Source organism: Odoribacter sp. (genome assembly GCF_985060555.1).
Window position 1 is genome coordinate 1 of the sequence record NZ_CFKYFN010000078.1, and the last position, 57,671, is coordinate 57,671.

A 57,671-nucleotide genomic window follows, 5' to 3' on the forward strand; every position below is an offset into this window, starting at 1 on the left:
GCTTTTTCTGAACGCCCGACCGGTGGTGTCTGAGCGAAGCGAGTTCCGCCGGTCAGTGAAAGAAAAAGGTAGACGACCGACAGAAGCGACCGGGTCCCCCAACACGAACACCGAAGACGAACAAGTAACAAAATAATTCTACATTTATCGGTGTAAGGTATATAACTGCCAAAATTTATTCATTGAGGACTTTCCAGAGTATATCTTTCAATTCGGTAAGGCCGGTTCCTGTCACAGAGGAGATAAAGACATAAGGGATATCGGGGAGATCGCACTCCATCTCTGCCATCAGTTCTTTATCGGCACAGTCTGATTTTGAAATGGCCAATACGCGTTTTTTATCCAGAAGCTCCGGATTGTATTGTTTCAATTCGTTTAACAGGATGTTATATTCCTGATGAATATTCTGACTGTCGGCAGGTACCAGAAATAGCAATACCGAGTTGCGTTCGATGTGGCGCAAAAATCGGATACCCAGTCCTTTTCCTTGGTGTGCTCCTTCGATAATACCGGGAATATCTGCCATAACGAACGAACGTCCATCACGGTAATTGACGATTCCCAGGTTAGGAACGAGTGTCGTGAAAGGGTAATTGGCGATTTCGGGTTTAGCAGCAGATACTACCGACAATAAGGTCGATTTGCCGGCATTGGGGAATCCTACGAGGCCCACATCCGCTAATACCTTTAATTCGAGAATGACCGTCCGTTCGACGCGGGGCTCTCCGGGCTGTGCAAAACGGGGCGTTTGATTCGTTGCCGAACGGAAATTCCAATTGCCCAGACCTCCGCGTCCTCCCTTGACCAGGATAAAACTTTCCCCGTCTTGTGTGATTTCACAAATCGTTTCGCCGGTTTCTGCATCCCGGGCAACCGTTCCTAAAGGAACTTCGATTGTAACATCTTCACCATCGGCACCTGTACTCCGGTCTTCACTTCCGTTTCCGCCGTCACCTGCAAATACATGGCGCTGGTATTTCAAATGGATCAGTGTCCAGTAATTTCGGTTTCCACGGACGATGACATTGCCTCCCCGTCCTCCGTCACCTCCATCCGGTCCGCCTTTCATCGTTCGTTTATCCCGGTGTAAATGGGCGGATCCCCGTCCTCCGGCACCACTCCGGCAGAAGGTTTTTACATAATCGACAAAATTCGTAGAAGCCATAATATGAAAAAGTAAAAGGTAAAAAGTAAAAAATCTTAGGCATTCAGGATATAGAGATCCGGATAATTTCTTCCCAAACCATCGTAATCCAAGCCTCTGCCCACGACAAAATCGTTTTCCAGTTCAATGCCTTTGTAGGCGATGGGTACCTGACAGACTGCGGCTTTGGGTTTATGGAATAAAGTGGCGACGATCACTTGTTTCGGATTCTTAGCATGTAAATATTCCAGCAAATGCTTCATCGATCTTCCGGAGTCGATGATATCTTCCAGAATGACGACCGTACGGTTCTGTATGTCCTCTTTTAGCCCGATCAACTCTTGGATTGCTCCGGTAGAACAGGTTCCGCTATAGGAAGCGACTTTGACAAAGCTGATTTGTGTACCCGGAATGACGATTTGTTTAATCAGGTCTGATGTGAACATAAAAGAACCGTTCAAAATACTTAAAAATAGAGGTTGGGTATCGGCTAGCTCCCGGTTCATCTGTTCGGCCATTCGGGTAATGACTTGATCGATTTTAGTAGCTTCGATAAAAGGACGAAACTCTTTGTCATGTAATATGATATTTCCCATTTTGCTAAATTGCTATCCCTTTGAGTATTTATTTGGACAAAAGTAATATTTTTAAGGCATATATGGAGGGACAAATCAGATTATATTTATTTTTGTATCGATTAGTCTGATGAATTTTACCTTATAAAACAAATATCGAATGAATCCAAGAGTAAGTATTATTATGGGGAGTACTTCCGATCTGGCCATTATGGAGAAGGCGGCGAAAGTATTGGATGACATGGGTATTCCATTTGAAATGAATGCCTTGTCGGCTCATCGTACTCCTGCAGAGGTGGAGGCTTTTGCCAAACAGGCTGCAGAGAGAGGAATAGAAGTCATTATCGCCGGAGCCGGTATGGCTGCCCATCTGCCCGGAGTCATTGCGGCCATGACACCGGTGCCGGTGATCGGGGTGCCGATCAACGCCTCTTTGAACGGAATGGATGCTTTGTTGGCTATTACTCAGATGCCTCCGGGAATTCCTGTCGCTACAGTGGCTATCAACGGAGCGATGAATGCTGGAATTCTCGCCGTACAAATATTGGCTGTCGGAGATCGGGAGTTGAAAGAAAAGATGATTCATTTTAAAGAATCTTTGAAAAAGAAGATCGTCGATGCCAATAAAGAATTGGCTGCGGTGAAATATAATTTCAAAACAAATTGATCTGAACCGACTGATATATCATCCCGTAAAGAGTTATCTATTCTTTACGGGATTTTCTTTTGTAAATATTTTTAAATTAAGTTTGTTTTTAAGTAAATAATTCATAAATTTGAGAATATAATAAGATGAGGTGTTATTGTTGTGTGGTCATAGCGTGATGCCGGCGGTATAAGGTAATTTATTTTTTGTTCGTTCTGTTTCGTCGCTTAATTTCATACCGTCGGTATTTTTAATGGAGAGTTCCCCCTTGTGGTAACGGGATGTTAGGATTTTATATCTGATGCAGAACTACAGCTTACTGCTTGTTGCGAGGTCCGGCCTGGCAGAAGTTGTATAATTTTCAGTACGATGAGATGCTGGCAATTTGGGTTATTTCTATTGTTTTCACTGGTCTCTTTGGATGTTTGGGCACAGGATTTACCTGATATTGAACGTTTGTTGGAAGGAAATGATATTCTGAATACAGAAGATGGATACGAGGAGATGGTCGATATCCTTTCTAATCTGTTGATGACTCCTGTGAACGTAAATACGGCCGGGTTCGATTCCCTCAAGATGTTGTTTTTATTGTCCGACAGTCAGATCGACCAGTTGTTGGAATTTCGAAAGAAATACGGGAATTTTCTTCATATCAACGAGTTATTGTTGGTGCCGGGAATTGGGAAGAAAGATCTGGAGAATATCCGGTCTTTCATTACTTTAGGGCATCCGGAAGTGCAGGACCGGGTGAAAGCGATAAGGTTACGTAGCCGACAGGAATTACTGACCCGTGCCAAAGTGAGTCTCCCCTTGCAGGAAGGGTATACAACCTATTCTCCGGTTGATTTCGATACCCGGAAAGAGTATGAACGCAAAGTAGATAATCGCTTCCATGGCCCTCCGGTCGGGCTGTTACTCAAGTATAAAGCGACGATCGGACAACATCTGCAAGCTGGTTTGACTCTTGAAAATGATCCGGGTGAAGGATATTTTACCCGGTATCAGAAAACCGGTTTTGATTTTTTATCAGCCCACATAAGTATTCATACAGATCGTTTTTTCCAACGGATTCTTTTGGGTAATTACCGCTTACAATGGGGGCAAGGCTTAGTGGCCTGGGGTGGTTTTACTTCCGGGAAATCGGAGGTTGTCGTCGGAAACGAGAAATCGGGCAAAGGTTTTTCGCCCTACACTTCTGCCGATGAAAATAATTACCTGAAAGGCGTTGCCCTGACTTTGAAACCCTGTCGGCAGGTAACGGCGGATGTGTTTTTTTCCAGGAAGAAAACCGATGGTAATATCGTGCAGGCGGATACACTGGCAGAAGAGGATCTGCTGTCGGTTTCTTTGTATGAATCCGGTTATCACCGTAATAATAACGAGTGCCGGAAAAAACATACCCTGGAAGAACTGACTACGGGAGGAGCCGTACATTGGAATGCACCGGCCTTTAAGCTCGGTCTGAACGCTTTGTATTATGATTTTAAACCGGCCTTGATGATCGGGGATCGTATTTATCAGCAATATAACGATACAGGGCACAAACGTTTTTTGATGAGTGTGGATTATAAAACTTCGTTTCGCGGAATATATTGGTTCGGAGAAACGGCTTTTAGCGGAATCGGTTCCTGGGCTACGATCAACGGGCTGAGGTGGGGAAATTCATTCTTATCTGCCTGTTTGCTTTATCGTCGTTACGATAAAAAATATATCTCCCATTATGCTGCCGGATTTGGCGAATATTCCAATACATCCAATGAGGAGGGGGTGTATTTCGGTACCGATATATCTCCTCTGAAAAACTTGAAGATTAATCTGTACTATGATTGGTTTCGTTTTTTCAGTCCCCGTTATGGAGCTACTATTCCCGGATCGGGGTGGGAACTGTTGGGACAGATCGGTTACCGGCATGGGAATTGGGAACATCGTTTTCGGTTAAAACGGGAGATCCATCCCGAAGATACGAAAGAAAAAATCTCTGTTCAGCGGGAAAAAAGTGAATACCGTTATCAGATCGGTTATCGGGTAACTCGTCAGTTGGAGTTAAGAACACGTTTCAGCCTTTCTCATTACCATAAAGAACAGATCAAGGAAAAAGGTTTCCTGGTCTATCAGGATTTGATTTATGCAACCCGGAATAGTCGTTTTAAAATGCAATATCGTTTGGCTTGGTTTAAGACCGATTCCTATCAGTCCAGGATTTATGCATACGAGAATAATGTGCTGTATGGATACTCCTTTCCTTCTTTTATGGGAGAGGGGTGGCGTACTTACCTGAACTTGAGTTGGAAACCGTTAAACGGCCTGACTTGTTACCTGAAGGGTGGATTTACGGTGTATCCCGATCGGGAAGTAATCGGTTCGGGAGTCACGAAAGTAGAAGGAAATAAATTGTATGATCTTGCTTTGCAGTTACGTTTTACCTTTTGAGATCATTTATTCCGGTTTGTTTTTGGCATGCAACAAGTGCATGATTTCTTCATCCGTCAATTTTTTCACGTTTGTGATGATCATATTCTCATGTAAGAAATTACCGTATTGATTACATTCGTCGATAATTCCTGCGAAAAGGGGTTGAAGCTCTGTTTTCAGAGGAAGGAGCAACAGCATCACGGCATAATTCCCTTTAAATTCCGTAGATTCGATACAGCCTTGAGCATTGTTAATGGCTGTTTCTGCTTCATTTTTCAGCGTATTTTGCTGAAAAGAGGGTAAGTCGCCGGGAACGCGGTAAAAAAACACACAGAAATACCGCAATAATAGCCCTTGGCCTCCCAGCCCTGTAGAGATAAACACACCGGGATCGTCCAGCAGAGTCGATTGTAATAACATTCTGGATTGTTGGAGCGCTATAATCGCCCATTTTTTTAAGGGAGTGTCTTGTTTCGAAAAATTTTCGATAGCACGGTATACCGAAACATCGTCCAGAGTTGCCAATACGACCAGCATTTTCTTTTTGATTTCCGGGTCGATCGTATCGTCATAGAGGTCATTGATGTTTTCCAGGTATTGTTTGCTTGTTTTTTGGTAGTTTTCAGTTCGTTTACTGAGTAAGTTTACCATTTCGAAGTATTCTTTCTGCACCTTGATATCCACTTCTTCCTCCAGGATGCTGAGGTTGGAGCCGGCCATGGCCAGTAATTGATCGATATCTTCTATTTTCTTTCCCTGTTTACTCATGTTCGATGTATTTCTCAGACAAATTTAAGCTATTCCATATAAAAAAAGCTGCCCTCGGAGCAGCTTTTTTTATATCTGTAAAGAATTAGGCCTTGTGTCTGCGTTCATCAGATACGGTCAGCTTCTTTCTTCCTTTTGCTCTTCTTCTGGCTAATACTGCTCTACCTCCGGCAGTTGCCATTCTTTCTCTGAAACCGTGTTTGTTTCTTCTTTTGGTGTTTGAGGGTTGAAATGTCCGTTTCATTGTAAAATATATTTTAGCATTATTTTCTCACTTCGGACTGCAAAAGTAGGGATTTTTTTGGTGTCTCCAAAAAAAAGTTACTTTTTTTTACCTGATTACTTGTAACTAAGCCTTGGCTGGTCTCGTATTATTACTGAAAGATGAAAAAGAAGTCTGAAAATTTGTTTTTATAAATCAAATTATTAACTTTAAGAGCGATTATCCTGATATGAGACAGCTTAAGATTACCAAGCAAATTACGGGGCGCGAGTCGTACTCCATCGAGAAATATCTTCAGGAGATAGGTAAAATCCATGTTTTATCTCCCGAAGAAGAAGCCGATTTGGCAAAAAAAATCAGAAGTGGAGACCGGGCGGCAAGGGAAAAACTGGTATTGAGTAATCTGCGGTTTGTCGTTTCTGTCGCGAAACAGTATCAAAATCATGGGCTGACTTTAGGTGATCTGATCAATGAAGGAAATGTCGGATTGATCAAAGCGGCCGAATGCTTCGACGAAACCAAAGGATTCAAATTTATTTCTTACGCTGTATGGTGGATTCGTCAGTCTATCCTTCAGGCAATAGCTGAAAATGCCCGGCTTATCCGGTTGCCATTGAATAAGATCAGTACGATCAATAAGGTGAATCGGTGTTATACTTTGTTGGAACAAGAGTTCCAACGCGAACCGACAGAAGAAGAGATTGCAGAGAAAATGGATATGACGCCTGAAGAGGTAAAGGAAAACATGAAGATCGCCACGAAGCCGGTATCTATGGATGCTCCTTTGACGACCGATGAAGAATCTATTTCCCTCTACGATGTATATATCGCTCCCGATCCTTCTATCCAGGCTCCTGAAAGTTCACTGAATCAGGACTCACTGAAAACCGATATCGAACGTTCGTTCGCTGCTTTGTCGGTACGTGAAGCTACTATTTTAAGTATGTATTATGGCCTGAACGGATATTCCTCGATGTCACTCGAAGAAATCGGAACGAAATTAGGTTTGACGAGTGAAAGAGTCAGACAGGTGAAGACTAAAGCGATCCGGAAATTGAAAGAGGTGAAGAACAACAAACGGCTGAAGACCTATTTGTAAAATAAGGATAGAATCAGGGATGAAAGATAAGCTTTCATCCCTGGTTTTTTTTAGAAGAATGCGGTGTAGATCACTACCAATAAGATACAGATGATATAAGCACAAATATTGAATACTTTGTCTGTTTTAAACATATCGGCAGTCAGTTTGATCGCTTTCGGATCATCATCTGCGGGATTACTGCTCAGGCTGACCATAAAGATCACTACAATCGTCAACAAGGTTGCGTAGAACATTTGGTCCATGAACGGCATCTCGAGTGGTAAGAGTTTAAAGATCAGAGCGATTGGAATGGAACAAAGTACACCCCAGATCGCTCCTTTGTTCGTTGCTTTCTTCCAGAACAATCCCATTAAGAATACAGCCAAAATACCCGGGCTTACCAAACCGGTATACTCCTGAATGTATTGGAACATCTGATCGATACCTCCCAATAGCGGGGCCAGACATACGGCTATGATCAAGGCGATACCGGCTGTTAAACGGCCTACGTTGACCAGTTTTGTTTGCGAAGCTTCGCGATTGATATATGGTTTATAGATATCCATCGTAAAAATGGTGGAAGTTGAATTCAGCATAGAAGCCAGCGAAGAAACGATCGCTGCAGCTAAGGCGGCTAGTACCAGTCCTTTCACACCGACGGGAATGAAGGTACTGATCAGCCAGGGATAAGCATTGTCATTGTTCAATGCGGTAGAACCTGCAATTTCGAAAGCACTTCTGGCGCCGTACAGGTCTTCGGAATACATTACCCAGGCAACGATTCCCGGAATAACTACGATGAAAGGAATCAACATTTTCAGGAAGGCTGCAAAGGCGATACCCCGTTGTGCTTCTGTCAGTGATTTGGCTGCCAGGGTACGTTGGATGATGTACTGGTTGAAGCCCCAGTAGTATAGGTTGGCTACCCACAGTCCACCGATCAATACATAGATACCCGGAAGATTGTTGAACTCCTTGTTATCGCGGGAGAGTACCATATCGAATTTATCACTGGCAGCATCGGCGATGTGAGAGATTCCATTCAGGATTCCTCCGTCGGGAGTGACGTAATGCAAGGCGATTAAGGTTGTAATAATACCACCGATGACTAGCAGGGCAACCTGAATGACATCTGTCCAGGCTACAGCCGATAATCCGCCATATAATGAGTAAGCTGCTGCAAAAATAGCCAGCGCGATAATAGCCGGAACGATCATACTGCCATCTCCAACACCTACAATCGTGTCGATGGCTTTACCACCCAGGAATAATACAGAAGTCAGGTTGACAAAAACAAAGAGAGCGATCCAGAATACAGCCAGAATGGTTTTCAGATTGGTCGAAAACCGTTTTTCCACAAATTCCGGAATCGTGTAAATCCCTTGTTTGATAAAAATCGGCAGGAAGAATTTTCCAACGATAATCAAGGTCAGAGCTGCCATAAATTCATAGGAAGCAATAGCCAGACCTCCGGCAAAACCTGAACCGGACATACCGATAAATTGCTCTGCTGAGATGTTGGCGGCAATCAGAGAAGAACCGATAGCCCACCAAGGCAATGCTTTACTGGCCAGGAAGTAGTCCTCGGCAGTTTTGGTGTGTCCTTTTTTAGTCCGTGATACCCACAGACCTACACCCACTAGTAGAATCGCGTATATTCCGACGATTACGAAATCAATTATATGAAAACTTGGATTCATAATAAAATTTTATGTGATTATTAATTTAATTTACGTGCTCCTTCACCGATGTCGGCGATATAAAATGTGGCTTCCAGATGGGTTTTGTCCTTGTAGATTTTCCCTACTTCCCGGATATAACGATCGACCTGTTCTTCTTGAATCAGCGTTACGGTACAGCCACCGAAGCCGGCACCGGTCATCCGTGATCCTAAAACTCCTTCCAGCTGCTGACCTTCTTCAGCCAGGGTATCTAATTCGATCCCTGTCACTTCGTAGTCGTCTTTCAGCGATCGGTGGGAGGCATTCATCAATTGCCCGAATGTTGTCAGTTTACCTGCTTTTAAGGCATCGATGGCTTGTTTGACTCTGGCATGCTCGTGCACAGCATGTTTTGCTCTGCGGTAAACGATCGGGTCGGAAATCGAAGTACAATACTGCCCGAATTCGGTGGGCGTCAATTCACAGAGGAAAGTGATCGGATGCCGGCTTGAAATAGAAGCGACCGCCTGTTCACATTCGCTTCTCCGTTCGTTGTACTTAGAATCTGCTAATCCTCTTTTTTTATTGGTATTGGCGATGACGAGCTTATATCCTTCCATATGTAAAGGGACATACTCGTATTTCAGGCTGGCACAATCCAGAGCGATCGCGTGATTGGCTTTGCCCATGCCGACAGCAAACTGATCCATAATTCCACAGTTGACCCCGACGTAATCGTTTTCAGCTTTTTGCGAAATTTTGACCAGCTCGGTCATATCGAGGTGTACCTTCGTGACATCGTTCAGCATCACTGCTGTGACTACCTCGATAGAAGCTGAGGAAGAAAGACCTGCTCCATTCGGAATGTTTCCATAGTACAAAAGATCGTACCCCCATACGTCGGAGCCCCGTTCTGCAAATTCTTTCATCACGCCGATCGGATACTTGATCCAGGCGGTAGGTTTGTCTTCGAAAGCGTTTGCATTAGCGGTGTAAGAACGATCCATATTTACACTCGAAAAACGATTTTGACGGTCTTCACGCTTCGCTATCAAAAGATAGGTCCCGAAGCTCAACGCACAGGGAAAGACCAGCCCTCCGTTGTAATCCGTGTGTTCCCCGATAAGGTTCACCCGGCCCGGAGCAAAGTAGGTATGCTCCGCTCGTTTCCCATAGATTTCTTCAAATCTATGTTCTAATTCTAGTGTGTTCATATTTATTGTTAGTTGTGTTCTGCTCTATATGCTCTGCACGCAAATATTCGGACAAAAATATAACATTTTTTTAGTAGCACAACTTAAACTGTTAAGAATGGTAAGATATACACGCTATATCTTTTCATTATTGATGGTGATTTTTCTCTTTTTTATTAAAGGAAATTAATATCTTTGCGAACAGTTAGTAAGAAATTAGTTATTTTTTGTTTTAAAGTGTAAGGGATTGGTAGAGTAATTGGAATAAATAGAAGTATTTACGTATGAAACCACAGATCTATATATTGAAAAATACGCACCTCGAAGTACATATTTCTACTTTAGGGGCAACTTTAACCCGCATGCTGACGAAAGATTTGCAGGGAAAGGTTGTAGATGTGTTGCTGGGTATGGAAAAGGCCGAAGATTACGAATCGCCGGAATATATTGCTAGCGGAGCTTATCTGGGAGCGATAATCGGACGTTATGGGAATCGGATTGCCCGGGGAAGATTTGAGATCGACGGTGTAAAATATCAGTTGGCGATAAATAATGGTGAAAACCATCTGCATGGAGGATTGTGTGGTTTCGATAAAAAGATCTGGAACGTCGGACAAGCCGGTACAGATTCGCTGACGTTGACTTATTGCAGTCCCGACGGCGAAGAAGCCTATCCGGGAACACTACAGGTGAAAGTCGGGTTTTCGCTGCAGGAGAAAGCTTTACGAATCGATTATGAAGCTGTTACCGATAAAAAATGTTTTGTCAATCTGACTCACCATCCTTATTTTAACCTGAATCCGGAGGCTGCCGATATTAAACGACATACCCTGAAATTATATACCGACCGCTATTTAAAGACCGACGATTTGATTCCGGACGGGACTTTTGTTACGGCTACCGGAGATTATGATTTCACTTCGCCGGCATCTTTACAAGGTGTGATCGGAAACCAGGGAGGACTGGACGACTGTTTTGTATTCAACAATTCCGGGAAACTGATTCGAATGGCAGAACTTTTTGATGATCAGACAGGTATAAAACTTTATGTATGTTCCGATTATCCGGGAGTGCAAGTGTACACGGGAAAATTTCTGAATGTAAAGCAGGCTAAGGATGGTAAACAATACGGACCTTATGCCGGAGTAGCTCTGGAAGCTCAGTTCTGGCCCGATTCTCCCAATCATCCTGAGTTTCCGTCTACACTTTTAGTGCCGGGAGAAATTTATCGGAAAACGACCATTTATGGTTTTGAATGAATTTGAGTGATTCAAATAATATTTTATTAAAACTGTTTATAACCTACAATTATGGGAAAATATGAATTAAACAAAAACCTTGCACAGATGTTGAAAGGTGGAGTGATCATGGATGTGACTAATGCAGAGCAGGCAAAAATTGCTGAGGCAGCAGGAGCTTGTGCCGTAATGGCATTAGAGAGAGTACCGGCAGATATCCGTCGTGACGGTGGAGTTGCCCGGATGTCCGATCCGCAGATGATCAAAGCCATTCAGAAAGCTGTTTCTATTCCGGTGATGGCCAAAGTGAGAATCGGTCATTTTGTGGAAGCTCAGATATTGGAAGCCATCGGTATCGACTTTATCGATGAAAGTGAAGTATTGACGCCTGCCGACGAACTTTATCATGTAGATAAAACAGCCTTCAAAGTGCCGTTCGTATGTGGAGCACGTAATTTGGGTGAAGCTTTACGGCGTATCGGTGAAGGGGCTGCTATGATTCGTACCAAGGGAGAAGCTGGAACCGGAAATGTCGTTGAAGCGGTGACTCATATGCGCCAGATCAACGATGATATGCGGCGGGTGAAAAATGCCGGAATGGAAGAATTGATGAGTCTGGCAAAAGAATTCGGAGCTCCTTATGAATTAGTGAAATATGTACACGAAAATGGGAAATTACCTGTCGTGAATTTTGCTGCCGGTGGTATCGCCACTCCTGCCGACGCTGCCTTGATGATGCAGTTGGGCTCCGAAGGGGTATTCGTAGGTTCCGGAATCTTCAAATCCGGTGATCCGGCAAAACGGGCAAGAGCTATTGTTCAGGCTGTTACCTATTATAACGATCCGGTGAAATTGGCAGAACTGTCGGAAAACCTCGGAGAGGCTATGTCAGGACTCGAGATTAAAACATTGGAGAATAAATATGCTGAGAGAGGTTGGTAAATCCGATATATCCATTTAAACTCAGTAACTTTTTACATGAAAATAGGAATTTTGGGTTTTCAGGGTGCTGTCATCGAACACCAGCGACACATCGAACAATTGGGGCAGGAAGCTGTCGTTGTCCGCTATACGGAACAATTGGCCGAGATCGATGGTATTATTTTACCCGGAGGGGAGAGTACTACCATGGGAAAATTACTAAACAGGACCGGAATGATGGAACCGTTCCGTGAAAAAATTCAGCAGGGGATGCCGGTTTGGGGTACGTGTGCAGGCATGATCCTGTTGGCAAAGGAGTTGGATCAGGATCCGGTTGTGCATTTGGGAATGATGGATATCACGGTCAGACGGAATGCTTACGGTACGCAAATCGATAGTTTCGATACTCAGGTGGTGATTCCGGAGGTAAGCGATGAACAGATTCCGCTGGTATTTATCCGGGCTCCTTATATTGTCCGTACAGGAGAACGGGTAAAAGTATTGTGTGAAGTGGAAAGACATGTCGTCGCTGCCCGCGAAAAGAATATGCTGGCGACTTCTTTTCATCCGGAGTTGACCGGAAATGCCGCATTTCATCAGTACTTTATCGGTATGTGTAGCGGTAAGTAAAAAAGCCTGTTCCCTTTCTGAAAATATTCGTTTCGGCAGGGAACAGGATTTTTTATTTTTGTTGTACTAATTCTTCGATGGTAAGCGTAGCTGTACCGACTTTCTTCACGACGATACCTGCTGCAATATTGGCTGTTCTCATCGCTTCGCTGATTTCAAAACCTGCCGCCAGGCAAAGTCCGAGTGTCGCTACGACAGTATCTCCTGCACCACTGACGTCGAAAACTTCTTCGGAATGGGTCGGGATATGAATGGGGGGAATGGGACCGATCAGGCTCATGCCTTTATCACTGCGGGTGACTAGTAAGGCGGTCAGGTGATTGTTCGTAATCGCTTCCCGGGCTGCTTTTTCAATGGCCCGGTCGGTATTGGGTACCGTATAACCGACGATATCACTCAGCTCTTTAACGTTGGGAGTGACGATATCGGCGCCTGAATATTTCTCCCAGTTTTTCCCTTTGGGATCGATAATGACTTTTTTATCGTATTTGTGAGCTAACTTAATCAGATAACGGCATAAATCTTCGGATATCAAGCCCTTGCCGTAATCTGAGATCACCAGGATATCGTATTCCGGTAAAATCCGGCTGATCGTGTCCCGGAATAGCTTTTTATTGTCCGCATTCAATTCGCTTTTATCTTCATAGTCTACCCGGACGATTTGCTGTTTTCCGCCGATAATCCGTGCTTTGGTGATTGTCGGGGAGGAAGTTTTCAACAGAAAGGTGTCGATATTTTTGTGGCGGCTGATCCGTTCGATTTCTTTACCGAAAAGATCATGGCCGATAACACCACATAATAAACTATGTCCTCCCAGACTGACAATGTTGTTGGCGACATTCGAAGCACCTCCCAACCGGGATTCTTCTTTTTGAATGTTGACGATGGGGACCGGAGCTTCCGGAGAGATACGGTCTACTTTGCCGAAATAATATTTATCCAGCATGACATCTCCGACAATCAGAATTTTACTGTTTGAAAAATCTAACATCTTAGGCTAATTTATTCGACACCTCCGAATTCCATCAGGTAGGCTTTTATGAAACCGTCGATTTTACCATCCATGACTCCGCCGACATCGGAGGTCTGAAAATTAGTCCGGTGATCTTTTACCCGGCGGTCATCGAAAACGTAACTCCTGATTTGTGAACCCCACTCAATTTTTTTCTTATTACTCTCGATCTTCTGTTGTTCTGCCATCCGTCTTTGTAATTCCATATCATACAACATAGAACGCAACAGACGCATAGCGTTTTCACGATTGTCCAGCTGAGAACGGGTTTCGGTATTTTCAATCAGGATTTCGCGGGTTTCACCGGTATCCGGATCTTTGTAATTGTAACGTAGGCGTACACCCGTTTCTACTTTATTTACATTCTGTCCGCCGGCTCCTCCCGAACGGAAAGTATCCCAACTGATATCCGCCGCATTGATGGCTATCTCTATTGAATCATCCACCAATGGTGTCACGAATACAGAAGCAAAAGAAGTCATTCGTTTACCTTGGGCATTGAAAGGAGAGACCCTGACTAAACGATGGACGCCGTTTTCACCTTTCAGGTAACCGTAGGCGAAATCGCCTTCCAGCTGCAACGTAACCGTCTTGATTCCGGCTTCATCGCCTTCCTGAATGTTACTGACCGTCAATTTGTAGTTATTGGCTTCTGCCCAGCGCATATACATTCGCATCAGCATGGAAGCCCAGTCCTGACTTTCTGTTCCACCGGCACCGGAATTGATTTTAAGGATGCAGCTCATCTGATCGGCTTCACCCCGTAACATATTCTTTAATTCCAGCTCTTCCACCAATTGCAGGGTTTCTGCATAGTGGGTATCCACCTCTTCTTCGGTAGCTTCGCCTTCTTTGGCGAAGTCAAAGAGGACGTTCAGGTCGTCTACCGAACGGGATACAGCTTCACAGCCTTCTATCCAGCCTTTCAATTCGCGTACCTGTTTCATCACCTTTTCCGCTTGCTTCGCATCGTTCCAGAAATCAGGAGCTTGGGTACGCATTTCTACTTCTTCGAGCTCTATTTTTTTACGATCGATGTCAAAGATACCTCCTCAGAGCGCCACTGCGTTCTTCAACTGCTTTCAGTTGATCTGTTGTTATCATAATATCGTTTTTTTTTGTGTGTATATTTTATGCTGCATATCATCCGGTATGCAGCATAAAATGAATTATTATTTCCCGGCTTTGTCCGCCGTATCCTTCATCAACGGTTTATCGGGAGAAATATGTGAAGGATTATATAATCTCAATACTTTGTCCTGCAATTCCTGTGCCAGTTCTTTTTGTCCTGCCTGGGTGGCAAAAGCCAATAATTGCTTGATCACTTCGATGCTGAGTCTTTCCTCTTGTTGTATACTCGGAGTATTGGCAAATTTCGGCTCGAGTGAATTGGCATATTTCAACATCTGATAGTTGTTCGTTGCCAGTTCGTTGAGCAAGTGGTTCGCCTTTTCGGTTTCTCCCAGTTCGTAATACATCGGTATATAGAACAGCATACTATTGTCTGCCGGTACCTGATACAGTGGAATTTCTTCCAATGACTTATCCAGAACGGCGACCGCTTCGGCTTGTTTACCTTCGTCATACAGTTTCTGGGCCAACCGAAGGAAGGTATTCCGGTATTTCATGACGGCGATGGTCTGATCGTGGAAGAAGTCGATGTTTACTTTCGGATCTTTGATATTTCCCCATTCGAATTTATTCATGATATTATCGTAGAGGATATCGCTGTCGATCCGTCCGTAATCATAGAATTCGGCTTCTTTCGTTTCGATAGGTACGACGCGGTAGGCCGCCCCTTCGAGCTGGAAGTATTTTTCCAATCCCATATAGGCATCCGAACCCATACCGATTCCGAAATATACCGGACGTTCCCAGTTGTTCGTCGATAAAATATCCAGGACCATCAGTTGTGATTTGGTCAAGCCTTGCATCGGCAAATGCAGTCTCAGGTCTTTGACGATCTGATCTGCATCCTGGGGTTTAACCGTCCCATTGGCGATTACTTTGGCCGAATCTACCGGAAGGATAACGTTACGTGTCGGTATAAAATCGAGTTCCTTGATATATCCCTGTAATTTTGTCTGAGGCAGGTCGCTGGCGACAAACTCCATGACATCTTTCAGGTTTCCTTCTTTGAACTGATCCCTGATCAATACATAGTCCCGTTTCCCATCCCGGTATTGTTCATGAGTGAACGAAATCGGCACTCCGGAAGATTCATAAGCTTTCCGTTTCATCTGGTCGATATACCAGGAACCGGATAACAAACTTAAATTGACGACCCGGACATCCCGCCGTACTCCTTCCACTTCTTGTACATACCACAGTGGGAAAGTATCGTTATCTCCATAAGTAAATAAAATTGCATTCGGAGCACACGAATTGAGGTAATTACGGGCATGGGCTGTCGTGGCATAACGGGCATGACGGTTGTGGTCGTCCCAGTTTTGGGCGGCCATATTGACCGGAATGGCGAACAGACAGACCGTAGTAACGGCAATGGCCGATACCCGTGGATCTATATTTTTGATCTTTTTATTCAGAAATTCCCAGATAGAAAGCACACCCAGGCCGATCCAGATGGCATAGGCATAGAAAGAACCTGCATAAGCATAGTCCCGTTCCCGGGGTTCCATCGGAGTCTGATTTAAAAAGACGATGATGGCTATACCGGTCATGATGAACAAGAGCATGACTACCCAAAAATCCTGTTTTCCGGTTTTCCCCTTCCGGTATTGGTAAAACATCCCCAACAGACCGAGCAGAAAAGGCAACATATAATATTTATTGTTTGCTTTTTCATTTTTCAAATTGTCGGGTAATTCATCCTGATTTCCCAGGCGTAATTCATCCAGAAATTTAATGCCGGTGATCCAGTTGCCGTGCATGATGTCGCCATATCCCTGGATATCGTTTTGGCGTCCGGAGAAATTCCACATGAAATACCTCCAGTACATATGCCCTAACTGATAATTGAAGAAATAACGCATGTTATTACCGAAACTCGGGCGGGTGATGGTCTCGCCGTTGACCGTATAGGTCGGACCGTTGTTTCTTCCTGCCCAAGCCTGGTATTGATTGGCAAAGTTGGGCCGGGTATCGCTGTACATACGTGGGAAGAAACCACAAAACCGTTTGTCGTATTCATAGATGGTTTTGTTACCGATTTTTTCATAGACCCCGGTTTCTTTGTTCTGATAATAGATCGGTTCGCCCTCCTTCGTCCCTACTTGGGGAGCATTGAAATACTGGCCGTAGAGTAAAGGAGCGTCACCGTATTGGTCACGGTTGATGTATGACAATAAAGAGAATACATTGTCAGGGCTTCCTTCGTCGATAGGAGGATCGCTTAATGAACGGATAACGATCATCGAATAAGAAGAATAACCGATCAGAATCACCATAAAACAAGTCAGGATGGTATTCCAGACAGGCATCCCTTTTTTCAGCGTATAACGGATACCCCAGACTAAAGCCCCGATAATCAGTAATACATAGATGATCACTCCGGTATTGAAAGGAGCCCCCATTCCGTTGACGAAAGTCAGCTCGAACCAACCGGCTACTTTGATCACGCCCGGAATGATTCCGAAATTAACTACACCCAGGATAAATACCGAAAGAATGCCTGTTTTGATAAATCCCCGTACGGTGGGTGTATATTTTTTGAAATAATAAACAAACACGATTGCCGGGATTGCCAGCAAGTTCAATAAGTGTACTCCGATAGACAGTCCGATCAGGTAAGCGATCAGGATCAGCCAGCGGTTGGCATAACGTTCGAAAGCGACATTTTCCCATTTCAGGATAGCCCAGAAAACTACCGCAGTAAATAAAGAAGACATCGCATACACTTCGCCTTCTACGGCTGAGAACCAGAACGTATCTGTGAAAGTATAAGTCAAAGAACCGATCAGCGAAGCTCCTAATATCGCAAACATTTGTCCCATAGTCATTTCTTCACCTTCTTTTACAATAAGCTTACGGGCCAGGTGAGTGATCGACCAGAACAGGAATAAAATGGTCAGCCCGGAACAAATGGCCGACATACAGTTGATCATATAGGCTTGGGTATCTGCCGATGGAGCAAATATCGCAAACAACCGCGAAATAATCATAAATAACGGTGCTCCGGGGGGATGTCCCACCTGTAAGCCCACAGACGTGGTGATGAACTCTCCGCAATCCCATAGGCTGGCCGTTGACTCAGCTGTGAGTATGTAAGTCATACTCGCGATAACGAAAGTGACCCAACCGGTAACCCTGTTAATCAGCTTGAAGCTTAAATTAGGATGATCTTTGATTTTATACATATTCATTAATTAAGATAAATTTGCGATTATTATGTGCGTAAAAAATCATTATTTCCTCCGTTTTGAAGCTTTCTTGCCCTTGGGGCGTATTTGAATAAATAGACATAAAGTGTTAAGTGTCTGGTTATCAAAAGATGACTTCATAACGAAACAACTAATGAAGCACGAAAATAATTATTTTACTCGAATTTTCCTCATTTTTTTTGTTGGAAAAAAAAAAGGTCATATATTTGCACCGTCAAAAATGACACTATCAATGATTGTCCCATTGTGTAATGGCAGCACAGCAGGTTTTGGTTCTGTCAGTCCAGGTTCGAATCCTGGTGGGACAACACTTGATTGCCCAAGTGGTGAAATTGGTATACACGCTAGTTTCAGGTACTAGTGGCTTCACGGCCGTGTAGGTTCGAGTCCTATCTTGGGCACCAATTCAATTAAGGTTTACGATTTTAGATTGTAGATTATTTCCTGAGTAATCGTAAATCAAAATCAGCGGTCGTAAACTGAAAGTGTTCTTTTAAATGCCCGAATGGTGAAATTGGTATACACGCTAGTTTCAGGTACTAGTGGCTTCACGGCCGTGTAGGTTCGAGTCCTATTTCGGGCACCGACTTTGAAATTTACGGTTTCAGATTATTTCTAAAATAATCTGAAACGTAAAGGATTGGCCCAGGTGGTGAAATTGGTATACACGCTACTTTGAGGTGGTAGTGGTCGAAAGGCTGTGCAAGTTCGAGTCTTGTCCTGGGCACTGAAATAGATGAAGACATGAAAAACCGTTGTATTTACAGCGGTTTTTTTGTTTTCTGAAATTTTCGGAAACTTTGGGAAATTCGTAAAAAATTTCAACATTTGTTTTGATAAAAGTCTGCTTAGAAGCAGCTGTTTTTTAGGGTAAAAAGATTTCAATAACAGATAAAGTGAATCAGTTGATAGAGCAAAAGTTTCTGGCTTTATTCGAACAGCAATGGGGGAAGAAAGCCGACCGGACCGAGATGTTACCGGCTTCCGGGTCTGCACGTAAATATTGGCGTATATATTGGAACGGGGAGTCGTGCATTGCGGCCTGGAATCGAAATGTGGAAGAAAATCGCTTGTTTATCGATTTTTCCCGGCATTTTGCAGAGAAAGGATTACATGTACCGCAAATTTATGCGGTATCGGAAGATCGGAAGGTTTATCTACAGGAAGATTTGGGTACGCAAACTTTATTGGACGTGGTCGGGCAGGAGCGAAAAGGAAATAGTTTGTCGGAGCATTCGATGCAACTTTACCGGAAATCTTTGTCCGAATTATTGCGGTTTCAGTTGATCGGGGGACAGGGACTGGATTATGCCCGTTGTGTCCCACGTCCTGTATTCGACCGGCAGTGTATCCTGTGGGACCTGAATTATTTTAAGTATTGTTTTCTGAAATTGGCAGGAGCGGATTTTTCAGAGCAGGCGCTCGAAGATGATTTTGTCAGGCTGACAGATGCTTTGGTTCAGGAACCTGCGGATAGTTTTATGTTTCGTGATTTTCAGTCGCGGAATATTATGGTCAGAGCCGGAGAGGTTTGGTTTATCGATTATCAGGGAGGACGGCAAGGGGCTTTACCTTATGACGTAGCTTCGTTATTGTATGATGCTATCGTAGTGATTCCTGATGAACAACGGGAAGAGTTACTGGATGGATATATCTGCGGATTACAGGCTTACCGGACGGTGGAGCCGGGACTATTCCGTCATGTTTTTTATCGTTTTGTATTGGTACGGCTGTTGCAGGCGATGGGGGCTTTCGGGCTTCGGGGACTTTACGAAAGAAAACCGCATTTTATCGATTCGATACAACCCGGTCTGCACAGCATTGACCGGCTTTTCCAGTCCGGTAGGCTGGATGCCGATTATGCCGAAATCAGGCGGGTTTGCAGGCAATTGCTCGAATAGCTCCTAGGCTTCGGTTTGGAGTTTATGGAATACTTCCCGGAGTGAAGGATAGGTCTGGTTCGATAGCTGGGAGAGATTGTGTATCGGATACCAGAGCACTTCTTCGATATCCTCTTCGGTCTGAGGAATAAAAGATTGACCTGAAGGGGCAGACATCCGATACCAATATGTTTTTTTCAGGAACCAACTTTCATTCCGGTAATAAATATGGAGGGTGGTGTCTAAAGGAGACAGAATACTTACTTGTTTTAACCCGCATTCTTCTTCTACTTCCCGGACGGCACATTGTTCCATCGTTTCTCCATATTCCAGATGGCCTTTGGGTAGGTCGATCATTCCTAATCGTTTGATGACCAATATATCGGAATTTTGTATGACTGCTCCTCCTCCGGCTTTGACATAGGTGAAACAAGACTTGAAAATAGTAAACAAATCCTCCGGATCTTCATCATAAAGTACGGCTTTGAAAGGGATGCCTTTTTCCAGAGTTTGGTAAATGAAATTTTTCGTGGTCATAAAATCCCGGTGCACCCAACGGATATCCCCTTCTTTTAGTAAATTCTGATTATCGGTCAATAAAAAACAGCTCTCTTTAAAAAATACTTTATACATTTGCAAAAATTCTAGTATTTAACAATACAAAAATAGATAAAAATGAATACAGTTGCAGAAAAAGTGGCATCCTATTTATTGGATATTAAAGCAATTAAATTGGAACCTACTCATCCGTTTACCTGGGCTTCCGGATGGAAATCCCCGATCTATTGTGATAATCGGAAGACGTTGTCTTATCCTGAAGTTCGTTCATATATCAAAGAACAATTTGCAGCATTGATCCGGGAGAAATATCCGCAGGCAGAGGTGATTGCCGGGGTTGCTACCGGAGCTATTGCACAGGGGGTGTTAGTTGCTCAGGAATTGGGATTACCCTTTATTTATGTGCGATCTTCAGCTAAGAGTCATGGTTTGGAAAATCTGATCGAAGGTGAGTATAAAGCAGGGCAAAAGGTCGTAGTTATCGAAGACCTTATTTCAACCGGTGGTTCTAGTTTACAGGCTGTCGAAGCTTTGCGGAATGCCGAATGTGAAGTGCTGGGCATGGTTGCCATTTTTACCTATGGCTTCCAAAAGGCTGAGGATAACTTTAAAAATGCATCCTGTGAACTGACCACTTTAAGTAATTACAATGCTATGATCGATCTGGCTGTGAAAGTGGGATATGTACAGGCTGATCAGGTGGAAAAATTGAAAGAATGGCGATTGAGTCCTGAGACTTATAAATGAGTTAAAAGAGTTATTGAGTTGCTGAGTTAAAAGAGTTATTGAGTTGCTGAGTTAAAAGAGTTATTGAGTTGCTGAGTTAAAAGAGTTACTGAGTTAAAAAGAGTTGCTGAGTAGCTAAAGTGGAAGAGGGGAATAGATTAAGGGGTTGTCGATTCATCGTGTTGGGGAAGGAAATTATTTTTAATGCTAGACTTATAATTTATTAACTCAATAACTCAGTAACTCAGTAACTCAATAACTCATCAACTCATCAACTCATCAACTCAATAACTCATCAACTCATCAACTCAATAACTCATCAACTCATCAACTCAATAACTCATCAACTCTTTTAACTCATTAAATTATGTCGACAACAAAAATTACAAGTGAGATCTTAAAAATAGAGAGTCCTATTCGGGATGTTTATGCATTACTTTCCGATTTCAGCCGGATCGGTCGTTTGGTAGAGATGGCCAAACAAATGGGGATGACTAACGGATTGGAGATGGATAAAATCTCGGAAAAGATCGAATCTACCCGTTTTACAGAAGATGCTTGCTACATAACCTTAAAAGGTATGGGGGAGTTGGCTGTAAAGATCGTGGAGAAAGAAGAACCCAAATTAATAAAATTAGGAGGGGATGGAGCTACACCTTTTGAATTTAATTTATGGATTCAATTGTTGGAGAATGGACCTTACGATACCCGGATGAAGATTACTTTCCAGGGAGAGTTGAATATGGTGATGAAAATGATGCTGAAAGGAAAACTGGAAAAAGGAATCAATCAATTGGGCGAGGGGCTGGCAAAAATCCCTTATAGTTTGTTGAGTAATTCAGGTTTTTAAAACATAATTATTTTGAAAATATCCTCAGGTGTCAGGTGCACAATCGGATATTTTCAAAATAATTTTTATTTTATGCCCTCAATTTCTGGGCATTCACGCGATTCATCTTTTCTTCGGCATAAGCTTTGGTAATCGTAATATTTTTCTTTCCTTGTGAAGGTACTTCAAACATCAGGTCGGTCATAATTGCTTCGCAAATCGAGCGTAAGCCACGGGCGCCAAGGCGGAATTCGATAGCTTTATCGACGATATATTCATAGACATCTTCGTCGAATTTGAGTGTAATCCCATCCAATTCGAACAGTTTGATATATTGCCGGATAATAGCATTTTTAGGTTCTGTCAGAATATTACGTAACGCTGCCCGGTCCAACGGTTCCAGGTAAGTCAATACGGGGAGACGGCCGATGATCTCCGGAATCAACCCGAAAGATTTCAAATCCTGTGGGGCGATATATTGAAGGAAATTCTCCCGGTCGATTTTTTCTGTATTTTGGCTCGCATTAAAGCCGACGACCATCGTATTCATACGGGCTGCGATTTTCTTTTCAATACCATCGAAAGCTCCTCCGCAGATAAAGAGGATATTTTTAGTATTGACAGGGATCATTTTTTGATCCGGATGTTTACGTCCACCTTGTGGAGGAACGTTGACGATAGAGCCTTCCAGTAATTTCAATAGTCCCTGCTGTACTCCTTCGCCGCTCACGTCGCGGGTGATCGAGGGATTATCCCCTTTCCGGGCGATTTTATCCAGTTCGTCGATGAATACAATCCCTTTTTCTGCTGCCTCGACATCGTAGTCGGCTGCTTGCAGCAAACGGGTCAGGATAGATTCGATATCTTCCCCGACATAACCGGCTTCTGTCAGTACGGTCGCGTCTACGATGGTAAAAGGCACATGTAGCATTTTGGCAATTGTTCGGGCCAATAGGGTTTTGCCGGTACCTGTACGACCTACCATAACGATATTGGATTTCTCGATTTCCACTTCGTCGTTACCGGCTTTATGCAAAAGCCTTTTATAATGATTGTAAACGGCAACTGCCAGGTGTTTTTTCGCTTCATCCTGGCCAATGACATATTGGTCCAGAAAAGCTTTGATCTCTATGGGCTTTTTTACTTCGATATGTTCCAGGTTGAGTGTCGATTTACTTTTCATCTCTTCCTGGACGATATCATAGGCTTGTGAAGCACACTCATCACAAATAAAACCGTCCGTCCCCGCTATCAACAAATTAACTTCGTTCCGGTTACGTCCGCAAAATGAACATTTATCCTGCATCTTTTATTACTTTTGGGTCGATAAGAGCTCATCGACCTGCAATTTTCAATTTTATTTTTTAGCTCTGGTTAATATTGAATCGATCATACCGTATTCTTTAGCTTCTGCTGCTGTCATCCAGTAGTCCCGGTCGGAATCTTTTTCTACTTTTTTGTAGGGTTGACCGGAATGTTCGGAGATGATGGTATACAATTCTTTTTTCAGTTTCTGTACTTCTCTGGAAGTGATCTCGATATCCGCAGCCTGGCCTTGTACGCCACTCATCGGTTGGTGGATCATAATCCGGGAATGGGTTAGAGCCGAACGTTTTCCCTTGGTTCCGGCAGTCATCAGTACCGCTGCCATCGAAGCTGCCAAACCGGTACAAATAGTCGCTACATCACAATTGATATATTGCATCGTGTCGTAAATCCCCAAACCGGCATAGATAGAACCTCCCGGGCTGTTGAAATAAAGCTGGATATCACGCCCCGGATCGGCAGTTTCCAAAAACAACAACTGGGCCATAATGATATTTGCCACATCGTCGTCGATGGGTACTCCTAAGAAAATAATCCGATCCATCATCAAACGGGAAAAAACGTCCATGGTTGCAATATTCAGTTGGCGTTCTTCTATGATATTCGGAGTGATATAACTGTTCGTAGCTGTTTGAAACCGATGAAGGTTCAGACTACTGATCCCTTTGTGCTTTATAGCGTATTTTTTGAATTCGTCTTGTGGAAACATAGCTTTTTTATTAGTTTTCAAGGGGCTAAATTACAAAAAAACTATGCAATAGCAAAATCAATGGATATCGATCTTGAAACGGGCGACTTGAAACTTTATCCGGTGAAGCCGCGTATAATCCTATTACAGAATTTTAAATGGACGAGAAATGAGGTTAGTATTGTTTTTTCTTTTGGTTTTGTCGGTATTATGTATGTCTCAGACAATTGAACAAAAATGTATCGAGAAGCCGATTTATGAGCTGTCGGAAAATGGGAAAGGTAAAATTGTAGGTTCGATCGAAGTGAAAGAACAAGGGAAAGGAATAGCGATTCATGTCGTTGCCTCCGGCTTGAAGCCGGGACAATATGGTTTTCATATGCATGAAAAAAATACGATGAGTAATACCACCGATGACAAAGGGAATACGGTAATAGGTGGAGGACTAGGTGGACACTGGGATCCGGATAATACGCATAAACATGCAGGTCCTCATGGGGATGGACATCGGGGAGATCTGGAAATGTTACAAGTCGGGAAAGAGGGAACAGTCGATCAAACCGTGATTTCGACCCGGATACCTTTCAAGGCTGTCAAAGGGAAGGCTTTCGTTATTCATGCGATGCCCGATAATTTTACGGATCATCCGGTCAATGGAGGAAGCGGTGCCCGTATGTATGCTGCCCCTTTTTAGAGATTACAACGATTATTTTTAACACTGATAAGTTTTTTCACCAGGAACAGTATGGATCACTTTTGCAACCTGGTTGCAGGAATCTTCCCTTATTTTTGTATCGAACAAATGATAAAAGAATATGGAAGCTACTTGTCAGCGTTGTGCGCATACACATACTCATGCCGGAGATTGTGGGCATACTCATGATCAGCAAGGAACCGGATTTTTGATCCTTTCGTTTTTACTTCTCGTTGGCGGAGTTATACTGCGTTATCTGCAACTCCCTTTCTGGATGATTCCGGGAGTTGAAGTGCTATGGTTTTTACTGGCCTTTCTTCCGGTCGGATTTCCTGTGATGGTTGAAGTTTGGAAAAGTATACGACAGAAGGATATATTCAATGAATTTTCCCTGATGTTGTTGGCAACGATAGGGGCTTTTTGTATCGGTGAATATCCGGAAGGGGTAGCGGTGATGCTTTTTTATTCGGTGGGAGAGAGAGTACAACATCGTGCAGTCGACCGGGCCAGAAGGAATATCAGGCGTTTATTGGATGTCCGTCCTGAAAAAGCTTTGGTTTTACGGCAAGGGAAAGAACAGTCGGTTTTCCCCGGTGAGGTTGAGGTTGGAGAGATGATCATGGTAAAACCCGGAGAACGGATTCCGCTCGATGGATTGTTACAGGAAGAATATGCTCTTTTCGATACCTCTGCCTTGACTGGAGAGAGTCTGCCCCGGACTATAAATCGTGGTGAAGAGGTATTGGCAGGAATGATCGTCTCTGGTCAGGCGATAAGATTGAAAGTGACTAAGCCATACGAACAAAGTGCTTTAGCCCGGATACTGGCTTTGGTTCAGGATGCTTCTGAACGAAAAGCCCCGGCAGAACTTTTTATCCGTCGCTTTGCCCGTATTTATACTCCTGTGGTATTTTTGTTGGCCTTATCGATTATGTTGTTGCCTGCTTTGGTGGCAGCTTTCCATCCCGGATTCGATTATTTTTTCAAAGATTGGGCATACCGGGGACTGGTATTTTTGGTGATTTCCTGTCCCTGTGCCTTGGTGATCAGTGTCCCTTTGGGCTATTTCGGTGGAATTGGAGCGGCTTCCCGGAAGGGGATATTGTTTAAAGGCGGTAATTATCTGGATGCTATTACTCACGTCAATACTGTCGTATTCGATAAAACCGGTACTTTGACTACAGGCCATTTCCAAGTGTTTTCGATGGAGGCGGATACCGTTTCATCGCAAAGGTTGTTAAGTATCCTGTTGACCTTAGAGGAAAAAAGTACTCACCCTGTAGCACAGGCGGTTACCCGTTATGCCCTGCAAGAGGGAGCCGGGAGAATCGGTGTCACGCATTTACAAGAATATCCCGGTTATGGATTAGAAGGTGTGATAGAGGGAAAAAATGTTTTGGTCGGTAATATTCGCTTGTTGACCGATCGGGGAATAACCGTTCCGGCAGGGATTTCCGAGCGTGTCGCTACGGTTGTTGTGTGTGCTATCGCGGGAAAATATGCCGGTCATTTATTGCTTTCGGATACGCTGAAAGCAGATGCTGTCGAAGCTATCGGGCGGCTGAAACAGTTGCATATCGATAATATTCAGTTATTATCCGGCGATAAAAAAGAAATAGTCGCTATCTTTGCTAAGACCTTGGGGATTCGGCATGCACGAGGTGGTTTACTGCCGGAAGATAAAGCGGCTTACCTGGAAAAATTGAATGCAGAGGCCGGTGTTTCTGCCGCTTTTGTCGGAGATGGTATGAACGATGCTCCGGTATTGGCTTTGAGTGATGTCGGTATCGCTATGGGAGGATTGGGGGCGGATGCTGCTATTGAAAGTGCCGATGTGGTTATTCAGACCGACCAACCTTCCAAAGTGGCTACGGCGATTTCGATCGGACGAGCGACCCGACGGATTGTAAAGCAGAATATTGCCGGTGCTATCGGGGTGAAGTCACTGATTCTGATTGCCGGTGCTTGTGGATTCGTCACTTTGTGGGCGGCTGTCTTTGCCGATGTCGGTGTGGCTTTGTTGGCTGTATTGAATTCCGTACGTATCCTCAGTAAAAAATTCGAATGATGATAGAGGAAGATTTTTGCTTACATAAACTAGTTCTCCGGGATATCCGGCCGACGGCCATCCGGGTGTTGGTGCTCCGCACTTTGTTAGAGATGAAACAGGCGATGTCGGTCTCCGATCTGGAGGCTCAACTCGATACTGTCGATAAATCCACGATTTTCCGAACTCTGACCTTATTCCTGTCCCACCATCTGATTCATGGGGTGGACGATGGAAGCGGTACGTTAAAATATGCAGTATGCGACGATAGTTGTCAATGCGCGGTCGAAGATCAGCATATGCATTTCTGCTGCGAATGTTGCCATAAAACTTTTTGTGTGAAAAGTATACATATTCCCTCGGTACAATTACCTCCCGGTTTTATCCAAACCGGTGCCAATTATGTGATTAAAGGCTTATGTGCTGCATGTGCCCTCCGGAAAAAGGAATAGTCTGTGAGGGTGGGGTCGTGAGCTATTTGCGGGGGAAATAAGATAATCTTTCTCGCACTAATTGATTCGTTGTTTCTATAAAAATCTTTCCCGGGACTGTTGTCTGTTGTAGTTAATACGGATAAAGATTTTAGGATATTTATTTCTATGTTTGTGATATTTGCCCAATCGGTTTTTAGGCTTGTTTTTTGTGATGAGGGGGTAGCAGCCGGGTCATAGTGAACGATTGTTTATAGAAGATGAACATGGCGAGTGAAACACCGATGACGAGTGCAAACATAACAAATAAAGTAGTCAGGCCATTGCGGAAGATTTCGACAATCAGTTGTTGTGACTGGGATACATCGTCGCTTTTCATAAAGCGGATGAGGGCAAGTACAGTTTTATAGGCATACATACCTGGGATCATGGGAAGTAGAGCCGGAAAAGAAAATACTTCCGCCGGACACCGGACGAGGCGGGCGGCTAACATACTTAGCATCCCGATTCCGAAAGCTGCAAAGAGTGAAGATATGGTCAGATTCAACGGGGTGTAATGTAATAGGTAGAAACGACAGGCATGGCCGAAAGCTCCCAGTAAGGCTACAACTGAAATAGCACGTTTGGGGGGATTGGAGATAACGGCAAATCCGATGGCGGCAATAGCGGCAAATAATCCGTCGGTGAGGACAGGTAACCAGAATTCGTTGTTCATAATATATCTTTTCCTAAAATTAATAAAGTCATGGATAAGCCGAGAGCGATACAAATAATTAATATCGTGGCATTGATTGTTCTGGATAAACCGACAAGGACGTGACCTTCGAGTATATCCAGGATGGAATTGATCAGCGGTACTCCGGGAATCAGAAACAGGACGCTGGTACCTAGTGCGATATCTTGGGTGGTCCCTAAATTGCAGAATACTCCGAGTGCGGCAGTCAGGGAAGCGATAAAGGAACAAATAATAAAGATGACCATATGGTTCAACTGAAGTTTGGTGAGTTCCTGACGGATAAAAAAGCCGGCCAGGGTGGCAATCCATACCAATCCCATGGCGATCGGATCTCCTCCGAACAAACGGCAAAATGCAGCATTGGCACAGGCAACCAGCAACAGGACCATCCAGCGTGACATACGTGGGGTGTTGACAATGGTATTGAACCGGAGCTGCAGCTCGTGAAGTCCCGGATGGTGGTCATAAGCTTCCCAGCTCAGGGCACTCAGGTCTGATATTGTACGGAAGTTTAAAGCCATTGCTGGAATCCGTCGGACGTAAGTTCGTCGGATGGAGTAGTCTTCGGAATGTTTGACGGTCATGGTGATGTTGCGCTGAAAAATGGTCATATCCACTCCAAAGCCAAAAGACTCGGCGATGCGGGTCACGTTTTTTACAATACGTGAAGTATGGCTGCCGACTGCCATCAGTGTGGTGGCGTAATCCAGCAGAAAATTCGATAATTCCTGTATTTTTTTGCTGTGTTCCTGCATGGCTGCGTTTAGAGTTTGATTTCTGCTAAAATTTCGTCTTTACCAACGATTTGGCCGGTTTTGACACATAAACGACTGATTCGGCCTCTGTGGGTGGCGGTAATGATGTTTTGCATCTTCATGGCTTCAAGTATCAAGAGAGTGTCGCCTTTGTTGATTTCCTGACCGTTATCTACTTGGACGTCCAGTATTTTGCCAGGCATGGGAGATTTGATGATTATTGTCGCCAAGTCGCTTTGACGACTGGCCAGTATTTTTTTCCGTTTCAGAGAGAACGGAGTTTCAACAGAGAAAGTATATGCGACACCGTTGAGCAATATTTCGTATTCATTTTGTTTCCGTGAAACAATTTCTACTGGATAACGCAGTCCTTTATAAGATAAGACCAAAAATCCGTCTGCTTCCTCTATCAGGTCGAGGCGTATATTTTGCCGTTTCAAACTGAAATCATAATTATTCTTTACTGTAAATTCGAATTCCGTTTGTCTGTCGCTGAGAGCGATGTATTTACTGATTTCTTTATTATTCATATTTGGTACTTATAGATTTCTGATTCGTTTGTTCAATACCCAGGGGTCGATTTGTGTGTCGGGACCGATTTCAGGAGTATTTTCGTGTGTGTAGGTATACACGGCGAATAGAGCTGCGAGCAATTCTTCGTGCGGTTCGCGCCAGACCGTCGAATGGAGGCGGGTTTCAATGAAGGAGGTGTCGAAATCACCGTTACGGTAAGTTTCGTTGTGTAATACTGCTTTGCAGAAAGGGATTGTGGTACGGATCCCTTTCACATGGAAACGTTCGAGTGCCGAAAGAGTCCGTTCGATGGCTTGTTCGCGGGTGTCTCCGGTGACGATCAGTTTGGCTACCATAGAATCGAAAAAAGGGGTAATTTCTGAACCGGGGGCAATACCGGTTTCAATGCGGATGTGATTGCCTTGTGGTAAACGAAGTTGACGGATAACACCGATACTGGGAGAAAATCCGGCTTGTACGTCCTCTGCGTTGATCCGGCATTCGATAGACCAGCCGTTGAGGTGAATCTGAGATTGACGCAACGGTAATTTCCGGCCCGCAGCGATATTGAATTGTAATTCCACCAGATCGATTCCGGTGATTTCTTCTGTAACCGGGTGTTCCACCTGAATACGGGTGTTCATCTCCATGAAATAGAAATGCTTCTGATGGTCGAGCAGGAATTCCACTGTTCCCAGACTTTGATAGCCTGCCTGTTTTGCCAGGGAGACTGCTGCTGCTGCCATTTTTTTCCGGAGGCGTTCGTCGAGAGCGGGTGACGGGGCTTCTTCCATCAACTTCTGATGTTTACGCTGTATGGAGCATTCCCGTTCGCCCAGATGCACGACATTTCCATAATTGTCGGCTACAATCTGAAATTCGATGTGCTTCGGGTTTTCGAGGTATTTTTCGATAAATACCGAAGGATCGTTAAAGGCTACCTGTGCTTCTGCGGTTGCTATTTTGTAAAGTTGTTCGAGTTCATCCTGATGATGGACAATACGCATTCCTCGTCCTCCTCCGCCCGATACTGCTTTGATAATGACCGGATAGCCTAGTCGTTTGGCAATTTTCCGGGCTTCATCGAGGGTATGTACGGCTCCTTGGCTGGCTCCAAGCATGGGGACTCCGCTCTGTGCGGCAATTCCTTTTGCTGCAACTTTATCGCCCATAAGTCGGATGACTTCGGGTGAAGGGCCGATAAAGACGATTCCATTATCCCGGCAGCGTTCGGCTAATTCCGCGTTTTCAGACAGGTATCCATAACCTGGATGTAATGAGTCGATCTTATATTCCCGGGCTAGTCCAACCAATCTGTCGATATCCAGAAATTCCGGTATATTCCCATCGGTTTCCGGGAAATTGATCACGGCATCAGCAGCTGATAAATATACAGCTTCGGGTTCTTTGGCTGTTCGGACGACATAAGTTTTGATGCCCATGCGCCGGGCTGTACGGGCAATTCGGATGGCTATTTCGCCTCGGTTAGCTATTAAAACTGATTTTATCATATCTATTTCATTATCTTTTTATTTTGTCCCCCTTTTCTTTCGCTTTTATCTTTTTAAAGCGGTATATTTCCATGTTTCCGGCGGGGTAGACTGACTGATTTCTTTTCTAAAGATTTAAGTACCCGGATGATTTTCAGTCGGGTGACGGACGGGTCGATGACTTCATCGATAAATCCTTTTTCGTTGGCGATATAAGGATTGGCAACCTCCTCCCGGTATTGTGCCAGTAATTCTTTTTTCAAAGCAACGGGATCTTCGGCAGCGGCCAGTTCTTTGTGGTAGAGAATGGCGATTGCCCCTTCGGGTCCCATGACAGCGATTTCTGCTGTCGGCCAGGCAAAGTTGTAGTCGCCACCGATCCCTTTGCTGTTCATAACGATATAGGCTCCTCCGTAAGATTTTCGCAGTACGACGGTGATTTTGGGTACAGTAGCCCGGGTGTAAGCATACAATAATTTTGCTCCATGGCGGATAATCCCGGCATGTTCCTGATCAGCTCCCGGCAGGAATCCGGGAACGTCTTCAAGAGTAAGGATGGGAATATTGAAACTATCACAGAAATTGATGAAACGGGCAGCCTTGACAGAAGAGTTCATATCCAAAGTACCGGCCATCACCTGAGGTTGGTTGGCGACGATTCCGGTTACATAGCCTCCGAACCGGGCCAAGCCGATAATGATATTGGGGGCATAGTTTTCAGCTATTTCCAGAAATTTACCTTTATCGGTGATCAGCCGGATGATATTCCGGACGTCATAAGGTTTGTCGGGATCTTCGGGAACAAGATCTCTGAGACTTTCTTCTATACGGTCCGCCGGATCGTCGGTGGCCAGATAGGGAGCATTCTCGATATTGTTGGAAGGAAGATAGGAAAGCAGCATTTTCACTCCCCGCAGAGTGTTCTCGTCATCGTTGAAAACAAAATCAGCGACTCCTGATTTGACAGCATGTACTGAAGCCCCTCCCAATTCTTCGGGAGAGATGGTCTCATTCAACACTTGTTTAACGACATTGGGGCCTGTAACAAACATATAACTGGTTGCGGCAGTCATAAAGATAAAGTCGGTGAGTGCCGGGGAATAAACGGCGCCGCCTGCTGCCGGACCCATGATCACCGATATTTGGGGAATGACCCCGGAGGCCAGTACATTACGGCGGAAAATACCGGCATATCCGGCCAGACTGGCCACTCCTTCCTGTATGCGCGCTCCTCCCGAATCGATCAGGCCTACAACAGGAGAACCTGTTTTCAGGGCCATATCCTGTACTTTTATAATTTTGGCAGCGTGTACAGAACCCAATGATCCTCCCTGAACATTGAAGTCCTGGGAATAGGCAAATACCTGTCTGCCGTTTATATTTCCAAATCCGGTAATAACTCCGTCTCCATAGGAACGTACTGTTTTACCGAAAGAGGTGGTGGCCGATGGAGAATAAGCATCGACTTCCTCGAAGGTGCCTTCATCAAAAAGAAATTCTATTCGTTCCCGGGCTGTCAGTTTGCCGCGGTTGTGTTGTTTTTCTTCATATGCTTCGCCGTATTGCCGGGCTAAGGCTTCCTGTCTCGCCAGGAATTTTTCAAACGATTTTCTCATGCTAAGTCAGTTTACATCTATTAATTGCTTTATTATTCTGGCAATCTCTTTTAAGATTCGTAAGTGTAGCCGATTGATAATTACTCGTTAATCATCGATTGTTACCGTTGAGCATGGCTTAAACTTAGCTTTCACAAAATAAAGAATACGCAGGGGTATATTTACCCGGACGGGTGTCGGTCTGATAAGGGCTGACTCTGGCTTTATTCCGCGAAAGCATTGTCAATTCGCTGAGGCAGGTATCCTGACTTTCACCGTTTTAGCCGTCCTTCCCGTCTTATGCTGACAGTGGACATGATTGGCCGAACTTTTATGGTGATTACAGTTGCGCGACAGTCCGTGATTTTCACACGGTTCCCTATTCTCCCCATCGTAATGAGGCACCTGAGCGATCTGATTCACATCTTGTAAAGAACTTCAATGGGACAAAAGTATAAAAAATCTTTTATCCGTTGAAATTTTAATAAAATCTTTCCCTTTTCCTTTATTTTGTTGTTGATTATCAGTGAGTAAAAATTTGTAACTTCTTGTTTTTATAAGAGGCGGGTCTTTGTTGTCCGGATGATCGTCGATTATTTTTATGCATTCCGTTGTTTTTAATCGATTTTTTACTTCATCGGACGTTGAGAGAGGAGAAGGAAGTTCGGGTGAAGGAGGTGTTATTTTATGATTTTTTAGGAGAGGTTTGTTTCATTGCTGCAATTATTTTTCTCATTTTATTTAAAAATTAAAGAAAAAAAGTAGGAATATAAATTTATTTAGGTACATTTGCGTCGTCATGGTGACTCATCCTCACACGGAGGAATGAGTTGAATAGGGAATCCGGTGAGAATCCGGTACTGTACCCTCAGCTGTATGTTCTTTAAAAAGGGTTTTGCATTCTTATGGTCACTTTTTCCTCCGGGAGAAGGGAAGGCCGCAAAATCCGGAACAAGTCAGAAGACCTGCCTGACCTATAATTGCCAGTTGTTCTGGGGAATAAGGACAAAGGGTATGTGCGTTGTTTTTCACAATTATTTTGGGAAAAGGGATACGGGTGTGTCCTGGAAAACACGAAGGCATAACCTCGTTTAGGGAGGATGTGTAAAGGATGCTTTTTTATTTTTTAAAAAGGCTGGCGCTATCGTTTCCGTAAAGGGAAAGACGTATGTTATATAGCATACGATAGTTGTCCTTTGTGTCTTTTGATTAGAGAAATAATTCTTTAAATATTGTATTGTTAATCAATAAAACGCCACTAATTATGATGACCAGAGCTGAGTACATTGAAAGCCTCCGCAGATTGAATCTGAAGGTTTATTTTATGGGTGAGCTGATCGAAAATCCTGTCGACCACCCGATGATTCGTCCTTCTATGAATTCTGTAGCCAAAACTTATGAATTGGCTGAAAAACCGGAATATCAGGATCTGATGACTGTTTATTCACCGCTGATCGGCAAGCGGATCAACCGTTTTTGCCATCTCCACCAAAGCACGGAAGATTTGGTGAATAAAGTGAAAATGCAACGTTTGATGGGACAAAAGACGGCAGCCTGTTTCCAGCGTTGTGTGGGAATGGATGCTTTCAATGCCATTTTCTCTACCACCTATGAGATGGACCAGAAGCTTGGGACAGAATATCACAAGCGGTTCACTGAATATATGAAGTTTGTACAGGAAAACGACCTTACGGTTGACGGAGCGATGACCGATCCGAAAGGTGACCGTAGTTTGTCGCCCTCCAGACAGGAAGATCCGGATATGTATATGCATGTCGTGGAAGTGCGGGAGGATGGTATTGTCGTACGGGGAGCAAAAGCTCATCAGACCGGGGCTGTCAATTCGCACGAACACCTGATCATGCCTACTGTGGCCATGAAAGAAGAGGATAAAGATTATGCCATTTCGTTTGCTGTCCCCTCAGATGCCGAAGGCGTATTTATGGTGTACGGCCGTCAGTCCTGTGATACCCGTAAAATGGAGGAAAATGCCGATATGGACCTCGGAAATGCACAGTATGGTGGGCACGAAGCACTGGTTGTTTTCGATAACGTGTTTGTTCCCAATGAACGGGTGTTTATGTGTCGGGAATATGAATTTGCCGGAATGATGGTAGAGCGTTTCGCCGGATATCACCGTCAGTCTTACGGAGGGTGTAAAGTCGGAGTCGGGGATGTATTGATCGGTGCAGCTGCCCTTGCCGCCGATTACAATGGCGTGCCCAAAGCCAACCACATCAAGGATAAGCTGATCGAAATGATACATCTGAACGAGACGCTTTATGCTTGTGGTATTGCCTGTTCGGCAGAGGGTGAAAAGATGCCTGCCGGTAACTATCAGATCAATCTGTTGTTGGCCAATGTCTGCAAACAGAATATTACCCGTATGCCTTATGAGATTGCCCGTCTTGCAGAAGATATTGCCGGTGGGTTAATGGTGACCATGCCATCCGAGCAGGATTTACGCAGCGAAAAGATCGGTCCTTATGTAGAGAAATATTTGCAGGGAGCAACCGGGACTTCTACCGAAAACCGGATGCGTATCCTGCGCCTGATCGAAAATATTACCTTGGGTACGGCAGCTGTTGGATATCGGACAGAATCTATGCATGGAGCAGGTTCACCTCAGGCACAGCGTATTATGATCTCCCGTCAGGGAAATCTGGCTGCGAAGAAAGAACTGGCTAAAGTGATTGCTAAGGTGGATGAAAGCAAAGATAGAAAGTAGTAGTAGTTTTGAGGAACGGGTCCGGGAGATCGTACTTTACCGGGTCCGTCCTCATTTACTGGAACATGGCGGGGATTTGAGTGTCAGGGAAATCCGGGGCCGGGATGTCGGAATTGTGTTTTCCGGAGCCTGTGGAGCCTGTCCTGCGGCACAAATTACGGTGGAACAAGTGGTAGAGAAAGGTTTGCGTCGTGAGCTTGGAGATAAACTCGGCCGTGTGTATCTGATCAACGAAACAGATGAGGGCTTACTCGCTTTTGCCCGGAAATTATTAAACCGAAAAAGGTGATCAAAACGAGGATTATGGAATGGAAAGAAATATATAAAAACAGGTTTGCGACAGTGGAGGAAGCTGTCCGTGCCATAGAAGACGGAGACCGTCTTGTGTTCGGACATGCTGCCGGTTGTCCGCAGGTTGTGCCGGCGGAAATGATCGCACAAAAAGAACGCTTGCATGATGTCGGTATTTACCACATGCTTACGCTGAACGATGGCTCATACCTGACACCCGGGACGGAAGGACATTTCCGCCACATCACTAATTTTGTCGGGGGAAATTCGCGCCAGGCTGTCGCTGACGACCGGGCCGATTTTCTTCCTGTATTTTTTTATGAAATACCACAGCTGTTTGATGAGGTATATCCTGTGGATGTGGCGGTAATCCAAGTGTCTTATCCCGATAGTGAAGGAAATTGCAGTTTCGGACTCTCTTGTGATTATACTAAAGCGGCAGCAGAAAAGGCGCGACTGGTGATCGCAGAGATGAATGAAAATATGCCCTATGTCGAGGGAGACAACAAAATTCATATCTCCCGGTTGGATTATATTATTCCGACTAACCTGGCATTGCCCGAAATTCCGCTGCCTAAAATTACGGATGTCGAAAAAGCTATCGGGCGTAATTGTGCTTCTTTGATCGAGGATGGTTCCACCTTACAGTTGGGGATCGGAGCGATTCCGGATGCCGTGCTCCTGTTTATGGGAGATAAAAAAGACCTGGGTATCCATACCGAAATGTTTTCCGACGGAGTGATCGATTTGGTGGAATCAGGAGTGGTCAATGGCAGTAAAAAGACCTTGCATCCGGGGAAATTGGTTGCCACTTTCCTGATGGGGACGCGCCGCTTGTACGATTTCGTCGATAAAAACGCCTGCGTAGAAATGCGTCCCGTAGATTATGTCAACGATCCTCGTGTCATTGCACAAAATGAAAAGATGGTTTCCATCAATTCCTGCATCGAGGTTGACCTGATGGGGCAGGTGGCTTCCGAGACAATCGGACTGAAACAATTCAGCGGAACCGGAGGACAGGTAGACTATGTCCGGGGGGCAGCCTGGTCTGCCGGTGGTAAATCGATCATGGCTATGCCTTCGACTGCAGCTAAAGGTAAGGCTTCCCGGATTGTACCTTTCTTGGCGCAGGGTGCAGCTGTTACTACTTCACGCAATGATGTCGATTATGTGGTGACTGAGTACGGCATCGCCCGGTTGAAAGGTAAAACGCTGAAACAACGGGCTCGGGCATTGATTGCTGTGGCACATCCCGATTTCCGCCCTATGCTGGAAGAAGAATATCAGAAACGTTTTAAGGATTAACTGGTGGCGGATAACTCCCGGCGATTTATGGTCGCGGGGCCGTCCATCGTTTTATAATCATGTATTATGCAATTATTTAAATTAAAAACCCGTTTGAGCAAATTCGATCATTTTGCCGATTTTGCCCGTGAATTCAAGCTCTCGGAGCACGATTTGGTGATTACCAATGAATTCCTTTATGATCCTTTTATGAAATCCCTGAATCTCCCTTGTCATTTCATTATGCAGGAGAAGTTCGGTTTAGGAGAACCATCGGATAAAATGATGAACACTATCCTGAAAGAAGTGAAAGGAGTCGGTTTCGACCGGGTGATTGCGGTCGGTGGCGGAACGGTGATCGATATTTCCAAATTGTTTGTATTGAAAGGGGTGGAAGACGTTACGGAAGCTTTCGAACGTAAAATTCCGATCGTCAAAGAAAAACAATTGGTCATTTTGCCTACCACCTGTGGAACCGGAAGCGAGGTGACCAATATATCCATAGCTGAAATTACCTCCAAACATACTAAAATGGGATTGGCCGACGATGCCATTGTGGCCGACGATGCTGTGCTGGTTCCGGAGTTGCTCAAAGGGCTGCCTTTTAAGTTTTATGCCTGTAGTGCGATCGATGCGTTGGTACATGCCACCGAGTCGTATGTTTCGCCCAAATCCAATCCTTATACCCGTTTGTATTGCCGGGCTGCCATCGAAATAATCATCGATGTGTTTCAGGGGATTGCAGCGAACGGACCCGAATATCGTTTCGAAAGACTGGGGGATATGCTGATGGCAAGTAATTATGCCGGAATAGCTTTTGGAAATACAGGGGTGGGGGCTGTACATGCTTTATCCTATCCGTTGGGTGGTAGTTATCATGTACCTCATGGCGAATCGAATTATCAGTTTTTCACCGAAGTATTCAAACTTTATAATGCCAAAAATCCTTCAGGCGATATTGCCCGGCTGAACGACTTGTTGTGTGTACAATTGGGTGTGAACGAAAATCCCTATCCGGTACTCGATGAGCTTTTGGGTAAATTGATTCCGAAGAATAAACTCCGGGTGTATGGAATGAAACCGGAAGAAATTCAGGGTTTTACCAGCAGTGTGTTGCAGACTCAGCAACGTCTTTTGGCCAATAATTATGTCTCGCTGTCGGAGGAGGAGATCCGGGAGATTTATAAGGTGCTGTATTAAATCAATTTTTTAAGTTGAGAATTACATTGTAATCGTTTAGGAAATCCTGGATTTCGTTGAGAAAAATCCGGAGGATTTTTTGTCGGGAGCTTTGAGACTGATCAGGCAGAAACAAAGACAGAAAGCTGTCCGGCAATTAAAGTTTGTGTTATAATTATAAACTGAAAAAGTTATGGAAATAAAGGAAATGGTGGTGAAAGCCCGCAAGGCTCAGGAGATTTACGAACATCATTTTGACCAGGATCAGGTCGACCGGGTTATCCGCGAAGCTGCCCGTGTCATTTATGATCATGCCGAAGAATTGGCCCGGTTGGCTGTAGACGAAACCGGCATGGGGGTGTATGAGCACAAAGTAGCTAAAAACCGCAATAAATCGAAAGGGGTTTATTATAACCTGAGGGGTAAAAAATCCATGGGTATCATCGATATGGATGAAAAAACCGGATTGATCGAAATTGCCAAACCGATCGGTGTGGTAGCCGGGATCACGCCGATGACCAATCCGATTGTGACACCGATGTCGAAGATTATTTTTGCCCTCAAAACCAAAAATGCCATTATTATAGCTCCGCATCCACAGTCAAAAAGATGCTCGGCTCTGGCTGTAAATCTGATCAAGGACGTTGTGGCTCCGTTCGGGGTTCCTGCCGATCTGATCCAGGTGATCGACGAACCTTCTATCGATAAGACCAAAGAATTGATGGAAGCCTGCGATGTCGTTGTTGCCACAGGAGGGATGCCGATGGTGAAATCCGCTTACTCTTCCGGAAAACCCTCTTTCGGTGTTGGTGCCGGTAATGTACAGGTGATCCTTGATCGTAATATCGATCTGGAGGCAGCAGCTGAAAAGGTGATTACCGGACGTGCTTTTGATAATGGTATTATCTGTTCCGGAGAACAATTTTTCACTTATCCGGTAACCGATCGCGAAGCTGTGTTCAAGGCCTTTACTGCACATGGGGCTTATTTTGTTACTGCCGGAGAGAAAGAGCGTTTGCTGAATGTACTCTTCCCGGAAGGAAAAATAAACCGGGCTTTGGTTGGGCAGTCGGTGAAGAAGATTGCCGGTGCTGCCGGTATCGATCTGCCTGAAGGTATCCGTGTCATTGTAGCTGAAGCAACCGGAGCCGGACATGCCGATCGTATCTGCAAAGAAAAAATGTTTCCGGTAATGGGGTGCCTCGGATATGACAATTTTGAAGAAGCCTTACGGATCGCCAAGACTAACCTGAACATGGAAGGTAACGGTCATACAGCCGGAATTCATTCCAACGATCAGGCCAATGTGATTAAGGCCGGCACCGAATTGTCCGTTTCCCGTCTGATTGTGAACGCTCCTTGTGCAACCACTGCCGGTGGGTCTATTCAGAACGGTCTGCCTGTAACCAATACGTTGGGATGCGGAAGCTGGGGAAATAATTCGATTTCGGAGAATTTTACTTATAAACATTTATTAAATATCACCCGGATTGCTCCGCTGTCGGCACGTATCCATGTGCCTTCGGATGAAGAGATCTGGGCGGATTGAAAATAGGGATTGTGGCCGGGTTTGCAGTGCCCGCAGTTGTTAAAAAATATTTCGGAGTGGTTTCATGATTTATAAGGATAACCTGCGGCCTGCAAACCCCAAAATATAGTTCGTAAAGTTTATATAGATGGATTTGCATTTGAGTATAAAGGAGATATTCACCGCTTTTATGGTGTTGTTTGCTGTGATCGATATCACAGGTTCTACGCCTATTATCATCAATCTCAATGCAACAGGAAAACAGGTGCAGGCAGGGAAAGCTGCTCTGATCTCTTATGCAGTCATGATTACTTTCCTTTTTGCAGGGGATGCCCTGTTGCAACTTTTCAATGTCGACATTTCTTCTTTCGCCATAGCCGGAGCATTGGTATTGCTGGTGCTTGCTGTAGAAATGATTTTCAGTGTAGAAATTTTCCGTAACGATGGACCTGCCGGGAGTGTAACTATTGTGCCTGTTGTCTTTCCTCTGATTGCCGGGGCAGGGACATTGACAACGACGCTTTCTCTGCGGGCAGAATGTAATCTCTCCAACCTGATCCTGGCCATTTCACTCAATATGCTTCTGGTTTATCTGGTACTCCGCAATGCTTATCTGGTGGAACGCATTTTAGGGAAAAGTGGTGTCTACGTCCTGCGTAAATTTTTCGGCATTATCCTGCTGGCAATGTCCGTACGGCTGTTTATCAGCAATCTGAGTATGTTGTTGAATTCATTTTCACGCTAAAGCCAATTATAGTAACGTTTTGTTTTTGAACGCCTTGTCAACGATTACTTACCGGTAACTATTCAGAAGTCGCTGTTTTATTCCTCTGTTCGGCTATAAAAAAGTACCCGCAGGAACCATCGGTTTTCAGCCAGGAATTAATTACTTTTGTGATATGGATTATGCTATTTCACATCATACTGTTTTTATGCCGGCCGGGGAGTATATCCGGAAATACCGGGATGAAGATAAATTCATTGTATTTTGCCGCAGATGTAATCGTTATGATCGTTGCTGGGCTTGTCCACCATACGATTTCGATATATCTGCAAGGATTGGCAAGTACAAATATATCTGCATAACAGGCACTCAGATCGTGCCTGATCCATCCTCTGTACCAACTATTCCTGCGGGAACAGAGAAAGAGGTCGTTATCGGCCTGTTGACAGAAGTGCGCCTTCAACTAGATTCTTGGTTGCGGTGGCTTGAAACGGAATATCCGGGTAGTCTGGCTTGTTACGCAGGGACTTGTCACCTTTGCCCTGACGATACGTGTACCCGTATCACCGGTCAGCCTTGCCGTCATCCTCATCTGATCCGTCATTCCCTGGAATCTTTCGGTTTCGATCTCGGCCGTACGGCTGAAGAATTACTTCATATTCCACTGGTATGGAGTGATGGGGTGAAATTTCCCGAATATCTGATGTTAGTCAGTGGTTTATTTACCGATGTGCCAATCGACATAAGCTTAAAACCTGCACCATAGTTTGGTTTTTCCGTTCCAGTGGTTGCGTCGGCAACCTGAAATGTGTCTGCGTGATTTTGTTGCTTTATGGTCTTATCTTTCGATCGATTCCAGCCTTTTATTTATACGCTTTAGGAATCGTTTATAAGCATCGGTGGGCTGAAATTTCTACCGGTGTTTTCAAAATAAGTTGTCTTAAAATTTGTAAAATAAATTTTATTCTCTATTTTTGAAGCGTATTGGCTTTCCTATGTCCATCCGGTATAGGAAATAAAAGGGAACCGGGTGTAAATCCCGGACAGGCCCCGCTGCTGTGAGCTTCTTTACAACGTCCGGACAATGCTTCTGCCACTGTCGTTTATACCTCCGACGGGAAGGCGTCTGGATTGGAGCAAGTCAGAAGACCTGCCATACAAGCAATCGTCTGTGCTTTCGCGGATTCAGAGCCGGACACCTGCACATATATATTACTGTACTGTTAAAACACCGGGGATAAATGCGGGTGTATGTGGGAGGCGGCAGAGTGTTCGTATTTCCTTCTGGCCTGTTTTTATTTGAAGGATCCGTCCGACGCATCCTGCCGGTGTTTTTAATTTTCTTTTGAATTTTTCAAAACAATAACCAACTTTTTTTTTATTCGATAAATTCCGTTATATTTGTGTCGGTATCAGGTTTCAGAATCGGTCATCACTGATTCAGGATTAAAATGGGAACTCCTGTGAAAATCAGGGACTATCCCCGTAGCTGTAAGTTCTATTCAAAGGTTGTACATTCGGAAGCCACTGCCGGTATGTCCGGTGGGAAGGCGTACAATCGGAACAAGTCAGAAGACCTGCCTGAGTACTTTTGTTTAATTCGTAGCTTTCGGGTGAAAGGTGACAGAATAAATGAACTGGTAAACTGTACTTGGTGTGTACAGGGCAGTGGTCATTTACATGCAATCTATCTTATCTGTGAGTTACCTTAATTCTGTTAAAATCAATGGAACAGGTAAAACTTCCGTTTAGGGCGGATATTGTCGGTAGTTTCTTGCGACCGGAACGACTGAAAAAAGCAAGAAAAGACTTCGAATCAGGCTTATTATCTCCTGCCGCACTCCAACAAATCGAGGATGAAGAAATTGAAAAATTAATAGCCGAACAAAAAGTTGTCGGCTTACAGGTTATTACAGATGGGGAATTTCGCCGTTCGTGGTGGCACCTCGACTTCTTTTGGGGATTAGGAGGCATAGAGAAAAAGGCAGTTGGGCAGGGATATGTATTTCACAATCTGGAAACCCGACCGGAATCTGTAAAAGTGACCGGGAAAATTACAGGATACAATCATCCCATGATCGCTCATTTCCGTTTCATCCAGAAACTGGCTGGCCAGGCGATACCCAAGCAAACGATTCCTTCTCCGGCACAACTTTTGGCCGAGTTGATCCGCGAGGGAAATATGGATGAAACCCTGAAAGTATATGGCCGGATAGACGGATTATTAGAAGATATAGCACAGGCCTATCGCCAGGTGATCAGTGGTTTCGCTGCAGCAGGATGTCGTTATCTCCAATTCGACGATTGCACATGGGGTATGCTTTGTGATGAAAAATTCCGCTGCAATCCACAGGTGAATGCGGAAGAAATGGCCCTCCTTTTTGCCCGGATAAACGAGATGGCTTTGAACTCAAGACCGGAAGGAATGACCATTACAATGCACGTTTGCCGGGGTAATTATCATTCTGCCTGGGCATCGTGGGGGGGGTATGAGCCGGTTGCCGAAACCTTATTCGACCTCCCGGTGGATGCTTTTTTTCTCGAATTCGACGACGAGCGTTCGGGAGGTTTTGAACCCTTACGCTTCATACAGAACCAAACTGTAGTCTTGGGATTGATTACAACCAAAAATGCTGCCCTTGAGGATAAACAGAAAGTGAAAAACCGCATTGCGGAAGCCAGCCAGTATGTTCCCCTGGAACGGCTTTGTCTGAGTCCCCAGTGTGGCTTTGCTTCTACCGAAGAGGGAAACAAACTTACCGAAAAGCAACAGTGGAACAAAATCCGGTTAATGTTAAAAATTGCACATTCCGTATGGAAAAATAAATAACGATTTATATGGATTTTTCAACATCAAAAACAGAAAATTTATTCTTGCAAATGATCCGGGAATTTGCAGAAAAAGAAGTGAAACCGTTGGCAGCAGCTGTCGACGAGGAAGAACGTTTTCCGGAAGAAACGGTAAAGAAAATGGCTGCTTTGGGAATGATGGGCATCCCATTCCCCAAAGAGTATGGCGGGGCAGGTGGCAACAACCAACTCTATTCGATGGCTGTCGAAGAATTGTCACGGGTATGTGCTACTACAGGGGTTATTGTTTCTGCACACACTTCTTTGTGCGCTTCTCCGATTTATGAGTTCGGCAATGAAGAACAACGCCGTAAATATTTGCCCCGCTTGTGTTCCGGCGAATGGATCGGAGCTTTCGGACTGACCGAACCGAATGCAGGCACGGACGCTTCGGCACAGCAAACGATGGCTGTGAAGGAAGGGGAGCATTATGTGCTCAACGGCTCCAAAATTTTTATTACCAATGCTGCTTATGCACACGTTTACATTGTCATGGCCATGACCGATAAGGCACAGGGGACGCGGGGGATTTCGGCCTTTATCGTAGAACGTGATTTTCCGGGATTCTCTATCGGTAAAAAAGAGAAAAAAATGGGCATCCGGGGATCCGCAACCTGTGAGTTGATTTTTGAAAATTGTATCGTCCCGAAAGAAAATCTGTTGGGAAAAGTGGGGGAAGGCTTCAGGATTGCAATGAAAACACTCGACGGCGGACGTATGGGAATCGCTTCACAGGCCTTGGGTATTGCTCAGGGGGCTATGGATGAAACGGTGAAGTATGTAAAAGAACGGAAACAATTCGGACGGTCCATCGGACAGTTTCAGAATACTCAATTCCAATTGGCCGATTTGCAGACCAGGATTCAGGCTGCCCGTCTGCTGGTGCGTAAAGCAGCTTGGAAAAAGGATATGAAACAACCTTATTCTGCTGACTCTGCACAGGCTAAATTGTTTGCAGCCGAAACAGCGATGGAGGTGACGACCAAAGCAGTACAATTCCATGGAGGCTACGGTTATACCCGTGAATATCCGGTGGAACGAATGATGCGGGACGCCAAGATTACAGAAATCTATGAAGGAACGTCTGAAGTACAACGGATGGTGATTGCAGCTGCATTACTCAAATAAGAGTGGAGAAAAGATAATCGATAAATGAAAAAATGATAAACGTATGAAAATAGTAGTATGTATCAAACAGGTGCCGGATACAACAGAGATCAAATTGGACCCCGCTACGGGGACGATGATCCGGGATGGGGTGCCCAGCATTATGAATCCCGACGATAAAGGGGGACTGGAAATGGCTTTACAATTAAAAGATAAATATGGGGCGGAAGTCACGGTAATAACCATGGGGCCTCCTCAGGCCGATGATATTTTGCGTGAGGCTTTTGCTATGGGAGCTGACCGTGCTATTCATTTGAACGACCGGAAATTTGCCGGTGCCGATACTCTCGCTACGTCGAATGCGATTGCCGGCGCTTTGCGCGTGTTGGATTTTGACCTGGTAATCACCGGCCGGCAAGCCATCGACGGGGATACCGCTCAGGTAGGACCACAGATTGCCGAACATTTGGATTTACCTCAGGTGACTTATGTTGAAAACCTGGAATTTGACGGGAGCAGGACATTTACGATCCGGAAGTCCACAGAAGACGGTTTTCAGCTGGTACAGGTAGATGCGCCTTGCGTGGTGACGGTGCTGGCAACGGCTAATAAAGCCCGTTATATGTCGGTCCGGGGAATTGTGGAGGCTTATAACAAAGAAGTTGAAGTGTGGGGCTTTGAACATATCAGTGTAGAAGAAGAAAAACTAGGCTTGAAAGGATCGCCCACCCGCGTATGGAAATCATTTACCAAAGGAGCAAAAGCAGCCGGAAAGGTGTTTGAAGTGGAACCTGCCGAAGCTGCCGATATAATCGTAGAGAAATTGAAAGAAAAATTTATAATCTGATGAACAGGTAGCAACGGATTGCAGACCACAGACTGTGGTAAACCTTAAGTTTTTATACCTTGAACATATACTTTTTTTCCGGCCATTGGCTGAGGTCTGCTTCCGTTTACCGTTCATTGTTAATTTGAATACAATGGATAAATCCCAATATAAAGACGTCTGCGTGTTTGTAGAACAACGCGAAGGTATCATACAAAAAGTGGCATTGGAACTGCTGGGTAAAGCCCGGGAACTTGCCGATACCTTGAATGAGAAAGTGATCGCCTTATTGCTCGGTTATGATATGAAAGACCAGGCTCAGGAGCTGATTGCTTATGGTGCCGACATTGTCGTGTGTGTGGACGAACGTGAATTGGCAGAGTACAATACCGAGCCTTATGCACAAGCTGTCAGCCAATTTATCCGTGAACGTCATCCGGCCATCGTATTGATCGGAGCCACGACTATCGGCCGCGATCTGGGCCCCCGATTATCTGCCCGGCTGACTACCGGCCTCACGGCCGACTGTACAGGCCTGGACATTTCGCCCGAAAATGATTTGCTGATGACCCGTCCGGCTTTCGGTGGTAACCTGATGGCTACGATCATTTGTAAAGAACATCGTCCGCAAATGTCTACTGTCCGGCCGGGAGTGATGCGTACAAAACCCAAAGATCCGGCACGGCGGGGGACGATTGAAAATATGAAAGTCAGTTTCGACCCGTCGAAATTCAGAGTTAAAATTCTGAAAACGGTGAAAGAACAGAAAACCCGGATCGACATAACGGAAGCTAAAGTGCTGGTGTCAGGTGGGCGTGGTGTCGGCAGTACGGCTGGTTTTGTCATGCTGGGTCGTTTAGCGGAAACATTGAATGCCGAAGTATCTTCATCGCGGGCAATGGTCGATGCCGGGGTTATGCCCCACGAACGCCAAGTGGGGCAAACCGGAAAGACGGTCCGGCCGGATCTGTATTTTGCCCTGGGGATTTCAGGGGCTATTCAGCACCTTGCCGGTATGGAAGAATCAGAATACATCATTGCTATCAATAAAGACAAATATGCTCCGATCTTCAATGCAGCAGATTTGGGGATTGTTGGAGATGTACATAAAATTGTCCCCATATTGACAGAAAAACTCCGGAAGTAAAAATCGGAAATGAACCGGGTGTTTGTTCAATTATACTCTTTCCTTTTCTATTGGTGACGGTAGCAAGAGGAAAGAGTATTTAAGAGTAAATCAATATCTTGGCACTGATAAATCAAATTGATTGCATCTTAAATGTCAAAGCTCGTATTTTTGAAATAATCGGCTGGTAAAGATTGTCCCAGTATATTTTTACGCCTTATATTAAAAATGATTTAAAAAATTACTTAAAATAAACTTTCATCTCTCTTTTTTTGTACTTTTACCGTCGATTTTGGTGCTGCTCGTTATTTTCGTAACGGAGCGGTGAAAAGGGAATCAGGTGTGAATCCTGAACAGACCCGCTGCTGTAAGCTTTTTAAAGTCTTTGGACATTACTCACGCCACTGTTTTACATGAACGGGAAGGACGTCCGGAGATAAAGCAAGTCAGAAGACCTGCCAAGATCAGAAACTTGGTGTTCTCTGGGATTAGAATGCCGGTTGTACTGATTTTTAATTGGAATTATTCTATTGGATGTCGATGGAAAAACGTTCGATTAAATTAGTCGAAATTTCATAAAGTTTACAAAGTGATGCCCCTTACAGGACGTTTGTTAATTGACTATTGACAAATACCAGTTTACTGTAAAACAACATACTTTAGGAAATATTTACATCATATTGATTATCAATCATTCAACATTCAATTTCCCTACTCATTTCCCTTTTTTTCAGCTGTTTTTTGATGGAAGTAAAGCTTCCAATCATTGTCAATTGTTAATTGTCATCGGTCAATTATTCCTCTTGTGGAAATCCACAAAAAAATCGAAGATTTAAACGTCACACTTTTAGGACTGGATACTGAAAAATTAGGGGCTTTGGAAAAAATCGGAGGGAAGCTGTCATTGAACTGTACGGCAGAATATTTGAAGTTGCCTGCCGGTTTGAAAAATTTGAAGGTGTTTGTAGTATCGAAAGGTATAGAACGCCTGGATATCCAGGGAATAGAAATCGAGGAATTGCGATTCAGCGGTACCGGATTGGAAAATACGACGGTGATCGGTGACGATATTTTTAAAGGTAAAATCAGTTTGGATAACCTTTCGGGATATTTCCCGAAATTAGAAGGTTTCCGGGAAGTGGGAAAACTGAATATCGGTTATCTTGGCCTGAACGGAGGGAGCATTGAAATCGGTAATATCCGTAAAATTAACGGGGATTTCTCTTACTGGGCCAATTCCAATGTAAAGGCCGTCGAATTTCCTGCACTGGAAGAAGTAACCGGTAATTTTGAATTATATTCCAATATCAAGGAATACCATTTCCCCGAATTGAAGTCTATCGGAGGGAAGGCAATCATAAGTATCGACTATTATGATGAAAAGACTTTTCCGAATCTGGCGACGGTCGGGGAGGATATGATGTTTCAGACCGGATATGACTATTATGGATCGAGGGGACCGGCCGTGGTCTTGTATCCGGCTTTGAAGCAGGTTGGGGGGACATTGGAACTGCGCCCGATCGGACCAACTCCCTGGGGAGATAATGAGAATACCGGTTATTTGAATCAAACTCTGGAAAATCTGGATTTCTTGTCCAGCTTGGAAAAAGTGGGGGGAATCCGGATTCATGATCATGGGAAACTAGCTTCTTACGAGGCAATTAAAAAGGCCATCCTGACCTGTCCCGAAGAGAAATGGAGTGTGGAAAATAATTTGTACAATCCGACTTACAAGCAATTGGTAGAAGACCAGCAATGGATAAAACCTGCTATTCAGGAGTAACAGATGAAGCCTGTTTTTCAACTGTGAGATTAATCAGCTGAAAAAGTTGTAAATGTAAAAAATGATAAACCTATGAAGATAAATAATTTAATATATATTGTGTTGCTTGGCATTATTGTTTCGCTGACGAGTTGCGAGGACGATGACAGCCTGTTTTCCGGAAATGAAAACTACATCACCTCATTCCGACTGGTTCAGCAGGGAGATTCCTATGCCGGGATAATTAAGGGAGATAGTCTGATTTTGAGTATCCCTGAAAATCTTTCTCTTGAGGGGGCGATAATGGAGATTTTGTGTAGTGAAAATGCCCGGATATCTCCGGATCCTGGTGAAGTTGAGGATTGGGGAAAGTTACAAAATTTTACAGTAACTGCTTACAATAATACTCAGCGTGTTTACAAGTATATAGTACGGAGAACCTTGACGGGTAGCGAAGGAGATGTTCGTCTGACTTCGGTTGAAGATTTGGAAGCCTTTGCTGCTCAGGGGATCAATAAAGTCAATGGAAATTTGGTTATCGGTAAAGAAGAAGGAACTGTGAAGGAAGACTCCCTTACTTCTTTGGCAGCTTTGGCCTCACTAAAAGAGGTTGTCGGAACGGTGACCATAAATCCGACTTATGCCGGAACTTCATTTGCCGGTTTGGAAAATTTGGAACAGGTTGGAGGATTGGTGATGGGACGTGTAATACAGAATGCAACCATTGGACTTCGGTGGATACGGGAGATTGAATTGCCAAATTTGAAAAAAGTAGCTTCAGAATTGACTTTCAGAGCTGATACCGTTGAAACGTTGAGTTTGCCTGCATTGGAAAAGGTAGGAAGAAATTTGTCGATTCAGATTAAAGATGTGAAAGATATAGATTTTTCGGCCTTATCGGTTATCGGAGAAAATTTATCCATGAAAGTGAACGGTGTCTTGAATGCTCCGGAAAAGTTGAGCTTTCCGAAATTAAGTTTGATTGGAAATCAATTAGCATTGAGTAATGTTTATAGGGTGAAAGAGTTAGCTTTCCCGGAATTAAAATCGGCGACTGCTATTAAATTGGAGCAGATGAATGCTGTTGAAACTTTGAACTTCACCCAATTGGAGCAAGTCGCCGATTATTTTGAATTGTGGTGGACGCATCAAGTAAAAGAAATGAATTTTCCTTCAGTAAAATCACTCGGTGGATTTAAAATTTATTACATTCAAAATTTGGAAAAAGTCAGTTTGGAGTCTTTGACAGAAGTCGGTCTGCGAGGATTCTGTATCGATGCATCTGATAAGATACAAGAGTTGAATTTGCCTGCATTGACGCGAGTGAAAGGTGATTTTGTTTTAACCAGAATGGCAATAACAGAGGTAAGCTCATTGAGAGCATTGAAGGAAGTGGATGGAAAATTTGATTTCTCCTCGATGAGTGCATTGACGGTTTTCGACGGTTTTCCGAATCTGACAACAGTCGGTGGTAATTTCACCCTGTCCGGTTTGGCAGTCAGCGAATTAAAGGGATTCGATGCCCTGACCTCTATCGGTGGTTCGATGAGTCTGAGTAATTTGAATGAGGTTACTTCGATTGACGCTTTCCCCGTATTGAAATCCATCGGATCACAATGTTCGCTCATTGGACTGAAAAAATTGCAGGATATTTCTTTGCTGGCCCAGTTCAAGGGAATGCATTTGAACAATTGTATTTTAAACAATTTGGATGCCTTGACTTCCTTGGATCTGACCGGCCTTGAAGTAGATGCCCTGCAGATTACCGGAAAAAATGCTTTGACGTTAAAGGGCAGTAAAACCTTGAATACGAATCTGACCATTAACGGGATTCCCGGAATTTCTTTTTCAGGAATCGAAGAGGTGCAGAATGTATCGGTAAGTAATATGCCTGCAACTATTACCGGACGGGTAGAATACAACTTCCCCGGATTAAAGAAAATAGGGACTTTGTCGGTGAGTCAGGCATATGGTGCCAGCCTGGGTGTGCTTCGTTTTCCTGATTTGACAGAGATTAGCGGAAAATTGACCCTTTCCGAAGGATTCGGACAAAAAGTACAGCCGACGGAATTTCCGGTTTTAAGGATAGTGAATAACATGACCTATACCGGAGTCTGTGATGCCCTTCGTTTTCCGGCCTTGGAGGAGGTGACGGGTGAATTGAATATCAAAACCAGCTATGTGAATGGATCTTTAGTGAGCATGTTACAGGAAATCTATACTCCCGTTTTGAAAAAAGTCGGGATATTGGTGCTGACTACTTACAGTAAAAATCAGGATAGTTGGTGTAATAATGTCCTGACTAATCTGGATTGTTTTAGAGCCCTGGAAAATGTCGGAGTGATCAATATCGAGTACCAGTTAGGCCTGGTATCTTTTAAAGGATTGGAAAAAGCAATCGGGGGATTGACGGATGATACTTCTTGGGTTGTCGGGCATAATGCTTATAATCCGACTTTCGAACAGGCTAAAAACGGAGAATTGGAACGAAATTGAGGGAAATACTTTACATCGGACGGCTCCCTGCAGCTTTTAGTTGGCAGGGGGTTTTTCGTATTTTGTAAGGAAAGGCATTTTTTGTACTTTTACGCTTCAATGGAAACAAAGGGATACCTTCAGGTTTATACCGGAAACGGTAAAGGTAAGACAACGGCTGCATTCGGTTTGGCGGTACGTGCTTTATGTGCTGGTAAACGGGTGTTTATCGGGCAGTTTGTCAAAAGCATGAAATATAACGAAACCCGGCTGGAAGCCTGTTTCCCCGGGCGGTTGGCGGTCCGGCAGTTTGGAAGAGGATGTTTCCTTGATCACCGGCCCGAAGACGAAGACGTACGCCTTGTCCAGGAAGGACTCCGGGAATGTGCGGCAATACTGGCTTCGGGTGAATGGGACCTGGTCATCCTGGACGAACTGACTATAGCTGTGTATTTTGGTTTGCTCTCCGATAAAGAAATACTGGAAGTCATCGGGCTGCGTGACACAGGGACAGAGGTGGTGATTACCGGGCGTTATGCTTCCGAAGCTTTGCTGGCTTTGGCTGACCTCGTGACAGAAATGCGTGAAGTGAAACATTATTATACCCGGGGAGTATTGTCCCGGGATGGATTTGATCATTGAGATATGGATAGATTGATGCGGTTTTGGTTGCTGGGGCTGTTGTTGGCTCTTGGTGTAGGTTGTAAAAGTAGGCATTCGGCTTCTGCAGGAGATGCTTTGTCCGCGCTCCGGATGGAATATGCCGGGCGGATTCGGATAGATTCGAGTGAACATTATATATTGGTGCGGGTACAAAACCCTTGGGATACGGCCCGGATTTTACATACCTATGTTTTGGTCGGCCGGGAAACTGAATTGCCGGAAGGATTGCCTGAAGGGACCTTGGTCCGGACGCCGGTGGAAAAAGCATTGGTATATTCTTCGGTACATTGCGGGCTTCTGTCCGAACTGGGGGCAATCGATCGGATTGGTGGAATATGTGATCTGCAATATATCGAAATACCTGAAATACAAAATCGTTGTGCTTCCGGGCGAATGGTCGACGCCGGAAATACTATGAATCCGGATATTGAAAAAATAATCGACTTTCATCCTGATGCTATCCTGCTCTCCCCTTTTGAAAATAGTGGAGGTTATGGCCGGATTGAAAAATTAGGGATACCGATTATCGAATGTGCCGATTATATGGAGACCTCTCCTTTGGGGCGGTCTGAATGGATGCGTTTTTTCGGTTTGCTTTTCGGGAAACGGCGGCAGGCTGATTCGTTATTCACTGCTGTCCGTGCGGATTATTTACAGCTGTGTGATTTGGTCAAGTCTGTAAATCAGCGGCCGACGGTGATATCTGAATTGAAAAGCGGTTCCGCCTGGTATGTACCCGGAGGAAAAAGCACGACCGGACGGTTGTATCAGGATGCCGGGGCTACTTATATGTGGGCGGAGGACGAACATAGCGGTTCGATTCCTTTGTCTTTTGAAACGGTATTTGACCGAGGGCAGGATGCCGATTTTTGGTTATTCAAATACAACCGGCAACAAGATAAAACCCTGACCGAATTAAAGTCCGACTACGCTTCATATGCCGGTTTCCGGGCCTTTCAAACCGGGCAGGTGTATGGATGTAATTCGGGACAGGTACCTTTTTATACAGAGACCCCTTTTCATCCCGAACGGCTGTTGGAAGATCTGATCCGGATTTTTCACCCGGGAGTGTTACCGGCAGGAGAGTGCCGTTATTTTAAAAGATTGGAAAAATGAAATCTTTACCATCCGGATGGAAATATAGTATCGGTTTGATCGTATCGATCCTTCTGTTGTTCGCGGCGAACTTATGGGTAGGCTCGGTACGTATTCCTGCAGGCGCAGTATGGGATATTTTGTGCGGACATGCCGTAGAACGGGAGAGCTGGCGGTTCATTTTGCTGGAATCGCGTATTCCGCAAGGGATAACTGCTTTGCTGTGTGGAGCAGCCTTGGCTGTCTCGGGGTTGATGTTGCAAACCGTTTTCAGTAATCCGCTGGCAGGACCTTCGATATTGGGGATCAATACCGGGGCCAGCCTGGGCGTGGCCTTGGTGATGTTGCTCGGTGGAGGAAGTATTACTGCCGGGGTTTTCAGTATATCCGGTTTTCTGGCGGTATTGGCCGGAGCTTTTGCCGGGGCTATGATCGTCATGGGAATCTTGCTGTTCTTTTCTGCTTTTACAAAGAATAATTTGATGCTACTTATTATTGGGATCATGATCGGATACATCACCTCCTCGGTGATTTCATTATTGAATTTTTTCTCTACGGCCGAAGGAGTACATTCTTATATGATCTGGGGATTGGGAAATTTCAGCGGAGTGTCTTCCGGGCAATTGCCTGTATTTATCGTTTCGATTACCGCCGGTTTGGTTTTATCGGTCATGTTGATCAAACCTTTGAATGCCTTATTGTTGGGAAACCGGTATGCTGAAAATCTGGGTGTGAATGTGCGGCTTACCCGCAATCTGTTATTGATTGCGACCGGTATGCTGACGGCAATAACAACCGCCTTTTGCGGGCCTATCGCTTTTATCGGATTGGCCGTGCCGCATATTGCCCGCTTGATGCTGGGTACTTCGAACCACAATTCCCTGATGCCTGTGACCTTATTGCTGGGAGGGGCGGTAGCCCTGTTGTGTAATCTGATCAGTGTATTACCCGGCGAAACGGGGATTTTGCCATTGAACGCCATCACTCCCGTTTTGGGTGCTCCCGTCATTATCTATATTCTGGTCAAACAGCGTAAAATTCAATATTTCAATTGACTATGGAGACTTTACCTGTAATTGCAGCCCGTCAATTGGCTATCGGCTACTCTCATGGTAAGAACGGTTCTACAGTGGTACACCGGGATCTGTCTTTCGATTTGTGGGCGGGAGAGTTGACTTGTCTGTTAGGTCCTAACGGGGCAGGCAAATCTACTCTGTTGCGTACTCTTTCGGCTTTTCAATTGCCTTTGGAAGGTGAATTATGGCTTGAAGGACGTCCGCTGAGGGATTATTCCGAACGGGAAAAATCGCGCAAGATCGGCGTCGTACTGACCGATAAGACACAGGCCGGCGGATTGACCGTATATGAACTGGTAAGCTTGGGGCGTCAGCCCCATACCGGATTCTGGGGCCGTTTGAACCGGGAAGATCATAAGCTCGTCGAAGAGGCTCTTACGGCAGTGGGAATATCCCATAAAGCTGCAAATTACGTGGCCGAATTGTCGGACGGGGAACGGCAGAAAGTGATGATCGCCAAAGCATTGGTGCAGGAATGTCCGTTGATTTTGCTCGATGAACCCACAGCTTTCCTGGATGTGGTAAGCCGTATCGAGATCATGACTTTATTGCATACCATTGCCCGCGAACAACATAAGACCATTCTGCTGTCTACCCACGATATCGACCAGGCACTGATCCAGGCCGACCGGCTGTGGTTGCTCGCGCCCGGAAAAGGATTGCAGTGTGGCGTTACGGAGGATATAGTCTTTAACGATGGACTGGACTGTTTGTTCGATCACCGGAAAATATGTTTTGACCGGGGACGTGGGGGCTATTTCCCCATCGTACAGGATTATCAGGAAGTCGTCGTCAGGACGGACGATCCCTGCCTTTGGCATTGGTGTGTCAATGCTCTGAATCGTTTTGGCTATTCCGGTCTGCCCGGAAATGCCGATAGAAAAAATTTACCCGTATTGACGGTTACTTCCCCGCATGAAATGAGTTGGGAAAAAAATGGAATGTCTACTATACTGACTTCTTTCGAGGACTTGACCGGATTATTGAAAAAATGACCGGGAAGGTTTTTGAATAAAAAGAAAACGGTGCGCATCAGTTTTTACCTGTTGGCACCGTTTTAACTTTTTATTTATTTGCTTCTGCAGCTTTGATCAATCGGGGGATGGGGGATACATTGACCATGGACGTGTAATCGATGGGAGAAAGTGTCCATACATCCCAGGAGAGATTTTCAAGTTGGCGATTGTCGACAAATGTCTGAGAATATTCAAAGTCGGCAGCTGTCGGCACCTGATTGCCCGAACCGAGCCAGTAGGTGGTATAGGCATCGTTCGATCCCATCCAATAATCGGCTGCATCTAACGGTTTCAATTCGTCAGAATCGTATTCGGAGAGTTCGTAGAGCCCGTTTGTAAAATCAGCTTGTGTCAGATGTAAAGTAGAACTTTTCAGTTCGATTTTACCGTCGTTATTACCGTCATAACCGAATCCTTTGATATAATTTCCTGATAAGGCGACATAAAGGCGGGGATCGTTCTTGGCAATAGCTTTGAGCATATCGATTCCTGTAAAAGTTTCCGTTTTATTCCAACGATATCCCCAGGCAATGAAAAAAACTTCCTGGTCTGCTGGTTCTTGCAGATGCTCCCCTGTAACCCATTGAATGGCAAAGACCGAGGTGTTTTCTCCGTTACCGGTCCAATTTTTCAGATCGGAGATCGCGAACCGATTACCGTTGACCTTCAGAAATAAGGTGTCGGAATCCTTGCCGTCTTGATTGGTTGCGGTCAGGATAATTTCAAAACTACCGGGGTCCTGAGAGGTGAAACGATAGATTGAGTCTGTGGAAACCGTTTTTTTGTTCAGTTGCCACTGGAAAGTGGTCTGTAACGGATTGTTCAGAATCGCTTTTAACTCGATCGTTTCACCCGGTAAACAGGTGGTTTGCCCACTCGGATTTCCGATAGAAACCTGAGGCGGAGTAGGAAGATACGGATCTTTTTTGTTGTCGTCACTACAGGAGGTCGATAGACCTGTAAGCAGACTCCAGAATAGAAATAAAGAATAGTATTTTTTCATTTACAAAATTCTTTTATTGAAAATTATAAGTAAAGAATGTTCCGGCTGGATAATTGGTATGATTCTTATAATTGGCGCTCAATTTCGGTTCGGTTTCGCTGAAATCGAATACACTGATGTGGTTGATCAGACGGTCGTTACCCCACCCTTTGATTGTATTCAGATAGACTTCGCCTGTAACCGGATTGACGGCTATGGTATTGTAAACACTAGTTGTTGTCACGATGTTTGCCGCATCGACCATCAGATCCGTCTGGTTTTTACTAAAAATGTGACGATAGATTTTGGTACCTGTGCCGTTCATGTACAAAGTATCTCCTTGTGCTGTAATACACGGAGTAGAAGTGTATGAGGCCGACTGAGTGCTAATGGCATCTCCCGGTAAAGTATTGGTTTTGATAATAGTATAATTTTGGGCATCGACCTTAGAGATTTCCCCGGCCGAAGTGGATACCCACAAGTTACCGTCCGACGATTTGACGACTCCTCTGACCGGATCATTGAATTCTATCGATTTGGAGATTTTGTTTTTTCCTTTTTCGATCACAAGGACGTTATTTCCTGCTGCAGCGAATATTTTCCCTTCCGTTACAGCCATGGTATTCTTATTAGCCCTTTCAGCTCCCTCGATGAGAAAGAGTTCGCCGCTGGATGGGTGGAATACCTTAATTCCTTCGTTGTCGCGCAGATAGATATCGTCGTCTCCCAGTACGGCAACATGAGTCGGACTGCTTACTTTATCTTCCAGTTCGGTCTTATAGCCGGCTTCTTTTTTCAGGGTTTCTGCATTGGCAACGATAAGATAACCGTCGTCTCCGCTTTTTTGTGAAATGATATACAGTTTGTTGTTGGCGATAAATAAGTCTTGGGAAAGAAGGCTCAGCATGCTGCCGTTTGCCTTGTAATAGGCACTGTCCGTGAGAATACCTTTCGGGCTGATGAATATCAATGTAGAAGGATCGGCCTGGTAACCTTCATTTAAAACAAAAGTACCGTATTTGTATTTACCGTACACTTCGATGGATGTTGTGGCAGAAGTCACTCCATCGGCATTGGTCGCGGTTAATTTAACATCGTAGGTCCCCAATTCGTTCATTTTGAAAGTAAATACTGTATCCTTAGAGACTTCATTTCCTTTGACGGACCAGCTCAGTGTGGTTGGCAGCGGACTTTCTACTTTCGCTTTCAGTACGATAGAGTCTTCCTGAGGCATTGCGAACACTCCGTTTACACTCTCGATAGATACTTCGGGAGGAACCGGATATTTGTCGTCATCGTCACATGATGCGAATATTCCTGCTAACAGGAGGCAAACTAAAAGCGTAAAATTAATTTTTTTCATGGTTTCTATTTATTTAAAGGATTTATATGATTCAATTAAAATTCGAATAAAAGCGAGAACAAGCAATTACGCAAAGGCATGGGATAATATTGGGTCGACTCATAGTAGGTATCGAACAGGTTATCTATCCGCATCTGAGGGGTTAGGCTTGTCCCATTCCGGAAGGAGTAGCGGTAACCGAGCAAGAGGTTATGTACGGAATAGGGATCCGTGGCATATGATTCGTCGGTAGTAATGAAACGCCGGCCGGTGTAGGTCATCTGCCAGACGAAAAAAGCATCTTTATAATCGATATTCCAGCGCAGATTCCACTTGAATCGCGGTACATATGGAATTTGCCGCATATAGGCGTTGTCGTCTACGTGTTGTTTCTTGCGGGTCCGGGATTGTGACCAGCTGTAATTACCCGAAAGAGAAGATACGAGTTCCCCGTAGTGGAAAGTGGTTTTTCCATAAAGTTCCACGCCATAGGAACGTACGTTTCGTTTGTTTTGCGGAGTCCACACCCATTGGTTTCCGTCTTTGGGGAGCCAAAGGATCCAGTTGTCGATGTTCATTAGATAACCGGAAACTTCGGCATCGAATAAGAGATGTTTGTTTATACTCTTCCGGTAAGAAATAGAAGCATCGTAAGAATACCCCTCTTCCGGCTTTACATCCGGATTACCGCCGGGGCGCCAATATAGGTCGTTCATACTGGGGAAACGATAATTATAAGCAGTACTTCCTTTCAATTTTAATTCTTTTTTCAATAGATTGAATACTATTCCTGCCGACCAGGTGGATACATTCCGATTGTCGTTATGTTCGAACATATATTGTCCGTTGATCATCATCCACCGGATAGGCGTCCACAAAGCGGAAGTTTGCCAGGAGAGTATGTTACGGTGGTGGCTGAAAGGGGATTCCACCTGAGGAATATCAAAATCGATACCGTCGAGCGTATATTTCGATGAGTCGATGTCTATGTAGCTACTCACCCGGATCAGGTCGTGAGAATAGGTTAACGTCGTGTTGAGAATAAGCTTATCGGTCGGGGAGTACGTATAATCGGCCACGACCTGTGCCGTGTTAGAGCGGTTTTTGTTTCCCTTGGGATCGAATAAACCTCCGTCATACCGGATATCGTAAGTTTGGCAGAAATACAGCCAGGCAGCCTTTACATGTAATTCATGGATACCCCGGCTGAAATCCAGTCCGGCATATCCCCGGAAATTATTTTCCTCCTGATCCTCCTGGGAGCGGTTGACTACACCGAGCGGTTGGGGGAGGTTACGGTGATTTTTCTGATACCAGGCGACAGCTGTCAGGCGGGTGTAGGGAGATACTCTGAAATAGCCTTCCTGCATAATTCCGAATTGAGAGTAAGCGGCATCCTGCCTTTTTTCACGGAAAGGAGTATTGGTCAGCACTTTATTCAGATAGGTATAGTCGTTGTCGGAATGCTGATAATATAACCGTGTCTTTGAGGCCGATTTATTACC

At 44.5% G+C, this 57,671-nt stretch carries 49 protein-coding genes, 4 tRNA genes and 5 riboswitches (1 of these 58 running past the window's edge); of the genes, 33 read left to right on the forward strand and 20 right to left on the reverse strand.

All coding sequences use genetic code 11. From position 1 onward, the window contains the following. Positions 1-175: 175 nt before the first annotated feature. Both obgE and AC5RDS_RS10170 read right to left on the reverse strand, forming a co-directional pair. Positions 176-1,165 (reverse strand): GTPase ObgE, encoded by a 990-nt coding sequence (gene obgE, locus AC5RDS_RS10165; protein ID WP_013612292.1) that lies wholly within the window; start codon positions 1,163-1,165, stop codon positions 176-178. 35 nt (positions 1,166-1,200) lie between these two features. Continuing rightward, entirely contained in the window at positions 1,201-1,740 is a 540-nt protein-coding gene (locus tag AC5RDS_RS10170) for a phosphoribosyltransferase (RefSeq protein WP_013612291.1), read from the reverse strand. Positions 1,741-1,879: 139 nt separating this feature from the next. On the opposite strand from AC5RDS_RS10170, the gene purE reads away from it, so the two are divergent. Both purE and AC5RDS_RS10180 read left to right on the forward strand, forming a co-directional pair. After that, on the forward strand, positions 1,880-2,386 hold the full coding sequence (gene purE / locus AC5RDS_RS10175; RefSeq protein WP_013612290.1) for a 5-(carboxyamino)imidazole ribonucleotide mutase: 507 nt from the start codon (positions 1,880-1,882) through the stop codon (positions 2,384-2,386). A 348-nt stretch (positions 2,387-2,734) separates the two neighbouring features. Further along, positions 2,735-4,795, forward strand: a complete 2,061-nt coding sequence (locus AC5RDS_RS10180; protein ID WP_046404253.1) for a helix-hairpin-helix domain-containing protein — start codon at positions 2,735-2,737, stop codon at positions 4,793-4,795. Positions 4,796-4,801: 6 nt separating this feature from the next. Here the strand turns inward: AC5RDS_RS10180 and AC5RDS_RS10185 are convergent, their stop codons facing one another. Both AC5RDS_RS10185 and rpmH read right to left on the reverse strand, forming a co-directional pair. Further along, complete coding sequence (locus AC5RDS_RS10185; RefSeq protein ID WP_013612288.1) at positions 4,802-5,545, reverse strand: hypothetical protein; 744 nt, start codon at positions 5,543-5,545, stop codon at positions 4,802-4,804. An 85-nt stretch (positions 5,546-5,630) separates the two neighbouring features. Beyond that, the gene (gene rpmH, locus AC5RDS_RS10190; RefSeq protein WP_013612287.1) at positions 5,631-5,789 is read right to left on the reverse strand and encodes a 50S ribosomal protein L34; all 159 of its coding nucleotides are present in this window, start codon (positions 5,787-5,789) and stop codon (positions 5,631-5,633) included. Between the two features lie 208 nt (positions 5,790-5,997). Here rpmH and AC5RDS_RS10195 point away from each other — a divergent pair, with 208 nt between their 5' ends. Further along, positions 5,998-6,867: a sigma-70 family RNA polymerase sigma factor gene (locus AC5RDS_RS10195; protein WP_013612286.1), complete on the forward strand. Its 870-nt coding sequence runs from the start codon at positions 5,998-6,000 to the stop codon at positions 6,865-6,867. Positions 6,868-6,917: 50 nt separating this feature from the next. Here the strand turns inward: AC5RDS_RS10195 and AC5RDS_RS10200 are convergent, their stop codons facing one another. Both AC5RDS_RS10200 and AC5RDS_RS10205 read right to left on the reverse strand, forming a co-directional pair. Continuing rightward, the gene (locus tag AC5RDS_RS10200; protein WP_013612285.1) at positions 6,918-8,549 is read right to left on the reverse strand and encodes a sodium/sugar symporter; all 1,632 of its coding nucleotides are present in this window, start codon (positions 8,547-8,549) and stop codon (positions 6,918-6,920) included. Positions 8,550-8,569: 20 nt separating this feature from the next. Next, on the reverse strand, positions 8,570-9,724 hold the full coding sequence (locus tag AC5RDS_RS10205; RefSeq protein ID WP_013612284.1) for a galactokinase: 1,155 nt from the start codon (positions 9,722-9,724) through the stop codon (positions 8,570-8,572). Between the two features lie 263 nt (positions 9,725-9,987). On the opposite strand from AC5RDS_RS10205, the gene AC5RDS_RS10210 reads away from it, so the two are divergent. Genes AC5RDS_RS10210 through pdxT form a run of 3 tightly spaced genes read left to right on the forward strand, consistent with a single transcriptional unit; the run spans position 9,988 to position 12,492 of the window. Then, a complete protein-coding gene (locus tag AC5RDS_RS10210; protein WP_013612282.1) occupies positions 9,988-10,962 on the forward strand; it encodes an aldose epimerase family protein in 975 nt (324 codons plus the stop codon). Between the two features lie 51 nt (positions 10,963-11,013). Next, positions 11,014-11,883 carry a pyridoxal 5'-phosphate synthase lyase subunit PdxS gene (gene pdxS / locus AC5RDS_RS10215; RefSeq protein ID WP_013612281.1) on the forward strand — a complete coding sequence of 290 codons (870 nt, stop codon included), beginning with the start codon at positions 11,014-11,016 and terminating at the stop codon, positions 11,881-11,883. Positions 11,884-11,919: 36 nt separating this feature from the next. Continuing rightward, complete coding sequence (pdxT, locus tag AC5RDS_RS10220) at positions 11,920-12,492, forward strand: pyridoxal 5'-phosphate synthase glutaminase subunit PdxT (RefSeq protein WP_013612280.1); 573 nt, start codon at positions 11,920-11,922, stop codon at positions 12,490-12,492. 52 nt (positions 12,493-12,544) lie between these two features. Here pdxT and rfaE1 read toward each other — a convergent pair whose 3' ends face one another. From rfaE1 to AC5RDS_RS10235, 3 genes are all read right to left on the reverse strand, one after another. After that, a complete protein-coding gene (rfaE1, locus tag AC5RDS_RS10225) occupies positions 12,545-13,483 on the reverse strand; it encodes a D-glycero-beta-D-manno-heptose-7-phosphate kinase (protein ID WP_013612279.1) in 939 nt (312 codons plus the stop codon). An 11-nt stretch (positions 13,484-13,494) separates the two neighbouring features. Next, positions 13,495-14,608 (reverse strand): peptide chain release factor 2 gene (prfB, locus tag AC5RDS_RS10230; RefSeq protein ID WP_013612278.1). Its coding sequence is split into 2 segments (ribosomal slippage): positions 13,495-14,544 and positions 14,546-14,608, totalling 1,113 coding nucleotides; the frame shifts between segments, so codons are not numbered across the junction. A 68-nt stretch (positions 14,609-14,676) separates the two neighbouring features. After that, positions 14,677-17,820, reverse strand: coding sequence for a glycosyltransferase family 117 protein (locus AC5RDS_RS10235; protein ID WP_013612277.1), 3,144 nt, complete (start codon positions 17,818-17,820; stop codon positions 14,677-14,679). A gap of 261 nt (positions 17,821-18,081) precedes the next feature. Between AC5RDS_RS10235 and AC5RDS_RS10240 the strand changes: the two genes are divergently transcribed. The 5 genes from AC5RDS_RS10240 to AC5RDS_RS10260 all read left to right on the forward strand — a co-directional run bounded on the left by AC5RDS_RS10240 (position 18,082) and on the right by AC5RDS_RS10260 (position 19,745). Continuing rightward, positions 18,082-18,152, forward strand: a tRNA-Gln gene (locus AC5RDS_RS10240). 9 nt (positions 18,153-18,161) lie between these two features. Next, positions 18,162-18,248 (forward strand) — tRNA-Leu (locus tag AC5RDS_RS10245). A 95-nt stretch (positions 18,249-18,343) separates the two neighbouring features. Continuing rightward, positions 18,344-18,427 (forward strand) — tRNA-Leu (locus AC5RDS_RS10250). A 60-nt stretch (positions 18,428-18,487) separates the two neighbouring features. After that, positions 18,488-18,571, forward strand: a tRNA-Leu gene (locus AC5RDS_RS10255). A 169-nt stretch (positions 18,572-18,740) separates the two neighbouring features. After that, positions 18,741-19,745, forward strand: a complete 1,005-nt coding sequence (locus tag AC5RDS_RS10260) for an aminoglycoside phosphotransferase family protein (protein WP_113028700.1) — start codon at positions 18,741-18,743, stop codon at positions 19,743-19,745. Positions 19,746-19,748: 3 nt separating this feature from the next. Here AC5RDS_RS10260 and AC5RDS_RS10265 read toward each other — a convergent pair whose 3' ends face one another. Further along, on the reverse strand, positions 19,749-20,357 hold the full coding sequence (locus AC5RDS_RS10265) for an NUDIX hydrolase (protein ID WP_013612275.1): 609 nt from the start codon (positions 20,355-20,357) through the stop codon (positions 19,749-19,751). A 42-nt stretch (positions 20,358-20,399) separates the two neighbouring features. Here AC5RDS_RS10265 and pyrE point away from each other — a divergent pair, with 42 nt between their 5' ends. After that, positions 20,400-21,029 (forward strand): orotate phosphoribosyltransferase, encoded by a 630-nt coding sequence (pyrE, locus tag AC5RDS_RS10270; RefSeq protein WP_013612274.1) that lies wholly within the window; start codon positions 20,400-20,402, stop codon positions 21,027-21,029. Between the two features lie 346 nt (positions 21,030-21,375). Continuing rightward, positions 21,376-21,858, forward strand: a complete 483-nt coding sequence (locus AC5RDS_RS10275) for a hypothetical protein (protein WP_013612273.1) — start codon at positions 21,376-21,378, stop codon at positions 21,856-21,858. Positions 21,859-21,928: 70 nt separating this feature from the next. Here AC5RDS_RS10275 and clpX read toward each other — a convergent pair whose 3' ends face one another. Together clpX and clpP are read right to left on the reverse strand one after the other, a co-directional pair. Next, the gene (gene clpX, locus AC5RDS_RS10280; RefSeq protein WP_013612271.1) at positions 21,929-23,143 is read right to left on the reverse strand and encodes an ATP-dependent Clp protease ATP-binding subunit ClpX; all 1,215 of its coding nucleotides are present in this window, start codon (positions 23,141-23,143) and stop codon (positions 21,929-21,931) included. A 51-nt stretch (positions 23,144-23,194) separates the two neighbouring features. Then, positions 23,195-23,872 carry an ATP-dependent Clp endopeptidase proteolytic subunit ClpP gene (clpP, locus tag AC5RDS_RS10285; protein ID WP_013612270.1) on the reverse strand — a complete coding sequence of 226 codons (678 nt, stop codon included), beginning with the start codon at positions 23,870-23,872 and terminating at the stop codon, positions 23,195-23,197. A gap of 148 nt (positions 23,873-24,020) precedes the next feature. Here clpP and AC5RDS_RS10290 point away from each other — a divergent pair, with 148 nt between their 5' ends. From AC5RDS_RS10290 to AC5RDS_RS10300, 3 genes are all read left to right on the forward strand, one after another. Beyond that, positions 24,021-24,545, forward strand: a complete 525-nt coding sequence (locus AC5RDS_RS10290; RefSeq protein WP_013612269.1) for a superoxide dismutase family protein — start codon at positions 24,021-24,023, stop codon at positions 24,543-24,545. 121 nt (positions 24,546-24,666) lie between these two features. Further along, positions 24,667-26,613: a heavy metal translocating P-type ATPase gene (locus AC5RDS_RS10295; RefSeq protein ID WP_013612268.1), complete on the forward strand. Its 1,947-nt coding sequence runs from the start codon at positions 24,667-24,669 to the stop codon at positions 26,611-26,613. Continuing rightward, positions 26,613-27,044 carry a Fur family transcriptional regulator gene (locus AC5RDS_RS10300; RefSeq protein WP_013612267.1) on the forward strand — a complete coding sequence of 144 codons (432 nt, stop codon included), beginning with the start codon at positions 26,613-26,615 and terminating at the stop codon, positions 27,042-27,044. The genes AC5RDS_RS10295 and AC5RDS_RS10300 overlap by 1 nt, the downstream gene beginning before the upstream one ends. A gap of 175 nt (positions 27,045-27,219) precedes the next feature. Here the strand turns inward: AC5RDS_RS10300 and AC5RDS_RS10305 are convergent, their stop codons facing one another. The 5 genes from AC5RDS_RS10305 to AC5RDS_RS10325 are packed head-to-tail and all read right to left on the reverse strand — an operon-like array spanning position 27,220 to position 32,133. Further along, positions 27,220-27,738: a threonine/serine exporter family protein gene (locus AC5RDS_RS10305; RefSeq protein ID WP_013612266.1), complete on the reverse strand. Its 519-nt coding sequence runs from the start codon at positions 27,736-27,738 to the stop codon at positions 27,220-27,222. Beyond that, positions 27,735-28,514, reverse strand: a complete 780-nt coding sequence (locus AC5RDS_RS10310; protein WP_013612265.1) for a threonine/serine exporter family protein — start codon at positions 28,512-28,514, stop codon at positions 27,735-27,737. The genes AC5RDS_RS10305 and AC5RDS_RS10310 overlap by 4 nt, the downstream gene beginning before the upstream one ends. An 8-nt stretch (positions 28,515-28,522) precedes the next feature. Continuing rightward, positions 28,523-29,044, reverse strand: coding sequence for an acyl-CoA carboxylase biotin carboxyl carrier protein subunit (locus AC5RDS_RS10315; protein WP_013612264.1), 522 nt, complete (start codon positions 29,042-29,044; stop codon positions 28,523-28,525). 9 nt (positions 29,045-29,053) lie between these two features. Further along, the gene (locus AC5RDS_RS10320; protein ID WP_022160230.1) at positions 29,054-30,538 is read right to left on the reverse strand and encodes an acetyl-CoA carboxylase biotin carboxylase subunit; all 1,485 of its coding nucleotides are present in this window, start codon (positions 30,536-30,538) and stop codon (positions 29,054-29,056) included. 53 nt (positions 30,539-30,591) lie between these two features. Beyond that, complete coding sequence (locus tag AC5RDS_RS10325; RefSeq protein ID WP_013612262.1) at positions 30,592-32,133, reverse strand: acyl-CoA carboxylase subunit beta; 1,542 nt, start codon at positions 32,131-32,133, stop codon at positions 30,592-30,594. A gap of 217 nt (positions 32,134-32,350) precedes the next feature. After that, positions 32,351-32,536: riboswitch (cobalamin riboswitch) on the reverse strand. Positions 32,537-32,895: 359 nt separating this feature from the next. Then, positions 32,896-33,099: riboswitch (cobalamin riboswitch) on the forward strand. Positions 33,100-33,376: 277 nt separating this feature from the next. On the opposite strand from AC5RDS_RS10325, the gene AC5RDS_RS10330 reads away from it, so the two are divergent. From AC5RDS_RS10330 to AC5RDS_RS10410, 17 genes are all read left to right on the forward strand, one after another. Beyond that, entirely contained in the window at positions 33,377-34,840 is a 1,464-nt protein-coding gene (locus tag AC5RDS_RS10330; RefSeq protein ID WP_013612261.1) for a 4-hydroxyphenylacetate 3-hydroxylase family protein, read from the forward strand. Continuing rightward, positions 34,818-35,129, forward strand: coding sequence for a NifU family protein (locus tag AC5RDS_RS10335; protein ID WP_013612260.1), 312 nt, complete (start codon positions 34,818-34,820; stop codon positions 35,127-35,129). The genes AC5RDS_RS10330 and AC5RDS_RS10335 overlap by 23 nt, the downstream gene beginning before the upstream one ends. A 14-nt stretch (positions 35,130-35,143) precedes the next feature. Then, entirely contained in the window at positions 35,144-36,436 is a 1,293-nt protein-coding gene (locus AC5RDS_RS10340; RefSeq protein ID WP_087394843.1) for an acetyl-CoA hydrolase/transferase family protein, read from the forward strand. Positions 36,437-36,502: 66 nt separating this feature from the next. Further along, entirely contained in the window at positions 36,503-37,615 is a 1,113-nt protein-coding gene (locus AC5RDS_RS10345; protein WP_118104517.1) for a 4-hydroxybutyrate dehydrogenase, read from the forward strand. Positions 37,616-37,787: 172 nt separating this feature from the next. Beyond that, complete coding sequence (locus tag AC5RDS_RS10350) at positions 37,788-39,143, forward strand: aldehyde dehydrogenase family protein (RefSeq protein WP_087394845.1); 1,356 nt, start codon at positions 37,788-37,790, stop codon at positions 39,141-39,143. Positions 39,144-39,270: 127 nt separating this feature from the next. Then, positions 39,271-39,867 (forward strand): MarC family protein, encoded by a 597-nt coding sequence (locus tag AC5RDS_RS10355; protein ID WP_175315288.1) that lies wholly within the window; start codon positions 39,271-39,273, stop codon positions 39,865-39,867. Positions 39,868-40,021: 154 nt separating this feature from the next. Continuing rightward, positions 40,022-40,612 carry a DUF2284 domain-containing protein gene (locus AC5RDS_RS10360; protein WP_013612255.1) on the forward strand — a complete coding sequence of 197 codons (591 nt, stop codon included), beginning with the start codon at positions 40,022-40,024 and terminating at the stop codon, positions 40,610-40,612. Positions 40,613-40,815: 203 nt separating this feature from the next. Beyond that, positions 40,816-41,018, forward strand: a riboswitch (cobalamin riboswitch). A gap of 225 nt (positions 41,019-41,243) precedes the next feature. Then, a riboswitch (cobalamin riboswitch) is annotated at positions 41,244-41,445 on the forward strand. A 127-nt stretch (positions 41,446-41,572) separates the two neighbouring features. Next, positions 41,573-42,676, forward strand: a complete 1,104-nt coding sequence (locus AC5RDS_RS10365; RefSeq protein WP_013612254.1) for a 5-methyltetrahydropteroyltriglutamate--homocysteine S-methyltransferase — start codon at positions 41,573-41,575, stop codon at positions 42,674-42,676. Between the two features lie 8 nt (positions 42,677-42,684). Further along, positions 42,685-43,824, forward strand: a complete 1,140-nt coding sequence (locus tag AC5RDS_RS10370) for an acyl-CoA dehydrogenase (RefSeq protein WP_013612253.1) — start codon at positions 42,685-42,687, stop codon at positions 43,822-43,824. Between the two features lie 43 nt (positions 43,825-43,867). Beyond that, positions 43,868-44,650, forward strand: coding sequence for an electron transfer flavoprotein subunit beta/FixA family protein (locus AC5RDS_RS10375; protein WP_013612252.1), 783 nt, complete (start codon positions 43,868-43,870; stop codon positions 44,648-44,650). A gap of 133 nt (positions 44,651-44,783) precedes the next feature. Further along, the gene (locus tag AC5RDS_RS10380) at positions 44,784-45,776 is read left to right on the forward strand and encodes an electron transfer flavoprotein subunit alpha/FixB family protein (RefSeq protein WP_013612251.1); all 993 of its coding nucleotides are present in this window, start codon (positions 44,784-44,786) and stop codon (positions 45,774-45,776) included. A gap of 255 nt (positions 45,777-46,031) precedes the next feature. Next, a riboswitch (cobalamin riboswitch) is annotated at positions 46,032-46,232 on the forward strand. A 328-nt stretch (positions 46,233-46,560) separates the two neighbouring features. Next, positions 46,561-47,538, forward strand: a complete 978-nt coding sequence (locus tag AC5RDS_RS10385; protein ID WP_041556686.1) for a hypothetical protein — start codon at positions 46,561-46,563, stop codon at positions 47,536-47,538. A gap of 72 nt (positions 47,539-47,610) precedes the next feature. Continuing rightward, positions 47,611-50,013 carry a DUF5018 domain-containing protein gene (locus AC5RDS_RS10390; RefSeq protein ID WP_087394847.1) on the forward strand — a complete coding sequence of 801 codons (2,403 nt, stop codon included), beginning with the start codon at positions 47,611-47,613 and terminating at the stop codon, positions 50,011-50,013. A 99-nt stretch (positions 50,014-50,112) separates the two neighbouring features. Next, the gene (locus tag AC5RDS_RS10395) at positions 50,113-50,634 is read left to right on the forward strand and encodes a cob(I)yrinic acid a,c-diamide adenosyltransferase (RefSeq protein ID WP_013612248.1); all 522 of its coding nucleotides are present in this window, start codon (positions 50,113-50,115) and stop codon (positions 50,632-50,634) included. A 3-nt stretch (positions 50,635-50,637) separates the two neighbouring features. After that, entirely contained in the window at positions 50,638-51,771 is a 1,134-nt protein-coding gene (locus AC5RDS_RS10400; RefSeq protein ID WP_195328964.1) for an ABC transporter substrate-binding protein, read from the forward strand. After that, positions 51,768-52,805 (forward strand): FecCD family ABC transporter permease, encoded by a 1,038-nt coding sequence (locus AC5RDS_RS10405; protein ID WP_013612246.1) that lies wholly within the window; start codon positions 51,768-51,770, stop codon positions 52,803-52,805. The genes AC5RDS_RS10400 and AC5RDS_RS10405 overlap by 4 nt, the downstream gene beginning before the upstream one ends. Before the next feature lie 2 nt (positions 52,806-52,807). Continuing rightward, positions 52,808-53,821, forward strand: coding sequence for an ABC transporter ATP-binding protein (locus tag AC5RDS_RS10410; protein WP_013612245.1), 1,014 nt, complete (start codon positions 52,808-52,810; stop codon positions 53,819-53,821). Between the two features lie 70 nt (positions 53,822-53,891). On the opposite strand, the gene AC5RDS_RS10415 is transcribed toward AC5RDS_RS10410, so the two are convergent. The 3 genes in view from AC5RDS_RS10415 to AC5RDS_RS10425 are tightly spaced (at most 35 nt apart) and all read right to left on the reverse strand, a layout consistent with a single transcriptional unit that may run on beyond the window. Then, complete coding sequence (locus tag AC5RDS_RS10415; RefSeq protein WP_013612244.1) at positions 53,892-54,845, reverse strand: PKD-like domain-containing protein; 954 nt, start codon at positions 54,843-54,845, stop codon at positions 53,892-53,894. 13 nt (positions 54,846-54,858) lie between these two features. Continuing rightward, complete coding sequence (locus tag AC5RDS_RS10420; RefSeq protein ID WP_175315290.1) at positions 54,859-56,187, reverse strand: DUF5074 domain-containing protein; 1,329 nt, start codon at positions 56,185-56,187, stop codon at positions 54,859-54,861. 35 nt (positions 56,188-56,222) lie between these two features. Further along, positions 56,223-57,671: the 3' portion of a TonB-dependent receptor plug domain-containing protein gene (locus tag AC5RDS_RS10425; protein WP_013612242.1), read on the reverse strand. It continues 579 nt past the right edge of the window; 1,449 of the gene's 2,028 nt are visible here — the last part of the coding sequence; its start codon lies beyond the right edge, outside the window; its stop codon occupies positions 56,223-56,225.

Bases quoted from the DNA above. Each gene is read 5' to 3' on its own strand.
- AC5RDS_RS10320 (WP_022160230.1), bottom strand. From the start codon at position 30,538: ATGATAAAATCAGTTTTAATAGCTAACCGAGGCGAAATAGCCATCCGA.
- AC5RDS_RS10305 (WP_013612266.1), bottom strand. From the start codon at position 27,738: ATGAACAACGAATTCTGGTTACCTGTCCTCACCGACGGATTATTTGCC.
- AC5RDS_RS10375 (WP_013612252.1), top strand. From the start codon at position 43,868: ATGAAAATAGTAGTATGTATCAAACAGGTGCCGGATACAACAGAGATC.
- AC5RDS_RS10170 (WP_013612291.1), bottom strand. From the start codon at position 1,740: ATGGGAAATATCATATTACATGACAAAGAGTTTCGTCCTTTTATCGAA.
- AC5RDS_RS10290 (WP_013612269.1), top strand. From the start codon at position 24,021: ATGAGGTTAGTATTGTTTTTTCTTTTGGTTTTGTCGGTATTATGTATG.
- AC5RDS_RS10210 (WP_013612282.1), top strand. From the start codon at position 9,988: ATGAAACCACAGATCTATATATTGAAAAATACGCACCTCGAAGTACAT.
- AC5RDS_RS10325 (WP_013612262.1), bottom strand. From the start codon at position 32,133: ATGAGAAAATCGTTTGAAAAATTCCTGGCGAGACAGGAAGCCTTAGCC.
- AC5RDS_RS10340 (WP_087394843.1), top strand. From the start codon at position 35,144: ATGGAATGGAAAGAAATATATAAAAACAGGTTTGCGACAGTGGAGGAA.
- clpX (WP_013612271.1), bottom strand. From the start codon at position 23,143: ATGCAGGATAAATGTTCATTTTGCGGACGTAACCGGAACGAAGTTAAT.
- AC5RDS_RS10405 (WP_013612246.1), top strand. From the start codon at position 51,768: ATGAAATCTTTACCATCCGGATGGAAATATAGTATCGGTTTGATCGTA.
- rfaE1 (WP_013612279.1), bottom strand. From the start codon at position 13,483: ATGTTAGATTTTTCAAACAGTAAAATTCTGATTGTCGGAGATGTCATG.
- AC5RDS_RS10390 (WP_087394847.1), top strand. From the start codon at position 47,611: ATGAAGATAAATAATTTAATATATATTGTGTTGCTTGGCATTATTGTT.
- AC5RDS_RS10345 (WP_118104517.1), top strand. From the start codon at position 36,503: ATGCAATTATTTAAATTAAAAACCCGTTTGAGCAAATTCGATCATTTT.
- AC5RDS_RS10350 (WP_087394845.1), top strand. From the start codon at position 37,788: ATGGAAATAAAGGAAATGGTGGTGAAAGCCCGCAAGGCTCAGGAGATT.
- pdxT (WP_013612280.1), top strand. From the start codon at position 11,920: ATGAAAATAGGAATTTTGGGTTTTCAGGGTGCTGTCATCGAACACCAG.
- pyrE (WP_013612274.1), top strand. From the start codon at position 20,400: ATGAATACAGTTGCAGAAAAAGTGGCATCCTATTTATTGGATATTAAA.
- AC5RDS_RS10355 (WP_175315288.1), top strand. From the start codon at position 39,271: ATGGATTTGCATTTGAGTATAAAGGAGATATTCACCGCTTTTATGGTG.
- AC5RDS_RS10310 (WP_013612265.1), bottom strand. From the start codon at position 28,514: ATGCAGGAACACAGCAAAAAAATACAGGAATTATCGAATTTTCTGCTG.
- AC5RDS_RS10265 (WP_013612275.1), bottom strand. From the start codon at position 20,357: ATGTATAAAGTATTTTTTAAAGAGAGCTGTTTTTTATTGACCGATAAT.
- purE (WP_013612290.1), top strand. From the start codon at position 1,880: ATGAATCCAAGAGTAAGTATTATTATGGGGAGTACTTCCGATCTGGCC.
- AC5RDS_RS10315 (WP_013612264.1), bottom strand. From the start codon at position 29,044: ATGAATAATAAAGAAATCAGTAAATACATCGCTCTCAGCGACAGACAA.
- AC5RDS_RS10200 (WP_013612285.1), bottom strand. From the start codon at position 8,549: ATGAATCCAAGTTTTCATATAATTGATTTCGTAATCGTCGGAATATAC.
- AC5RDS_RS10365 (WP_013612254.1), top strand. From the start codon at position 41,573: ATGGAACAGGTAAAACTTCCGTTTAGGGCGGATATTGTCGGTAGTTTC.
- AC5RDS_RS10300 (WP_013612267.1), top strand. From the start codon at position 26,613: ATGATAGAGGAAGATTTTTGCTTACATAAACTAGTTCTCCGGGATATC.
- AC5RDS_RS10380 (WP_013612251.1), top strand. From the start codon at position 44,784: ATGGATAAATCCCAATATAAAGACGTCTGCGTGTTTGTAGAACAACGC.
- AC5RDS_RS10180 (WP_046404253.1), top strand. From the start codon at position 2,735: ATGAGATGCTGGCAATTTGGGTTATTTCTATTGTTTTCACTGGTCTCT.
- AC5RDS_RS10205 (WP_013612284.1), bottom strand. From the start codon at position 9,724: ATGAACACACTAGAATTAGAACATAGATTTGAAGAAATCTATGGGAAA.
- AC5RDS_RS10400 (WP_195328964.1), top strand. From the start codon at position 50,638: ATGGATAGATTGATGCGGTTTTGGTTGCTGGGGCTGTTGTTGGCTCTT.
- AC5RDS_RS10330 (WP_013612261.1), top strand. From the start codon at position 33,377: ATGATGACCAGAGCTGAGTACATTGAAAGCCTCCGCAGATTGAATCTG.
- AC5RDS_RS10415 (WP_013612244.1), bottom strand. From the start codon at position 54,845: ATGAAAAAATACTATTCTTTATTTCTATTCTGGAGTCTGCTTACAGGT.
- obgE (WP_013612292.1), bottom strand. From the start codon at position 1,165: ATGGCTTCTACGAATTTTGTCGATTATGTAAAAACCTTCTGCCGGAGT.
- AC5RDS_RS10420 (WP_175315290.1), bottom strand. From the start codon at position 56,187: ATGAAAAAAATTAATTTTACGCTTTTAGTTTGCCTCCTGTTAGCAGGA.
- pdxS (WP_013612281.1), top strand. From the start codon at position 11,014: ATGGGAAAATATGAATTAAACAAAAACCTTGCACAGATGTTGAAAGGT.
- rpmH (WP_013612287.1), bottom strand. From the start codon at position 5,789: ATGAAACGGACATTTCAACCCTCAAACACCAAAAGAAGAAACAAACAC.
- clpP (WP_013612270.1), bottom strand. From the start codon at position 23,872: ATGTTTCCACAAGACGAATTCAAAAAATACGCTATAAAGCACAAAGGG.
- AC5RDS_RS10335 (WP_013612260.1), top strand. From the start codon at position 34,818: ATGAAAGCAAAGATAGAAAGTAGTAGTAGTTTTGAGGAACGGGTCCGG.
- AC5RDS_RS10410 (WP_013612245.1), top strand. From the start codon at position 52,808: ATGGAGACTTTACCTGTAATTGCAGCCCGTCAATTGGCTATCGGCTAC.
- AC5RDS_RS10185 (WP_013612288.1), bottom strand. From the start codon at position 5,545: ATGAGTAAACAGGGAAAGAAAATAGAAGATATCGATCAATTACTGGCC.
- AC5RDS_RS10370 (WP_013612253.1), top strand. From the start codon at position 42,685: ATGGATTTTTCAACATCAAAAACAGAAAATTTATTCTTGCAAATGATC.
- AC5RDS_RS10295 (WP_013612268.1), top strand. From the start codon at position 24,667: ATGGAAGCTACTTGTCAGCGTTGTGCGCATACACATACTCATGCCGGA.
- AC5RDS_RS10275 (WP_013612273.1), top strand. From the start codon at position 21,376: ATGTCGACAACAAAAATTACAAGTGAGATCTTAAAAATAGAGAGTCCT.
- AC5RDS_RS10235 (WP_013612277.1), bottom strand. From the start codon at position 17,820: ATGTATAAAATCAAAGATCATCCTAATTTAAGCTTCAAGCTGATTAAC.
- AC5RDS_RS10395 (WP_013612248.1), top strand. From the start codon at position 50,113: ATGGAAACAAAGGGATACCTTCAGGTTTATACCGGAAACGGTAAAGGT.
- AC5RDS_RS10195 (WP_013612286.1), top strand. From the start codon at position 5,998: ATGAGACAGCTTAAGATTACCAAGCAAATTACGGGGCGCGAGTCGTAC.
- AC5RDS_RS10360 (WP_013612255.1), top strand. From the start codon at position 40,022: ATGGATTATGCTATTTCACATCATACTGTTTTTATGCCGGCCGGGGAG.